A 56,937-nucleotide genomic window follows, 5' to 3' on the forward strand; every position below is an offset into this window, starting at 1 on the left:
ACCTCGGTGCTGCTACTGGCAATGTCGGCACCGGCAGCTTGATACAACTCATCAGCGTAGTACGCTGCTTGACCTGCATTTGACTGGATGACAACTTCAAACCCAAGTTTACGCAATTTTTTTACTGCGTCTGGGGTTATCGCTACGCGGCTCTCGCTCGCGCTATCTGCACTGATTACACCGATTTTCATACCGTCTCCTTACTTATGTCAAATAAATACCTTTAATACCCTCAACGCACGTCTAAAAAGCACAGGGGACAAAAAACCTTATGTCATGGTTTATGCAACTTTATGACTAAAGATTATCAATTTAATAAATGATAGCTGATTTACCATCATGCCTTTTTATTATAGGTATATCGTCCACCAACTTTCATTGTTTAATGATGACCCATAAGTAAATAAAAAGTTAATTATTTGTACCATCTATATAACTTTTATTGTTATATTAAAAAAATTTACTTTTTTAACACCCTTAATGCTTTGCAAAAAATAGCCCTATGTCACTAGGCTGCACCCTTACAATAGACAGTTATCTCAATGAACAAACAGCCTCAAATAGCTGATAAGACTCTCGGAATTATCTATACTACTTATTCATTTAACGGCAATTCTTATCATCACTTTCAAAATAAATCTACCCTATGACAACTACCATTCATACTTTTAGAATCGTGTAAAAAAGCAACGAGCCGATTAAGTTCAAGCGATAGGTGTCGTATAATAGGTAAGTTTGACGCGGTAATTGAATCGTCAATGACTCACTATAATAAGGAATAACGATGTATTTTTTACTCTCCCCTGCCAAATCTCTGAACGAAACTGACGCTATACCGTTAAATCTAGGTAACTATTATAGTCAGCCTGAGTTAATTGAACATTCACAAGTATTGATGCAAGTACTGAAGTCTAAAGAACCGATCGACTTGCAAGAGCTGATGAGTATTTCTAATGATTTGGCACAGCTTAATGCGGCGCGCAATCAGCAATGGCACTGGAGTAAAGAACAACCATTTACTGATACTACTGATGCGGCAAAACCTGCTGGTTACCTATTCGATGGCGACGTTTATACTGGTCTTGATATGTATCACATGGATAAAGATACGACTATCTACGTCAATGAACACTTAGGCATTTTGTCAGGGCTTTATGGTGTGTTAAAACCTTTAGATTTAATCCAACCATATCGCTTAGAGATGGGCACCAAACTGAAAAATGAGCGCGGTAATAACTTATATGAGTTTTGGGACGAGGAAGTGACTGAGGTTATCAATGCGCGGATGGCTGATAGCGACGATAAAACATTGATTAATCTCGCTTCTAATGAATACTTTAAGTCTGTAAAGAAAAAAGCATTAAATGCTGACATCATCACACCACGATTTGAAGATGAAAAAAATGGTCAATATAAAGTGATTAGCTTCTATGCAAAAAAAGCACGCGGACTGATGGTGAAGTATGCAGCAGATAATAAGCTGACCAATGCAGAGCAGCTAAAGCAGTTTGATCTAGCGGGATATTATTATTGCGCAGCCGCTTCTGATGATAAGACGTGGACGTTTAGACGGGATAGTGTAAATCAGTAGTAAGATTTTGGCTTACTTTAAATCAATACCATAGAATTTTTTTATTCATTACAGAGTTAAAGCCGGCGCAAGCAAACCCGCGGCGGCTTAATAATCTTCAGTTAAGTAGTGCTATGGTATTTCTTAGTTACAGCACTTAAGGTGTTATTTCAACCTCAAGCTCTAACCTCAAAGGTCTTTTTAAATAAATTTTTAACGTGACTTTTATATTGATAGAAGCCGCCTCAGGTGGCTGATTATCTAAAGCGCTGTTAACAATGTGTGCTATTTTCATTGCTTCTTCATCTTTAAGCTCAAAGCCATTTGCCTTAGCACCTCTCATGACTTTTTCATAAATTGCTTTTTCACCACCATTACGCTCTTTATTGTCAAATGATAATTGCATAATTTTAGACTGGGCAACGCTAGACATCTCCATCGGTTTTTGAATTTTAAATCTATCTAAACTCGAATCAGCTGAACTATTAGCAGAAGCTAACATCAAGACTGACGCTGCTATCGCAATTGATAAACTTTTCATTTTTGAATTCCTTTTAGGCTATATCATTTCCCATAGTTTATATCCCTATTAGCGAATTTTACCGCTATAACAACTATAGCTTAATAATTAGTTAATAGAAAATTTAAATTATTTTTAAACTTATATACAATTTAGTGCTTATTTCTACCGATATTTTTACGACTGATTGAAATAAACATGATGAAAAACTTAGCGCTTAAAAGGAGCAAGTTAAGTCGGTAATAACTTTGAATAGCTTAATATGTTGATAAAAAAAAGCCCCAACTCAATGAGTTAGGGCTTTTTTACTTAAAGCTAGTATGGGTTAAGAGGCATAAATTACATCATGCCGCCCATTCCACCCATACCGCCCATTCCACCGCCAGCACCCATGCCAGCCATACCGTCATCACCTTGCGGTAAGTCAGTAATCATAACTTCAGTGGTAAGCATTAGGCCTGCAACAGATGCAGCATTTTCTAGTGCTGAACGTGCTACTTTAGCTGGGTCAAGAATACCCATCTCGATCATATCGCCGTATTCACCAGAAGCAGCATTGTAACCATAGTTACCGCTACCGCTTTTCACTTCATTTACCACAACTGACGCTTCTTCACCTGCGTTGGTTACGATTTGACGTAGTGGTGCTTCCATCGCACGACGTAAGATATTGATACCAGCGTTTTGGTCATCGTTATCGCCTGTTAGTTCAGACAATGCGTTCATAGCACGTACTAACGCAACACCACCACCAGGTACCACACCTTCTTCAACCGCTGCACGAGTCGCATGTAGCGCATCGTCAACACGGTCTTTCTTCTCTTTCATTTCAGTTTCGGTCGCTGCGCCGACTTTGATCACTGCTACGCCGCCAGCTAGTTTTGCAACACGCTCTTGTAGCTTTTCTTTGTCATAGTCAGAAGTAGACTCTTCGATTTGACGATTGATAGACTCAACACGGTTTTCGATATCAGCTTTGTTACCAGCACCATCAACGATTACCGTGTTTTCTTTACCAACAGTCACTTTCTTAGCAGTACCCAGTTGCTCAAGAGTAGCAGTCTCTAAGCTTAGACCAATCTCTTCAGAGATAACCGTACCGCCAGTTAACGTCGCGATATCTTCTAGCATTGCTTTACGACGATCACCGAAACCTGGTGCTTTAACCGCACAAGTTTTCAAGCCGCCACGCATGTTGTTAACAACCAAAGTCGCTAGCGCTTCGTTTTCTACATCTTCAGCGATGATAAGCAATGGTTTGCTTTGCTGCATTACTTGCTCAAGTAATGGCACGATTTCGCGGATATTGCTTATTTTTTTGTCAACTAGCAAGATATATGGGTTTTCAAACTCAGCCGTTAAGCTGTCTTGCTTGTTCGCGAAGTACGGGCTGATATAACCACGGTCAAACTGCATACCTTCTACAACTTCCAAGGTATCTTCGAAGCTTGAACCTTCTTCAACCGTAATAACGCCTTGCTTACCGACTTTTTGCATCGCTTGCGAAATCAACTCACCGATTTTGGTGTCTGAGTTAGCAGAGATAGAGCCTACTTGTGCAATAGCTTTTTCGTCGTCAGCTGGTGTAGACAACAAATGGATTTGCTCAACAGCAGCACGTACCGCTTTATCGATACCGCGTTTAAGATCCATTGGGTTCATGCCAGCAGCCACTGACTTCATGCCTTCTTGCAAGATTGACTGAGCCAATACCGTCGCAGTGGTTGTACCATCACCAGCGACATCGTTGGTACGGCTAGCAACTTCACGTACTAGCTGTGCGCCCATGTTTTCAAACTTGTTTTCTAGTTCGATTTCTTTGGCAACTGAAACACCATCTTTAGTGATGGTAGGTGCGCCAAATGATTTATCGATAACAACGTTACGACCTTTAGGGCCTAAGGTTACTTTTACTGCGTTTGCTAGAACGTTTACGCCGTCCATCATTTGTTTACGGGCATCAATGCCGAATTTTACGTCTTTTGCCATGTTAAATTACTCCACTATTATAAGTATGAGAATACGGTTGAATGATTCGATAGTATGGTTATAAATGCGCTTCGCTAATAACTGACTCAGCCAACAGGCCTCGTGAGCAATTAGCCTTCTAGCACACCCAATACATCAGATTCTTTCATAATAAGCAGTTCTTCGCCGTCAACTTTTACCGTTTGACCAGCATATTGACCGAACAAAACTTTGTCGCCAGCTTTTACGTCTAACGCGCGAGTTTCGCCGTTGTCACGAATCTGACCGTTACCCGTAGCTAATACTTCACCCTGTGAAGGTTTTTCTTGAGCTGAACCAGGAAGCAAGATGCCACCAGCCGTTTTTGTTTCTTCTTCTATGCGGCGGACGACAATACGGTCATGTAAAGGACGAATGTTCATCGATATGACTCCAAAAGTTGATTATTAAAATTAAGGGTTTATTTGAATTAATAGTCTTAATGCCAGTATCTACAAGCTCTACTACTCAAAAGCAATATTCCGAAGATAAGCATTAAGCTTGTATCAAAAAGTGGGGGCAACGTGTGTTCGCTTCAAGTGTAAAGCCTAAAATTTTACAAGAATTATCTCATGGAGCCGCTTAGTGCTGTCGTGATCTCAAACTGTTGTACTAATCGCCTATTATTTCTTCTTAGCCAGGGTGTTTTTTTAGCAACATTGACTACAAGAGCAACACACCATAGACAGCAAATACTCTTGAAAATGTAACCAAGTATGACCATTATAGTGCTTGTAAATACAATAATAGTGGTAGATAGAATCTGATATACCAACACTATATTACTTAAGGAACATCTATGATTTTTTCATCATCGAATAAAAATTCTAATAACACAAAACGTAGTAAGTCAAAAGTTTTGACCGCCTTAACATCAGGCGCCAGTATTGCTGCTATCGGAGCATTAAGTATGACTGCACCTACCATCGCTAGTGCAAAGACCATCCAAGCATCAAGCGCTAACTATAGCTTTACGGTCGAAGACAAATATAAAGGCACCGCTACTCGCACCTTAAACAAGTCAGGTGATACTTGGAAATACAATGTCAATGCACGAGTTGCAGGTGTCGCTAGTGCCTCGCAAAATAGTACATTTACCATCAATGGCAATAATGTCACGCCAACACAAGCCAGCATGACTTATAAGCTTTTGGGCGTTGGTCGCACACACAAACTAGATTTTAATCCAAGTAGCAAAAAGGTCGTAAGTAACTATCGAGGCAAATCAACAACGATGACCATGTCGCAACAAGCCTTTGATGACTTAAGCCTCGAAGTACAGATTCGTCAGGATCTATTGAACGGTAAATTCTCTGGCAACTACTACATGGCAAAGAAGGACAAAATCGAAAAGACCCCGTTTAAGAAATCTGGCAACACCAAAATAACTGTGCCAGCAGGTACCTTTGATACAGTACGTGTCGACCGCGTCCATGATGACGATAGCCGCTCTACTAGCTTTTGGTTAGCACCAAGCTTAGACTACCTACCAGTTAAAGTAAGTCAGATTAATGATGGTAAAAAAATGGATTTAGAATTAACCAAGGTTAACTAAACTATTTATTGAACCACTGGAAAAAGATGAAAAAAGCGGCACTCTAATATAGAGCGCCGCTTTTTTTTAGTTTTATACTGATAAACATCGCTTGGTATGCATTACTTATTAAGCATGAGGCAAGTTAAGCATTAAACAAACTGGATTAATGACGAGGTTTCTTAACGACATTATTCATTGAAGGCAGACGTTTCAGTAAAATAAACAACCATACATTGATAAGCAGCAATAGTAAAAAATCCAGTAGATAGACAACTATCTCTGCCCAACTACTGCCATAAACCCGCGTAAACAATACCACGCCACTCGCACCTAAATACACGAGTATAAACATACTGCTGATTAATAACGCATAAGGCGAGCGTCCACGCAGTATCGATGGTGTCAGAATGAAGGCTGGTACTAGCCACAACATTTGCCATGCGACACCGCCGACGATATCAGGACTACTTGGATTGAATACATTGATAAAAATAGGCAGTCCAAGCAATCTATAGACCAGCCAAATCAACCACGTCACCAGCAAACGCTGACGGATAGGCGCAATAGGTTTATTCACTTTGGCAGGCTTACCAGTTTTCTTTACTGGTGGTGCAGCATTCATCTCACTATCGGAGCGGTTTGTAGCCATTAGATATATTTACTTCCTCATTAATAGCGTTAATGACGCTGTCGCATTTTAGGCTCAATGATTATTGTAGGCTCAACGATACAAAGGCCGCTTAGCGACTCCAGTTAGCTTGAGCCAATGCCATAGCACTGATAGCCAAACGACGACCTTGGGCGATACCTAGCTCACGCTCATCAGGTGAGATAGGCTGATCATGTGATGCCCCACTGACATGGCTAGCACCATAAGGTGAGCCACCACGTTGAGTACGATTTAACGCAGGCTCCGCATAAGGCACCCCAACGATAATCATACCGTGATGCATCAATGGCAACATCATCGTCAGCAATGTCGTCTCTTGACCACCATGCATCGAACCCGTTGCTGTAAATACGGATGCAGGTTTGTTTTGCAAATTACCTGCCAGCCATAATGTCACTGTATTGTCCCAAAAGTATTTCATGGGTGCGGCCATATTGCCAAAGTGCGTTGGGCTACCGAGCGCCAGACCGCTGCAGTTTTTGAGATCTTCCATGGTGCCATACAGGTCACCTTCATCAGGTATTGCAGGCTTGCTCGATGTCGTCTCAGGAGCAACCGTTGGTACCGTACGAATACGTGCCGTCATGCCAGCGTCTTCGATGCCTTGCGCGATAGCGTATGCCAATGTCTTGGTTGTACCATGATTAGAATAATAGAGTACCAATACATAAGGGGCAGTCTGACTCATTAGCAACACTTCCTTAAATCATTCACGTGGTTAATTATATGGTCAGTTCAATATAACTTGAATACAAGGAAGCCGAATGAAAGTACTACAAGTAGTAGACTAAGCAAGACTAACGCCGTATCCAATTTATAGAGGATTGAGTATAGCAATATGTAGACAACAGCTGACACTATCAATATATCTGCACATTATGCCCGAGTCATTCACTGACATGCAAACAACCTCGTTACACATTGTCGTGAGAACACTCTATCGCGTTTACTACTGTGCATTTTGACACAATTAAAGGGCAGATGATAACCGTCTATATTTGTTACACTATTGTCACTCTAATACCTGCTAGATGGTCGCCATGGAAAAATTATCAAAGAAACTCCCGTTTTTACACCAGCGCTGGTTTCAGTTTTTACGATTTTTGGTTCGGCATTTCTTTGAAGACAATTGCCAGCAAAAATCCGCCTCGCTGACCTACACGACCATGCTATCAATCGTACCCATGCTGACCGTACTCTTGATGATTTTGTCTTCAGTACCAGCACTTTCGTCGGTCAGAGCACAAATATATGAAGTGATTTATAACAACTTACTACCGCAATCTAGCATGCAGGTTAGTGAGTACATCAACAACTTCGCTGAAAAATCATCCAACCTGACCATTATTGGTGCGATGGTGCTGTTTTTTACAACGATTATGACACTAACAACCATTGAGCGTGCTTTTAACCAAATATGGCGGGTAGAAAACCGGTCTGGCGGCATAAAAAGCATGCTGCGCTACTGGACCATGGTTACCTTAGGGCCATTGGTATTGGGCACGGCTTTTATCGCCTCAAGTGCGATCCAAAGCATGAGTTTTTTAAATCGGCAAGTCGCTGGTTACGGTATTGATTGGTCTATCTGGATACAAGCCGTCACGATTGGTATCACGGTCTCAGGCTTCATCGGTATGTACTGGTTCATTCCAAAAGCACGCGTGCCAGCAAAAAATGCAGCCATCGCTGGCGTGTTTGTGGCGGTCGTCTTTGAGTTAATGAAGCACCTTTTCGGTAGCGTGATGGCAAACTTTACCAGCTATGAAGCTATTTACGGAGCCTTTGCAGCATTACCAATATTTTTGCTATGGATTTATTTATCATGGAATTTGATTCTATTAGGCGTTGAAATTAGTTATACCCTGACCATCTTTGGGACCGAAGAAGTGGAGCCACGCCATCCATTACTGAGCTTGCTAGACATGCTTAACTTAGTATATACGCACCATTTAAAAGGTGAGGCCGTCAGCGAACAAGCGCTTCGTAACATGCTAGGACGCAAAGAGCTGCCAAAATGGTATACATATATTAACTATTTACAAGACAGCAACCTCATCACCATGACCGATGATGACGACTATGTACTCAAAAGAGATTTGAGCAAAATGACGTTATGGGATTTTTATCGCACCCTACCTTATCCATTACCCATCAAAGATGAGTTCGATGAAGTAAGAATAGAAGACCAAACACCCTGGATTAGGCTACTGATAGAGCGTTTTGAGCATACGGAAGCTTATGCCAAACAACAACTAAATCTACCATTAAGCACTATATTTACCAATACTGAGCCACGTAAAAAAGCCACTTCTGACAAAAACGGTAACCATAAAAATAATGATGCCCATTTATTTAGAAGAACCTCGGCGCCGACGAGGGAACCATTGGCAAATGATGACTCACATAAAGAAACACCGTACTTTGAGCCCATGTCTTATGACAAAGACAGCAATATAGAGTTTGATGATCATAATAATGAAATCCTTATTCCTCAAGATATGATTGATGACAAGGAACAAACTCAGGCCAATAGTAAGGGCGATATCATTACTGAAGCGGATAATCCCAAAGTAAATTAACCAAGATAGAAAACACTAAGGCGCCACTGCTAACATGATAGTTCTAAGACAATAGTCAAAGCCCTATCTGAAAGTTATAAAGACCCATAACGCTGTAACTTAATATGATGATTTTTGGATACCTCAAAGCTGATGACAGTGAATAAAGATGATAAAAACAGCTTATGGATACGTACACTTGATATAAGCCAAAATAAGTTAAAACAGTTTGCCCAGTTATGGTCGTTGCAGACTCTAACTGATCTGCCCGATCGCCTGCGAAACTTGTGGCAACAGCTGATTGGCTCTTATTGGTTTATCCCAACGGCTTGCGTCATCATCGGTATATTACTTGCGCCTTTATTGGTGACGATTGATCAGCACTTTGACCGTGCAACTGTCAGAGAGATTACCTTTGCCTTTACAGGTGACGATGATGCGGCGCGCGCTATTATGACCGCGATAGCAGGGGCTGTATTAGGGGTCGCTGGCACGACCTTTTCAATTACAATTGCCGTACTGTCGATGGCCTCCTCACAATTTGGGCCACGATTGTTACGCAATTTTTTGACAGACACACCCAATCAGCTGGTACTGGGCGCGTTCATTGGTACCTTTAGCTATAGCCTGCTGGTATTAAAATCTATCCATAAATACGATGTCGCTTTTGGTGTACCCCAGCTGGCTGTGACCTTTGCTATTATCATGGCCATTATCTGTGCGCTGCTGCTCGTGTACTTCGTACAGCATATGGTACATGCCATCCAAGCCTCACATGTCATTCAGAATGCGAGTAACGATGCCATTCATAATATTCACTATTGGTATAGCAGTCATTGTGACATTCAACATCAGCGTGATATTGAGCATCATGATGTCGAACAGTTTCACAAATGGTCATCAATGCCTATCTATCCGCCACGCTCAGGTTATATCCAACAGATTTACCTTGAGTCGCTGATTACTCTGACACAAGATTATGGTGGCGTGATACAGGTGCATGTCAATCTGGGCGAATATGTGACTGATAGAAACGTCATTGGTTATTTTTACCAGCGTCCAACAGAGCACCCAAACAACCGACAGAAAACATCAACACCGCAGTTGGCCGTTGTACCACGCACACCTGATGGTGTTTTTTGGCAACGCTTTGCAAACTGTATCCGTATCGAACAGCGACTGGTGCATTCTAATGATATTGCTTATAGCTTAGGACAAATGACTGAAATCGCTGTGCGTGCATTGTCTCCTGGTATCAATGACCCAAAGACAGCGGTCAACTGTGTACAGTCACTGACGAGCTGCTTGAGTATTATGATGCGCTGTCAACCGCCCAGCCCCTATCATTTTTATACACCAGCACCAAATGATGATGCATCAAACACCAAAGTTAAGCAGCAACGACTGGCTATATTAGCCGTGGTCACTCATACGCCAAAGATTTCTGACTTTATTAATACCTCACTTGGCGAAATACGTCGTTATGCAGCCGCTGATTTGATGGTATTAAAAGCACTATGTCAGGCAATCGTCAATCTCAATTATGCCCGAGTTAATAGTGCACAGCAGCAGACACTATTGCATGAACTGACATTAATTGAGCGTGCAGGCGAAGAAAACCTAAATTATCAAGAATTAACCGATGATTTAATCGCCATGTCCAAGCAAGCCAAGCAATTTATTCTTAGCAATGATGCTCAGCATCGATATTTCGACTACGTGAGTGAGTTTGATGCTCATATCCGTGAAGCCTTACAATCAAGATAATCGTATCACAACCTATAAACTTGATATCCATCGCTAGTGCCAAAGCGAGAATATAACTACAATCAAAACCATTTAATTCTTATCAGCACTCAGCTTAAGAATATTTTTCATCATTATTTGAGACCTTATTCATGGCCCCCACAAGCAGCCTGACCGTACTTGAAATCAGCGCGATATTTTTATCTATCACGGCCTTATTAACCTACATTAATCATCGCTTTATTGGTCTGCCGACGACGATTGGCGTGATGGTCATCTCCATATTACTATCTATTGCCGCCATATTTTTAGGATTTTTGGGCTTTGATCAGCTTATTGATTACGAAGTAAGCTTATTAGCACAGCTCGATTTTACCGAAGTATTATTAGACGGCATGCTCTCTATGCTTTTATTCGCAGGTGCTTTACACGTCAATATTAGCGACTTAAAACGCTATAAACTGCCCATTGGTATTCTTGCCTGTATTGGCACTATCGTATCGGCGATGCTTATTGCCACTGCCCTGTACTTTATGTTGCCGCTGCTCGGTTTTGGCTTGCCATTTCTGTGGTGCCTATTATTTGGTGCGTTAATATCACCGACTGACCCAATTGCGGTGATGGGTATTCTCTCATCGGCGGGCGCCCCAAAGAGCATCGAAACGGTCATTGCCGGCGAGTCATTATTCAATGATGGTATCGGCGTGGTTATCTTTGTACTGCTACTTGGTATTTTATCGAGCGGTAACATTCCAACGGCCAATTATGTGGCGCATACCTTAGCGGTGGAAGCAGGTGGCGGCATTGTCTTTGGTTTGGTACTTGGGGCAATTTTGTATTATATGCTCAAAAGCATCGACAGCTACCAAGAGGAAGTGTTGTTAACGCTTGCAGGTGTAATCGGTGGTTATGCATTGGCCAGCCATTGGCATTTATCAGGACCACTCGCGATGGTAATGATGGGACTAATGGTTGGTAATCGCGGGCGAGCATTAGCAATGAGCGATAAGACTCGTCATTACATTGATTTATTTTGGGAATTAATCGATGAAATTTTAAACGCCATTTTATTCGTGCTGATTGGTCTAGAAGTGGTCATGATTGCTTACTCAGGCAACTTATTTATCGCCGCTGGCTTAACGATTGCAATTGCCCTGCTTGCTCGATTTATTGTCGTGGGTATGACCACTAAGACCTTGAGTCACCAACTTGATTTGCCAACTGGCGCATGGAAAGTACTGACATGGGGCGGATTGCGTGGTGGTATCTCCGTTGCTCTGGTATTGCAACTACCTATGGGCACTGAGCGTGATATATTATTGGCACTTACTTATGCTGTCGTCATATTCTCTATACTGGTACAAGGCTTGAGCGTTGGCAAGGTGGCGAAAAGCATTCGTACGAATGCCACAGAAACATAAATGGTAAATGAATTCAGTAATACAAAGGCCAGCATAAGAAGACGTCTTATGCTGGCCTTTTTTATACCTATATATTTTGTCGTACGTTTTTATATCAGACCTTTTCGTTTCATATTACGATAAACCACAATGACGATGAGAATATTTAAGATCAATATGCCCAATTTAAACCAGTCAAATGGGCGGGCAATTAAATAGTAAATCTCAATAGGGATAAATATCCCATAGCCAAGCACACCAAACCAATACGCCCATGTTCTGTCTTGCCATAGGCCATATGCTTCAAGAAAGCGCAGACTGGCATAGGCAAAAATCAATAATAAAAACAATGGCCAGTTTTTGCTGGCCTGTTGGGCAATCCGTATCACACTATCAAATTGCGGTGCAAACAGATGACCAAAGCTATGTTGCCAAGAAGCTGTTGCCGTCGTCAGCCAACGCGCAAGATTGGTATGCCATGACCATAACGCAACAGCACCGAGCAATGCACCCAATCCTTTTACCATCTCATAGATTGCCACTGCTTTGATAGATTCACTAGCAGTGCTTCGTGGCTTTTGTTTCCGGCTAATTAAGGCCGTAGCATTATCTTCTTCAGATGGTGTCGGACTGTCATTCTGTCGGGGCAAATTAGCCAAAGAATGTCTCCACAACGCGACCTTGCAATTGCTGATTAAAAAACGGTGTGTTCTTACCGTTTGATAGCATAGATTGCGCTGTCACCTGCCACTCTAGATTAGGATCGACCAATACCGCACCGCCGATGCTTTCATACTGCTCACCAATACCAGCGATTTTTGCAGGATTAAGGCAGATTTTATCGACGAGTTGCTCTAAAGTTAACACGTCATCATGTACTAGCTGACATGCCAGCGCCATAAAGGTATCGAAGTTTGAAATACCTGGGGTACTCTCAGCAAACGGTGCTTTTTTGGCCGTACTGTTTAGTGGTTCATGATGGCTACAGATCGCATCAATGGTACCGTCTTTCAATCCACGACGAATAGCCTGTTGATCAGTATTACTACGCAGTGGCGGTAACACATAGGCTTGGGCATTAAAGCCCTCTAAATTATCATCGGTTAAGTACAGTTGATGCATCGCTACATCACAAGTCACTGGTAGACCTTTATCTTTTGCCCAGCGCATCAATTCGATTGACGACTTGCAAGACAACTGGCTGAAGTGAGCCGCGATACCTGTTTCTTCGACCATCAGTAGCTGAGTAGATAAGGCGACCGTTTCCGCAATCCATGGAATGCCTTGCAGCCCATGATAAGAAGCGATATAGCCTTCATGCGCTACTCCATCGCCAGACAGACTTGGCTCATCAGGATAAAAGAATACTTTCATACCAAAAGTTGCTGCGTACTCTAATGTACGCAATAAGACCAAATCATTGCGAAAAGGTCTACGAGCGTTAGATACTGCAATACAGCCACCTTTTTTCAATCCCGCAATATTTGAAGGACGCTCTCCTTCTAACCCAGCGGTCAACGCACCCAATACATGTAAGTAGATACCACCATCATCAAGCGCGCGCTCACGCAACCCCTTGAGTAGTGAGCCGTTTTCTAGAATAGGATTGGTATCAGGTGGAATCACCACATGCAAAAAACCATTGCCACGAGCAGCGAGTCCTTCTGACTCCAACGTACCATGCTGCTGTTGGCCTGGTTCACGTAGGCGTGCGCACAAATCAACCAGCGGTGGTAGCAGCCACATTTCATGTCCTGCTTCAAGCGACTCCAGTTTATCTGTTACTGCGGTTGGCAATGTATTTTTAATGGCTTTAGGAAGATGGTCAAATATCGGTGCATCAGTGTTTATCGTATTAGACATGAGCGTTATTACCGTATCAATAAAATGAAATAATGAAGAATAAAACAGCGTGGCGACAGGTTAATTACCAGCAGCTTGATGAGCGCGTTGCCCTTCCATCGCAAGAGACAGTACAGCCATACGAATGGCAATACCGTTATTTACCTGCTTTAAGATGACAGACTGCGCACCATCAGCCACGCTCGAAGCAATCTCAACTCCGCGGTTCATCGGTCCTGGATGCATAACCAATGCGTCAGGCTTTGCAAGTGCCACGCGTTCTGGCGTAATACCATAGTGCTTGTAGTATTCACTCGATGACGCTAGCAATGGCGAGCCGATACGCTCGTTTTGAATTCTTAATCCCATGATGACATCGCAGTCCGTGACACACTCATTCATATTTTCATAAACTCGCACACCATAACGCTCAATGCCTTTAGGTAATAGAGTGCGCGGTGCACAGACACGGATGTCTTTGACCCCTAAGGTTTGTAGCGCATTGATATCAGAGCGTGCCACCCGTGAGTGCTTAATATCACCCACGATAGCCACTGATAACTCTTCAAAAGGACGCGGCGCTTCACGATGAATGGTCAACATGTCGAGCATGCCTTGCGTCGGATGTGCATGCCAGCCATCACCGCCGTTGATAATGGCAATATTAGGCGTCACTTCTGTCGCCATAAAATGCGCAGCGCCTGATGCTGAATGACGCACCACAAAGATATCTGCTGTCATGGCTTGCAGATTCCACAGTGTATCGCGTAGACTTTCGCCCTTTTTAGCGCTAGAGCGCTCGATATCGATATTCAGTACATTGGCACCCAGGCGTTTTTCGGCCACTTCAAACGTCGTACGTGTACGCGTTGACGGCTCAAAAAACAAGTTCATCACCGTATAGCCTTCAAGCTCAGGCCGATTGATTAATTGTCCGTTTTTATCAAAAAACGTTTCTGCTTTTGCGATAATCGCCTGCAATTGCTGTTTATTGAGGCCTTCTACACCCAAAAAATGACGGATACTGCCATCGGTATTGAGCTGTGGACGACTCAATGATGTATTGAGCCTTTGATGAATGGTACTGGGGTCGAATTTTGCGTAGTCAGTCGGCGAGATCGTATGTAGTGAGCTGCTATCGAGAGAATTTGACATAATGGCAAGTCTTCATTGTGGGTTTGTATGTGTCTATATTAATCATTTATTCATCTTTGTTCGAGCATTTATCGTAGATATACATAGATACAAGGACATTTTGGCACTTATTTGATACAATTTACCCCAATGACACCAGTCCTATAAATACACTCAGCCACCTGCTAGACAATGTTCGCGTAGCGACTGCGCAATATCAGTGTAGCGATCATGACCGAAAACAAGCTTACCAAAGATATTAACGAATAATAATACATATAGTGTAGCTGATTTTACGGTCAGGACAAAGACACGGTATCGCTATTTGAAAATTTGCCCGCCTAGAGTGCGCTTATCACTGCTTATTCTTTTACTCTCAACACCATTTATCAATATCACTTATCAATACCATCTATTAGGAAGCTTTATGACGACTCTAACCAGTTATCTAGACCAACATTCAACCAACACTGAACTGAATGACGTGATTACCACCGTCACTAACGTTGGTAAAACCATTTCACAGCTACTTAGAAAAGGAGCCTTAGCCGACATCCTAGGCGAAGCTGGTAATCAAAATGTGCAAGGCGAAGATCAGAAGAAATTGGATGTACTGGCTAATGACTTATTGTTAGATGCGTTAGCAAAAAATACGCATTGTGCAGGTGTTGCGTCAGAAGAATTAGACAATGCTACCCCTGCCAACGCTGATGGCAGTCTACTAGTATTGTTTGATCCACTAGATGGGTCATCAAACATCGATATCAATATGGCCGTCGGTACTATTTTTTCTATCTTGCCGTACCAACGCCAAGGTCAAACAAGCGAAAACAGTGATTTCTTGCAAGCAGGCAATCAACAATTGGCAGCAGGCTATTTGTTATATGGTACCTCAACCGTACTTGCACTAACGATAACTGAAAATGTTGTAATGTTCAGCCTAGATCCAGATACGGGTGATTATGTACTCATAGAAGACAATGTGCAAATTGATGCTGATACCAGTGAATATGCTATCAACAGCTCAAACTACCGCTACTGGCGCGCACCGATGCAACAATACATCGACGAGCTGATCGCTGGCGAAGCTGGTGTACGTGGTCGCGATTTTAATACACGCTGGGTCGCTGCCATGGTTGGTGATGTGCATCGCATCCTATGCCGCGGTGGTCTATTTACCTATCCGTTTGATACCAAATATGCTCACAAAGCGGGCAAGTTACGCTTGATGTATGAAGCCAACCCAATGAGCTTATTGATTGAGCGTGCTGGCGGCGGGGCTACGGATGCTGTCAACCGTATTTTAGATATTGAACCGACTGACATTCATCAACGTGTCCCTGTCGTACTGGGTAGCAAAAATGAAGTCGATTATGTTAAAGACTTACACGTAAATTATTCTGAAAAATAATTGATTTGAGTACATATTAAAGACAATCAGTAGAATGCTAATCAATAATAAGCATTCTGCTGACTGTCCAAACGATTCCTTCAGTCTATTCTAAGCGATCCACTATGGTAACAAATCCCACCGAGCTGATTACTTCAGATAAGAACACAACGGTCAAGCTAGTAAAGGCACTGTTGACACAGTCTCGCCAGCGTAACAAGCATGGACAAACGGTCATTGAAGGCATACATCTTATCGATGCTGCCCTACGTAGTGACTATCCGTTCGCCCAAATGTTACTAGCAGAGTCAGCACACAATAATCCTGAGGTTCAGCAAGTATTGTCTCGCTTGCCAACCTATACACCTATTATGACGCTTTCAGATTCGCTCTATGAGAGCATTCGAAGTTTAGGTACAGGCATCAATATTATGGCGGTTATTAAAGTGCCAATGCCGGGGCTATCGATGATCAATGAAGACTGCCTAATTCTCAATGACGTACAAGATAGCGGCAATGTTGGTACGTTACTACGTACGGCAGCAGCAGTCGGTATCAATAATATCTTATGCACCAGTGCGACTGCTCAAGCTTGGTCTCCAAAGACGCTACGAGCAGGTATGGGTGCACAGTTTGCACTCACTATTTATGAGGGTTTGAGCGCACAAGACATTTTAGATTATGTACAAGTGCCACTTTTAGCAACCAGCTCACATACCGACACTTTAATTTACGATCACAACCTAACCACTCCAACGGCGTGGATTATGGGTCATGAAGGTCAAGGTGTCAGTGATGAATTGATGCAATGTGCCACGCCCATAGCATTACCACAGCCGAACGGTCAAGAAAGCCTAAACGTAGCGATTGCAGGCTCATTATGTCTATATGAGACTTTGCGTCAAAGAAATTACTCTTAGCTTTCTTTTATAACTGCACTTAAAAGCTTATCTATAAAGCATAAAAAACCCACTATCATTTAATAGTGGGTTTTTTATTATCTGTCTACTACTGATATAGTCCAAGAAATCTAAAATGGATACAGGGCAGCCAACTGCAGATTGTACAAGTCGTACATCTAAGGAGGGTAACGCCGTAGCCGTTTAGTAGTTCTGTGACTATATATTAAACCTTGCTGGTTAACTCAGGTAGCGCTTCAAACAAATCCGCTTCTAGGAAGTAATCAGCAACACTAGCGATAGGTGCTTCTGGGTCATTGTTGATAGCAACGATAACTTTAGAATCTTTCATACCTGCTAGATGTTGAATAGCGCCTGAAATACCTGCAGCGATATACAAGTCTGGTGCAACAATTTTACCTGTCTGACCAACTTGCATATCGTTTGGTACATAACCTGCATCTACTGCAGCACGTGATGCACCAACAGCAGCGCCCAGTTTGTCAGCCAATGGTTCGATATATTTAGTGAAGTTTTCACCGTTAGCTAACGCACGACCACCAGATACTACGATGCTTGCTGAGGTTAACTCTGGACGGTCAGATTTGGCCATCTCTTCATTAACAAAGCTTGCTTTACCAGTCTCTTGTACATTGTCGATAGTTTCAACAGCTGCTGACCCACCTTCACTCGCTACTGGATCAAATGCAGTAGTACGTACAGTTAACACTACTTTATCTTCTGAAGTTTTAACCGTTGCCGTCGCGTTACCTGCATAAATAGGACGCTCAAACGTTTGAGCATCTACTACCGCAGAAATCTCTGACAACATACTAACGTCAAGTAATGCTGCAACACGTGGCATAAAGTTCTTACCAGTCGTTGTCGCTGGTGCGATGATATGACTATAATCTTTAGCAACATCAGCAACCAATAACGCAACGTTACCCGCTAGTTGATGCTCATAAGCTGCATTGTCTGCTAACAGTACTTTAGAAACGCCTTCAGCTTTAGCAGCTTCATCAGCAACTGCTTGTGCACCACTACCAGCGACCAATACATGGATATCATCGCCCATTTGCTTAGCAGCAGCGATAGTATTCAAAGTTGCCTTTTTTAGACTGGCATTGTCATGTTCTGCATATACCAAAATTGCCATGGTTCTAATCCTTTATTTATTCGTATCGTCTATTCATGTCATGAAGTTGTCTGTGTACAAAGTTACTGATGTGGCAAATACTGAATCCACCAAAGCAAACGTGTAACTTTGTACATGATATGCCGTAGCGAAGTCTTAGATTACTTTAGCTTCGTTCTTTAGCTTATCAACCAACTCATCCACTGAACCTACTGTAATACCAGCTTTGCGTTCAGCAGGTGGCACAACTTTAATAATCTCTTGCTTAGATGCCATATCAACACCGAAATCAGCTGGTGTCTTTTCATCAAGCGGTTTTTTCTTCGCTTTCATGATGTTAGGCAGTTTTGCATAACGTGGCTCATTCAAACGCAAATCAGTCGTGATGACTGCTGGCAAATCAAGCGCAACTGTTTGTAAGCCGCCATCGATTTCACGAGTTACGTTTACTTTATCGCCTTCAACTTTTACTTCTGATGCAAACGTACCCTGACCGATACCCATCAATGCTGCTAGCATCTGACCAGTTTGGTTGTTGTCATCATCAATCGCTTGCTTACCCAATAGGATAATATCTGTAGCTTCAGACTCAGCGATACTTTTTAGTATCTTAGCGATTTGTAGTGGATATGGCTTCTCGTCAGTCAAAACTAACACACCACGATCAGCACCCAATGCTAGAGCGGCACGAATCTGCTCTTGCGATTCTTTTGGGCCAATTGATGCGACAATAATTTCATCAATCACACCAGCTTCTTTTAGACGAACTGCTTCTTCTACTGCGATTTCATCGAAAGGGTTGATTGACATTTTGGTGTTTGATAGATCAACGCCAGAGTTATCGGCTTTTACACGAACTTTTACGTTATAATCAATGACACGCTTGACCGCTACTAATGCTTTCATACGTTCCTCGTTTATTAATGTTATGAATTAAAAATTATCAATTAAGAACCAAAGGTTCATTGTTGTTCAAAATAGTGTTGAAGGTTGTTAGTGCGTCAACAGACAGTCATTAAAATAATGAAACAATATTAAAGAATATATTTGTCTCATATCCCCTATTAACAAAATCCGCTAAAGCTAAGCCAACCGTTATTATCAGACCTATATATCTTGCGTGAGCACGAGCATAAGGTCAAGACAACGCCGTGAATAATGCGTCATAAATTTATCACTATTCTATTACAAATAGTTTATAAGTGAACAAGTTTATGACTTACTTTCACCTATATTCTAAATATCTCCAACCTTTATAGCATTCTAAGCCTCGAGCTTACTTAATGTTTTGTTATTATTTATCTCTTTAAATTAATAAGTAAAAATACTAGTAGTTCAAAAACTATAATATCTTATTTTTTAATAGAGCCAAGCAACAGTTCACTATCACGTATATCATCAAATAAAGCATGATCAGGTTCTACATCATTACTTTTAATAACACTCATATCCCCTGTTGTTTCCATAATAACGGCAAATACCTCAGTTCTAGCCTTGATACCATTCTTGCGCAGAACTTCTTGAACATCGCTAGTACTGAGTTTGGCTTCTTTTAAATTATCTTCTAGATACTCACCATGTGCCATCAGGATAATGGCTTGATTGTCTATCAATGACTTTAATGGTTTTATTTTTCGCCTAACAACTGATATAACACCCTGAATCAAGAATAATATCGCGACAGCAAATAATCCTTGAAGTAAAGAAGGTTCATCTGACAATACAGTCGACGCCAATATACTACCAATACCAACCGTCATCGCAAAATCATGGCTTGATAACTTGGAAAAGCTACGCAGCCCCATCAATCGAGTAAATAACATTAACCCTGCATAAAAACCGATTGCAGATAAAGAAATCCCAATTACTTGTTGCCAGTCTATTGAAAGCCAATTCTCCCACTTCATGATATAACCTCATTTATTATGTTTTTATTGAGTCAGTGTTAATTATTACCTGATGATGTTAGCCAACAAAATCAATAGCACCTGATATTAATAACACCTTGTCATACCAATAAACTCCCATAAAAAAAGCAACCTGATGAGAGGTTGCTTTTTTTTAAAGTTGAAACAGTATTTTTATTGTTTTAACAAACAAAGTAATCAATGCATATTGATAATTTCATTGTAATCAAGCTTACTGAAAATCAGTCTACTCAATTACTAATAGAAATTAGATAGCTTCGATTTGCTCAGCTTGTGGGCCTTTTTTGCCATCACCTAAGATGAAAGACACTTTTTGGCCTTCAGCTAGGGTCTTGAAACCGCCACCTTGGATAGCGCTGTAGTGAGCGAATACGTCTTGTCCGCCATTGTCTTGAGCGATAAAACCAAAACCTTTAGCTTCATTAAACCACTTTACAGTGCCTTCAACTTTATCTGACATAAATTTTCCTAACTCTTTAACTGTTGGCGAGACGTGTGTCATCACCGATTAATTGATATATACCCAAATATTTTTTTGCAGAATGCGACAGTAAAATCTACTAAATCATCCTCAGATAACTTGAAGTTTTTACCTAGAATATTGTAAGTACAGCTTGATTATAGCAGCTTTTCATAATCACAACAGGTTAAATTAATGATTTTTGTAAATAATTAAAGGCAATTTTTTGAAGCTAACTCAAGCACCTACTAGTCACATAACGCCTTGATATAAAGACTATTTTTTATTCATCTCTATCTGCAACCAAAATATATAATCCAAATAGATTAATAAATCGCAAGGTCAGAAATTGTTAGCAAGCTATAATTTAGACTGGTCTTTACGGAGCTATTGGTAACCACTGTGCGCTTAATACCAGTAGGCATAGTGCAAAAAATACTAGGGAAAATGACTGGCTGTAAGCGATATATTTAGCTGGTATTACTAAATCTTTTGGAGAGTCAGGAATACCCTTACGTTTCAGTAGACGCGTTCCGTATATCCAACCAAAAGTAGTATAGAGACCATAGGCAGCAGGTACCGCAACCGCTAATGGGGTCAGATCAATGACATACAACATGACCACAGAAATAAAGAACCATGAAGTATCCAAAAGCGAACTGATTTTAAAGAACTTAGATTGAGGCAGTTTGCCATCTGTTGTTTTGAGCATCTCCCCTTCTATCCAAATTAAAACAGCTACCACAGCACTAAGAAGAACATATATGAATTGTGGCGTTAGCCAGTCAGAATAAGATATTTGCACAACATACAACCTGTAATCTATAGAAAAAGAAGAACGGAAATTATTTGCTCTGTTTCATAGCTCAAAAATGAAAAGAAATTATAATAATTGTCTAACCAAACAAACCATTCGTTAGTGTGATAATGCTTGTCTATATTGGGGGCTACCACTGGTTTTCAACCCATAGATAGCCTACCATAAAAGCATTAAGCAAATAGAGTGCATTAAAAAACCCATACTATCAGTTGATAACATGGGTTTCTTTAAAACTAAGCAATCTTTTTATAACTTAATACTGTCTTAGTTCTTTTCTTTATCGATGATTTTATTACCACCAATCCATGGCATCATACCACGTAGCTTAGCACCAGTGATTTCGATTGGATGCTCTGCATTGTTACGACGACGGGCAGTCATTGATGGATAGTTGGTAGCGCCTTCAGAGATGAACATCTTCGCATATTCACCAGACTGGATGCGTTTTAGTGCATTACGCATCGCTTCACGTGATTGCTCATTGATAACTTCACTACCAGTCACATATTCGCCATACTCAGCGTTGTTACTGATTGAGTAGTTCATGTCAGCGATACCGCCTTCATACATCAAATCAACGATAAGCTTAAGCTCATGCAAACACTCAAAGTAAGCCATCTCTGGTGCATAGCCCGCTTCTGTTAGCGTCTCAAAGCCCATTTTAACTAGCTCTACTGCGCCGCCACAAAGTACTGCTTGCTCGCCGAATAGATCGGTTTCAGTTTCATCTTTAAACGTTGTTTCGATGATACCTGAACGACCACCACCAACACCAGCAGCATAAGATAGTGCTAACTGTTTGGCTTGACCTGAAGCATCTTGATAGATAGCGATCAAATCTGGGATACCGCCGCCTTTTGCAAACTCTGAACGAACGGTATGACCTGGTGCTTTTGGTGCAATCATAATCACATCAAGATCGCCACGTGGCACAACTTGGTTATAATGAATCGCAAAACCATGAGCAAAGGCCAATGTAGCGCCTTCTTTGATGTTTGGCTCGATCACGTCGTTGTAAAGCTCTTTTTGGAACTCATCAGGCGTCAAAATCATAACAACGTCAGCAGCTTTTACCGCTTCTTCTACTTCAGAAACTTTAAGTCCAGCATTTTCAGCTTTTTTCCACGAGCCTGAGTTTGCACGTAGACCGACAGTCACATCGACGTCTGATTCTTGTAGGTTAAGCGCATGCGCATGGCCTTGTGAACCGTAACCAATAATAGCAACTTTTTTGCCTTGGATAATTGATAAATCACAATCTTTGTCATAATAAACGTTCATAAATACAGTCCTTTTTCTCAATCATGGTTTGCCATGGATAGTAAACGCTTATGCAATAGCCACTATCGTAAAATGGTCACTAAGATAAGCGTTTTGTTGATTTTAAATCAATATGATTTAACTAAAACATTCTGTTATTAGAGACTCAACCGATTAAAGGCTAAGCGTCTTTTCACCGCGTGAAATACCGATGACGCCCGAGCGTACCACTTCCATGATACGTTCGCGACCAATCACATCAATAAAGCCATCAAGCTTGGCTTTGTCACCGACGATTTGAATCGTATATAAGTTAGCGTTAACGTCAACGATTTGTGCACGGAAAATATCTGCACTGCGTTTAATCTCTTCACGTACACTACCAGACGCTCGAACTTTTACTAGCATTAATTCGCGTTCAACGTGTACGTTTTCTGATAGGTTCAGCACTTTAACCACTTCAATCAATTTATGCAATTGCTTGGTGATCTGCTCAATTCTTTCAGGTGAAGTAATAGTCGTCACAGTCAGACGTGAGATACTTGGGTCATCAGTTGGCGCGACGTTTAGTGTTTCGATATTATAACCACGTTGTGAGAACAAACCGACTAAACGCGACAACGAACCCGCTTCGTTTTCCATTAATACCGAAATCAGATGTTGTTGTTGCATTAGGTACGCTCCCCTTTTGTTAACCACATATCACGCATTGTCTGTCCAGCAATTTGCATCGGATATACATGCTCATTACGATCGACATAAACGTCAATAAATACCAGCTTGTCTTTCATTGCCATCGCTTCTGCTATCTGTGCTTCCATAGTGGCAGGGTCAGTAATTTTGATACCGACGTGACCATAACTTTCGGCCAATTTAACGAAGTCTGGCAGTGAATTCATATATGACTGTGCGTGACGACCTTCATATAGCATGTCTTGCCACTGCTTAACCATACCCAACTGAGCATTGTTGATGTTCAGAATTTTGACCGGCAAGTTATATTGCAAGCAGGTCGATAGCTCTTGGATATTCATCTGAATAGAGCCTTCGCCAGTAATACAAACCACATCACGCTCAGGATTGGCAAGTTTGGCAGCCATCGCATATGGCAGACCAACACCCATGGTGCCAAGACCACCTGAGTTCAGCCATTGACGTGGCTCATTATAGGTATAGTAAAGCGCCGCAAACATCTGATGCTGACCGACGTCACTCGTGATAATAGCGTTACTGTTAGTCACTTTATCCAAGGCTTGTACGACACTTTGTGGCTTAATGCCATTGTCTGTGCTGGTGTCATAACGTAGACCATGACGCTTACGCCACTCATTAATCTGTGACCACCAGTCAAGCAATGCATGTTGCTCAAGTTGTTTGTCATCACCGATAATATCCAACATATCAGTCAATACTGATTTCACATCACCAACGATTGGAATGTGAGCAAGAATCGTTTTTGAAATCGACGCAGGATCGATATCAATATGGATAATGGTCGCATTAGGACAGAATTTTTTGACATTGTTGGTCACACGATCATCGAAACGCGCACCCACTGCCAAAATCACATCAGCATGATGCATACTCATGTTGGCTTCGTACGTGCCATGCATGCCAAGCATGCCTAAGAACTGATTATCAGAACCAGGGAACGTACCAAGACCCATCAATGTGTTGGTCACTGGTAGGTTTAGACGATGCGCAAGCTCAGTCAGCTCTTCGTGAGCTTTACTCCAGATAACACCACCACCAGCGTAGATGATAGGACGCTGTGCGGCTAGTAGCGTCTCTACAGCTTTCTTAATTTGACCACTATGGCCTTTTAATGATGGCTGATATGAGCGTATAAATACTTCTTTTGGATATTCATAAGCGAATTTTTCGCTAGGTGCCGTCATGTCTTTTGGCACATCAATTACGACAGGGCCTGGACGTCCAGACTGTGCAATATAAAAAGCCTTTTTGACAATCATTGGGATTTCGCTAGCATGGCGTACTTGGAAGCTATGCTTAACGATAGGACGTGATACACCGACCATATCTGTTTCTTGGAAAGCATCTTCACCAATGAGGCTGCTTGGCACCTGACCTGCAATTACAACCATTGGCACAGAGTCCATAAAGGCAGTAGCAATAGCTGTCACAGTATTGGTCGCACCAGGGCCTGATGTTGCTAGCACGACTCCAGTATTACCAGTCACTCGCGAATAAGCATCTGCCATGTGGCCCGCTGCTTGCTCATGACGCACCAAAATGTGCTCGATATTTTCTTGTTGGAACAAGGCATCATAGATATGAAGAACCGCACCGCCTGGATAGCCAAAGATATACTTGACACCTTCATCCGTCAGCGATTGTACTAGCATCTCAGCGCCAGACAGCATTACAGGCTGTGCACTACCTTCAGCAAGGCGTTGTTGCTTTTCTTCAAAATTTTTGGCGGCATTACCCGTTTGGGTATGTCCAGTCATATTCGGACTTTGCGTGGTTTGCGTCACTGTCATCACCTTTTTTTTTGGTAAGCAGTAGCATTAATTTATAAAAGAAAACAACGACGTTTTCACATGGTTATTCAGCTCGTAAAAATGAGTGCTAATACTTATCCATATCAAGAATGTGTGCCCGCTATATTTCAGTCATGCTGTTTTATAAGACAACATAGTACTTAAACACAGCAATATATGTAGCGTCAGCTCTGTGATAGGAGTTTATCGATATACAGTGACAAGATGCGAGTGCATCTATAAAAGAGGCTTATTATTGATGATTGATACGAACCAGTATTGATACTCGATTGATATATACGTAGGCATTGAAGTAGACAGAAAAATAACGTTCATAGCCAGTAACACATCGTAATATCATTAGATATTACAATAGGCTGAATGAAGATATCTCGTCCCTAAATCTTGAGCCGTGTTTAATACAATCGCTAAAATGATACTTAGCGCATTTCAAATAATAAGTTTATCTTAGTCATTGTAGACAGATAAGTCCGGAGACAATGTATATAGTTATTAATAGCTGTCATTCATAACGACTACTACCGTTGCTATATCATTATCACAAAGAAAAAAGAACTGTATAAGTCACTGATAAGTAACCCGTAGTTCTCGTTTTCAAGTGCCACGGCAATATCATAAAAGCCGCTCACTGACCAATCAACTGCTATTATATTCGACGGTTTGCGAGCCATTGTCAAGAAAAATTTCTAAAGCCCATCCCTAACTATTAGTTATTAAATAATATACATTCATAAGAATTATTTGCTAAAATCAAACGCTGGTACATTTTTAGTACCATTCAAACACTAAAATGTTATATTGACACATATATAAACATCTGTTTTTTACCAATTAAGAGGATTGCTACAATGGCATATGCATCTAAGATAAATACTGCTGCCAAACTGCTTGTGAGTATGAGTACGGCGTGTATGCTAATGCTGTCTATGAATGCCAGTCATGCTATTCAAGTTTATAAGTCTGTTGGTGCACACGGCGAAGTGAAATATAGCCAACATTCTCCACAGAATGGCAAAAATATCGAACTGATTGAGTTCCGTAGTGACGGCAGACAGAACAACGCAGGAAATTTAGCTGGCAAAACAGATGCCAATCAGAGTAATGCCCCTAGTGCAGAAGAACAAAGAGTGGCAGCACTTGAGACACGTATTAAAGAGCAAGAGGCACAAGCCAACGCACAGCGTTGCCAGTCACTACGCAGCAACTTGACCAATCTAAACGTTGGCGGGCGTATCTATGAAATGGATGCCAGTGGCAAACGTGAATATCTAGATGGTCGCGAGATTGAGCTAAAGCGTGAGCGCGTACAGCAAGCGATTGACCAGTATTGTGGCAATCCTACTACCTAGTCTCAACGCTAGTGATAGGTATTCATCATCAACTGCATAACATGACGAATGGCTACTGGCATATCTTGAGCCTGTAGCCCTCGTTGTCCTATCAAGAGATTACCATGATCACTCTTGCCACCATTAAATTGATTTGTCTGATTGACCAATATATCCCCTGCTAACCCATGTATGATAACCGCTTGATGCAAACTGCGCATCTCCGACTCCAAATCCTGTTGTGCTAACAAGCCAGCAACGACACCAGACAACACATCGCCCATACCAGCGGTTGCCATGCCAGCATTACCAACACCACAAACATAGACCTGTTCTTGATCTATATCAGACTCTAAAACCAAAGACCCTGCACCTTTTAGCACCCAATTGCCACCATATGTCTTCGCACATAGTTTGATGGCTGATAATCTATCTGACTCTATCTCATGTATTTTTTTATTCAGCAACTTAGCAGCTTCACCACTGTGCGGTGTTAAAAAAACCTCATTATCAGTACTATACTCTCTCAGCTGAGAAATTAACTTATCATTTTTAAGCTGTAACGATGCCAAGTGATAAAGCCCATCAGCATCTATAACTATTGGCTTTTTCGCTGTCATAGCAGCTTGTATATAATTTACGAATAATGATTGTGCTTTTTCGTCACGGCCCAACCCCATACCAATAGCTACCACACTGGCTGCCTTGATTAAATGCTGCACACCTTGGGTATCATGCAAATTGATAGTCATTGCATCTGGTAATGACGTCAATAGTGCGTTATGAAAGGCTTCGTGGCAGGCAACAGTGATTTTACCCGCTCCTGCCGCCATCGAACTTGACGCAGACAATATCGCTGCCCCGCCCATACCTTGTGAGCCATCAACACGATTACCACCGATAACCAATACGTGGCCGTAGCTCCCTTTATAGCTATTTTGGCGCCGTGGACGGAGATCTTGTCCAGCAGTAATCAATTTGGCTACTGGCTCAAACTCTACATTGCCTACCTGATAAGGTATCAGCGGTATATCGGTTACCTGCCCGCTATAATCTACCCCGTCTTTGGTATGCAATCCAAATTTCCGCGCAATCAAGCACAAAGTTTCATCCGCTTGTATCGCTATACGGTCGAACACTTCACCAGTCGAAGCTACCACACCACTTGGAATATCAACGGCAATGGCCAGCCCATTATTTTGATCAACTAATTCATTAAAAGCCCCAATTGCCTGCTTATAAATACCATAAGGTGTACGATCTAATCCTATCCCAAATAGTGCATCGATATACACATCAGCCTGTAGCGCTGTTGATCTCAAATCATTTTGGCTATCTTCAAAGCGCTCATAATTGCAATTAGCAGATCGTGCTATCTGTAAAGCCTTTTGGGCATCCTTTATTGAGCTTTTACTATTAGAAATTGCTGTTGTATCACTTTTATCAGAATTAACCTGATCAGAGTCACTATAGTTAAAGTCACTATCCTCAAAACCCACTGTGACTATCTGTACCTGCCAGCCAGCTTGCTTGAGATAGTAGGAAATCAGCCAACCATCACCGCCATTATTACCTTTGCCTACCCATATACTCACTCGATACTGGTGGTTGTGACGATGAGAGAAATTAACCGACGTTAATGACTGACGGTTTAAGTACTTTTTCTCATAAAGCTGCTCAATATTCTTCGCCATTTGCCAAGCCGCTTGTTGCATTAGTCCAAAACTATCATGACCTTCATCAAACCATGCTTGCTCCATTGCATAGAGTTGTTTACTGCTATATAGCGATATAGGATGTTTTTTATTTATGGATAAATGATTATGTATTTGCATGATTTGCCCTCAACTGTTTTTATTAGATTGTTTGATATTATTCTGAAGCCTGATGATTCCTCATTGATATGAGGACACATCCTAGCTTAGCAAAAGCCAACTTTGACTTGTGTATCAATATGAATGCGAATTTATTTTCTTTTATGCTTGCGCTATTGGCTCACTCGCTTATCATAACGGTATTCACATTAACGCTTACTATTACACATGAACAACTCATCTACACCAAGCCTACCAATATCTTCTATTAAACAAGTAGCTGGCCAACAGCGAGCCGCTGCAATTGATGATGCAGTCGCAAACAAGATTGCACTCAATAACACATCAACATTTTCTACCACAACAGACGTCAAACAATGGATCAAGACTCAAGCACAGGCACTAGGGTTTGCTGACTGCGGCTTTCTATCCGTGCACCATCCTTTGTTTGCTAAACAAATTGTACAACTGCAGCAATGGCTAGAGAAAGGTTACGAGGGACAGCTACAGTTTATGCACAGCAATCATGAGCTACGGGCGAACCCTGAGCAATTGGTCGATGGTGCAAGGACTATCATCAGCGTTCGCATGGATTACCTGACTCAAGCACCGAAACCTCGTGCTGTCACTGACAATGACATCCCCAACCAAGGTATCATTGCGCGTTATGCCAGAGGGCGTGATTATCACAAGACAATGCGTAGTCGTTTAAAGCAATTGGCATTAAAAATAGAAACAATGCTTCCTGAATGGCAACATCTCAATATTGGGTCAGAGCGAGATTTTATCTTTCGGCCATTTAGCGACTCTGCCCCTATCTTTGAGCGCCCTATCGCTGATGCTGCTGGCCTTGGCTGGACAGGTAAGCACACGCTACTTATTAATAAACAAGCAGGCTCATTTTTTGTGTTGGGCGAGCTATTTATTAGCCTTGAGTTGCCAGATGACAAACCTATCAAAGAGCATTGTGGCAGCTGTAGCGCTTGCATTGATATTTGTCCTACTCAAGCGATTGTTGCACCCTATGAGCTCAACGCTTCGGCCTGCATCTCCTACCTCACTATCGAGCATAAAGGTAGCATTGATACCAAGTACCGCCGGGCGATTGGTAATCGCGTCTTTGGTTGTGATGACTGTCAGCTTATCTGTCCTTGGAATCGATACGCCAATATCACTCCTGTAGAAGATTTCGCACCACGGCATGAACTTGATAGTAGTAGCCTACTTGAACTATGGCATTGGCAAGAAGCCGACTTTATGAAAAAGACGGAAGGCAGCCCACTCAGACGCACAGGTTATGTTAGCTTTTTACGCAATATCGCTATTGGACTTGGAAATGCCAATGCAAGTACAGATACTATTATTCAATTACAGTCAAAACTGGGTGTACACAATGAGATATTAGATGAGCATATCCTTTGGGCAATAACTGAGCAGCAAGGTAAATTAAAGGCTATTAAGTCTTAGGCTTGTATTTGTCTAAACAAAAAAATGCCTCTTATTTATAAGAGGCATTTTTGTTAGCGCATATTTTTGTACTATTCATTGCTAATATTATGGCTTAGGTATACGTAATACTTGGCCTGGATAAATTTTATCAGGGTCAGAAAGCATTGGTTTGTTCGCTTCAAAAATCTTCATGTAGTCACTTGCTGAACCATAAACATCTTTGGCAATCTTAGATAAGTTATCGCCAGACTTAACCGTATACATGGTTGACTCAGGAGCATCTTCTTCGATATCAATATTATCGATGACTTTTGCAACGTTCTGTACGTTACCAATTGCGATGATTGCTTTTTCGCGATCTGCTTGTGTTTTGGCTTTACCACTGATCTCAGCAGTATCCGTTGAGCCATTATATTTAATCTTTAGATCGCTGATATTTAGATTTTGCTGCTGAACACGACGAAGCAAGATATTAGCGACTGACTGTGCTGAAGGCTCACTACTCTGTACTGGCGTATTAGCATCTGCTTTGGTTTCTGATTTAGCATCATGCTCGGCTTCATCACGATTGAATATCTTATCACCGATGTCTTTTGCAAAACTGAACATACCCATATAATTGCTCCTTAAAATATTATTATTAATCATTATTTTCGATGACGCATAAAATCAGATAGTGAGGTAAACACCTGAATTTCGTCATACTTTATTACTGCTTACCAAGATGAGTATAGACAAAGGTAGTTGAACTGGCTAGTAATAGTATGTTGAATAATGTTGAATTGACGTAGCTTATGTTAATAAATACGATTCACTCATATGGAAAGCTCATTTTGCAAGACATAAAAAAACCGCTTATCAATTAAGATAAGCGGCAATACAAAACTTGCTAAGCTAATATAGAATTATAGCTGTGCTTGTACGTAATCAATTGCTTTTTGAACAGTCGTTAGCTCTGCTGAATCTTCATCAGGAATAGTGATGCCAAAATCGCTTTCGAATGACATAACCAATTCAACTAGATCCAATGAATCTGCACCTAAGTCTTCCATAAATGAAGCGTCGTTGCTGATTTCTTCAACGTTCATACCCAATTGCTCAGCTACTGCAGCTTTAACTCTTAGCTCGGTATCATTACTCATGTAGACTTCTCCTTTTTGATCTATTATTTTGACAAACTACTATAGTTCTATTATTAGATTCTACAGCATTGTATATAAGTGAGACTTTCAGATTAGTATCGCTATCTGAATGCTTTATAACGGATTATACGTTTTGACTAATGTCTGGTAAAGCTCTGCTATCATACAGTGCTTTGGCCTAAAAGTGTCCGTCATTATAGCACTCTTTATTATAGTTTACACTCGTTCACACAGTTTTTTATTATCACTATGTAACACTTGTGCGTCACTTACATATACATGCCGCCATTGACAGGAATAACAGCGCCTGTGATATAGCTGGCCTCATCGCTGGCCAAGAAATGCACTGCTGCTGCAATGTCTTCTGGCTGACCTAAACGGCTAATAGGGACAGCATCTAACATCGAGTTTAGCAGACGCTCATCAAGCTCATCCGTCATGTCTGTTTCAATCAAACCCGGAGCGACACAGTTGATAGTTACTTGGCGTGAGCCAATTTCACGTGCTAGGGTACGGCTAAACCCTTCTACGCCTGCTTTGGTTGCAGCGTAGTTAGATTGGCCTGCATTGCCCATTTGCGCGACTACAGAGGTAATATTGATGATGCGACCACGGCGTGCTTTCATCATACCGCGTACAGCGCGTTTGCTCATGCGATATACTGACGTTAGATTGGTGTCAATGACATTACTCCAATCGTCATCTTTCATGCGCATTAGCAAACCATCTTGAGTGATACCGGCATTATTGACTAGCACCTGTACCGCACCATAAACGCTTTCAATCTCTTCAAACAGCTTATCAACTTGCGCCGTATCACGTACATCTAAAACTCGGCCTATACCACCACTATCATGAAGATAGTCATCGATAAGCTCAGCGCCTTTTTCAGTCGTCGCTGTACCAATGACAAAATGCCCTTCTTTGGCAAAACGTTTAGCAACGGCTTTACCAATGCCACGGCTCGCTCCTGTTACTAATGTAATCGTACGGCTCATGATAATAACTCCATTAATTTCTCAAGGCGGGCAGGTTTGTCAGTAGGATAGCTGGTAATTGGCTGGGCTTGACGCTTCGCCAAATTACTCAATACATTACCACTGCCACACTCGATTAAAATATTAATTTGCTTGTCAGCCAGCTCTTGCATGGTTTTTGACCATAATACAGGTTGGCTTAACTGTTCAGTCAATGCTTGCTTGATACCCAACGCACTGGTTTCGACACGTGCATGACGATTTTGAATAACAGGAATCGTGGCTTGCTCAAATTTGATGTCTGCCAAAATTTCAGCCAAAGCACTACTCGCTGGCTCCATTAGTGCGCAATGCGATGGAACACTAACCTTTAGCGGAACAGATTTCTTACCGGTATTTTTTACTTTATCAATAACAGCATTAACGCCATCGGCATTGCCTGAGATAACGACTTGCCCTGGGCTATTAAAGTTGGCTGCACCAACAATCGCGCCATCAACATGTTCAGTCGCTTGCTCACATAAATTTTCGACCCGATTGTCTTCCAGACCTAATACTGCTGCCATCGCTGTATCAATCCCTACAACAGCCTCTTGCATTAACTGACCACGTTTATGAACCAGTCTTACTGCATCAGCAAGCGATATCACATCAGCTGCACAGAGCGCACTATACTCACCTAGAGAGTGCCCTGCTAAATAACAAGGCTCTGTGACTACTTTCTGTTTCAAGATTCGCCAGATAGCTATGCTAGCAGTCAGTAATGCTGGCTGAGTATAGTGGGTTTGATTGAGTTTTTCTTCATCCTGACAGATTGCCCATAAGTCTTCACCAAGTGCGTCACTTGCTTCAGCGAAAGTATCACGAATCTCTGGATAGGTTTCAGCAAGCTCACTCGTCATACCAACGACTTGTGATCCTTGACCAGGGAAAATTACCGCGATCCGCGAAGGCTGCTTTTTTGCCATATCGGGTACAGAGGCCATAACCAATATTCCTTATTCAATTGGAAACATCCCTAAAAATAATGGGAGTTGTTATATTATTAGGTACGACACAGAGCCGTTGCGTTCGTTATTTTTATAAAAATTAGCTGTTAGTGAACTATACACTGACAGGCTCTATTATCATAGTGAGTGCCACCTAAACTGGTGTAGCAGAGAATATCACTAAAATTGTAATAATAGATTGTATCAGTTCACTTTCATATTTGCTAAAGGCTAAAAATAAAATATTTATTTTAAAAAACCATAGCAAAAAGCCAAGTTATCTAGCCACATAATATATGATAGCGAAATAACTTGGCTTTCTTTAGCTCAAAACTCATTGCTTGATACAGCTATGCAAAAGCAATAATAGTCACCAGTACTATGACTACTTTTGCATTAGCTAACAAACAACTTAGGCGTCTTGACTTACCTTGAACAACTGACGACCACGGTAAAAACCATCTTTAGTCATGTGATGACGACGATGTTTTTCACCAGTAGTAGCATCAATGCTCAGCTCAGCCACTTCCATACGATGGTGTGAACGGCGCATGTCACGACGAGAACGGCTTTTACGACTTTTTTGAACAGCCATGATATAGCTCCTATACTTAAAAGGGATAAGCTTGAAATTCAGCTTTAATCGATACTGACAGAGGCCATATAATCACAACAACCTAAGTCTTACGCATCATTAGTTAAATAGATTGCCACTCACATAAAATGCTAACTATGTCTAAAATCTATAGTAAATTTGCATAGTCAGCTTCTATCAGCAAGCAACTTGTTGCTAGAATGCAATAAACCGGACATTATACGCATGTTTAATGGATTAATAAAGCCCTGCATCTCACTCTTCTGTAGAAAGCTGATGAAAGGTATCACAAATTCATTAAGTAGTACATTTATATGTGAATTGCTTTTAATGAAACTACAACTTGCCTTTTAGCGAGGCTAAAGCGGCAAAAGGATTTTCTGTTTCTTCTTCTTCTGGAATCTCACCAAACTGCTCTACCGTCATCTCACAGTCATCATGCTTTGGTGACATTGGCGTCTTGAGTAGTATCTCGTCTTCAACCAATTTCTTGAATGGCAATAGCTTCTCTGGTGATTGCTCTGTAATGATTTCATCAAGTAATAAATAATCTTGCTCTTCATTCACTAAGCGTACTTGGCCCTCTTTTTCGAGCAAAGCAATATTAAAATCGTCAGACAAATCGATAGACACTGGCTGCAGACAGCGCTGACAAGTTAGCCAAACCTGACCAGTCAATGTAAATGCCAAATGTAAGACATTATTACGGCGATACAAGCTAGCACTGAGCTGTATTTTCTCTTGCTCGTGTTCGGTAGCTAAGATAAGCGCTAGACGTTTAAAAGCACTTGGCTCTACTTCTCCTGACCATTCATAGCCAGTGTCTGCCCACTTATCTAAGGAAATAGACTCGGGCATGCTGGTAGATAACGGCACTTTTTTGTTATCAGTATGCATTGCTGACGGTTTACTTTCTGGAGTGCTTGACATGCGCGGCCTCATTCATCAAAACGGTGTATAATATTGCCTGCCATACTAACGGAAAGCATTGAATGACGCTAGCGCTAGTATGTTAATATTTTTGATATTGGCACGATTTAACATGACCTGTTCTTCGCCTTTATACTAAGGTGATAGTTTTCATTTTTACCATTTATCTGACCAGTATTTCACTTATGAATTCGTTTAACAATAAAATTGACTTTGCTAACTTACTCTCATCCTCTAAAGCAAAAATACTACTGAAATGTCTTACCGAGTTGGCCAGTGATATGAACTCCACTTCTACCGATTCATCAAATCTTGAGAAGAATAGAGCGTTAGAGCGCCTGAGAAATGAATGGCAATGCTTATCTACTACCGAAACTGACGATAACGACCAACAATTAGCTGATAATAATGAGCGAGTAGCTACCGACTGGCTGATTCAATTATTCAATACTGTATTCGCCGATCAAAAGGTCATATTGGTTCGTAGTGAAGGTGAACCCGAATACTTTCCTGCCCAAAACAATGAACCCGCGAGAATTGAATTTGCTCATGGTTTTTTTGCCAGTGCATTGCATGAAATCAGCCACTGGTGTGTGGCCGGAGAAGCTCGTAGAAGGTTGCCAGACTTTGGCTACTGGTATGCACCAGATGGACGATCAGCAGCGCAGCAGCAGTCTTTTGAGCGTGTCGAAATTAAGCCGCAAGCATTGGAATGTTTATTTACCTTAGGTTGCGGACGACCTTTTCAAGTATCGCAGGACAATTTATTTGCGGAATTTGATACGAGCGATAGCACCTTCGAACATGATGTTTATCAACAAGCAAAACAGTACATTACTAAGCCTCAGACACTACCGCGCGATGCTAAAAAATTATTGCTTACTTTACTTGAGGTTTCCACACACAATTCTATTAAACCAATGGCAATATAACTTCCAACGATATGATTTTTTATAACTTAAATGGTTAAGGATCTTATACGAACAATAACGCCTTGCCACTAAAGTTACACGTCCTATGCGCTATACTAATAGTCAACTCCATGTTTTGAGCTAGTATATTTGATTAACGTTTAAAATATACTTTATGAATTATTCTCTGTATTAAACAGCTTTAACTCCGCCACCAAAACACTTATTTAAATGAAGAAAAACCTCATAATTATAAGATAAGGAAGCATTATGCAAGTATTCTATATTCACCCAGACAATCCACAGCCACGATTGATTGAGCAAGTAGCTGACCTGCTACGTAAAGATCAACTAATCATCTACCCTACCGATACCAGCTATGCTTTTGGTTGTCGTTTGGGTGCGAAGGATGCGTTAGAAAAACTTAAACAAATTCGTGAGCTTGATGATAAACACCAGTTTACCTTACTATGCCGCGACTTAAGTGAGATTGCTAATTACGCTACAGTAGATAATGTACAGTTTAAACAGCTAAAAGCACATACCCCAGCACCCATTACCTTTATCCTAAATGCTACGAAAGATGTACCAAAGAAGCTGTCTCACGCCAAGAAAAAATCCATCGGCATCCGAGTACCAAGTAACGCTATTGCTCAAGCACTTCTAGAAGCTATGGATGAACCCATTTTAACCAGCTCATTAATATTACCTAACCGTGATGACATACTTGACGATCCATTCGAGATTGAAGACATCTTAGGCAATCAAATTGATGGTCTGATCAATGCAGGTATAAAAACAACCAAGCTAACGACCATTGTAGATATGACCAGCAGCCAACCTGAAATCATCAGACAAGGTGCTGCTGATGTTGACTCGCTACTACTATAGTCAAAAATTTGGCATAAAAAAAAGCTCCAATTAATTGGAGCTTTTTTATCAATCATATATTCAGTATACAACTAGTCACGATCAACTAGTTCTACATATGCCATTGGCGCATTGTCACCATCACGATGACCGCATTTTACGATACGCAAATAACCACCTGGACGGGTCTGGTAACGAGGACCTAACGTGCCAAATAATTTGCCTACCATAGCTTTGCTACGCATACGGCTGAATGCTAAACGACGGTTAGCAACGCTGTCTTCTTTAGCCATAGTGATCAATGGCTCGGCAACGCGACGTAGTTCTTTAGCTTTTGGTAAAGTTGTTTTGATCAGTTCATGCTCAAATAATGAGTTAGTCATGTTCTGAAACATTGCCTTACGATGACTGCCGGTACGACCCAGCTTGACTCCACTCTTACGATGGCGCATAGTCAAAAATCCTTAAAGTTTAACGGCTACGATAAGAAAAGCGATCATCAACACGTAAATCAGCTGGTGGCCAGTTATCTAGGCGCATACCGAGCTCTAAATCTTTAGACGCTAAAACGTCTTTGATTTCCGTTAATGATTTCTTACCAAGATTTGGGGTTTTTAGAAGTTCAGTCTCTGAACGTTGTACCAAATCACCGATATAGTAAATGTTTTCAGCTTTCAAGCAGTTGGCTGAGCGAACCGTTAGTTCAAGATCGTCCACAGGGCGTAATAGCACCGGATCAACCTCTTCTTTCTCTTTCACAGGCTCAGGCGCTTCTTCAGCTTCTAGGTCAACAAAGATAGAAATCTGTTGTTGTAAAATAGTGGCTGCTTTACGAATTGCTTCTTCTGGATCTATAGTGCCATTAGTTTCAAGCTCAATGATAAGACGATCAAGATCAGTACGCTGCTCTACACGAGCGTTCTCAACCTGATAAGCAACACGAAGCACAGGACTAAAACTTGCATCAAGCTTTAAGCGTCCAATTGCTTTAGTATCACCATCTTCACGGCGCTGGTTTGCTGGCTCATATCCACGACCCATTACTACGCGCAAACGCATCTTAAGATGACCACGATCACTCAATGTACCCAATACCAATTCTGGATTGATGATGTCAACATTGTGCGGTAACGCGATATCTGCAGCAGTAATAGTGCCTGGACCTTGTTTATCCAAGGTCAAAAATACTTCATTTTGGTCATGAAGCGTAATTGCCAAGCCTTTTAAGTTCAAAAGCAAGTCAAGTACATCTTCTTGTAGTCCTTCAAGCGTAGAGTATTCATGGTCAACACCATCAATCTCAGCTTCAATGACTGCAGCACCAGGTAATGAAGATAACAAGATACGACGTAAGGCATTACCTAGGGTATGCCCAAAGCCGCGTTCTAACGGTTCGAGCGTGACTTTCGCAATCGTTTCATTAACCGTATCCACATTAATGGCATTCGGCGTTAGAAACTCAGTTGCATTTAGCATCATGATGTCACCTCGATTTATTAAACTGGTTTAATTAACGTTAATTGCTCAATGCCATTTTCATGACATCGAGCAGTACGTCATTTACTTAGAGTATAGCTCAACGATCAAGCTTTCGTTGATTTCAGCAGGTAGATCAATACGATCAGGTGCTTGTTTAAAAGTACCTTGTAGTTTGCTGTGATCAACATCTAGCCATTCTGGAATACCACGTTGGGTCGCTAGTTCAATAGCGTTTTTAATACGTAGTTGTTCGCGAGACTTCTCTTGGATAGCGATGACATCACCATCTTGAAGCTGAATTGATGGAATGTTCACACGAACAAACTCATCACGGCCAGCTTTTTTTACCATAACAGTACGATGACTGACTAGCTGACGTGCTTCTGCGCGAGTTGAGCCAAAGCCCATGCGATATACAACGTTATCTAGACGGCTCTCAAGCATGGCTAGTAGGTTTTCACCTGTAGCACCGCGCTTACGAGCAGCTTCTTTATAGTAATTAGCGAATTGACGCTCTAGTACACCATAAATACGCTTAACTTTCTGCTTTTCACGCAGCTGTAGAGCATATTCAGAGGTCTTGTTACGGCTTACGCCATGTTGACCTGGTGGACGACCAGCTTTTTTCGTTTTTACGTCGTATGGTTTAACGCCAGACTTAAGGCCTAAATCCGTACCTTCACGACGTGATAATTTGAGTTTTGGTCCAATATAGCGGGCCATTGTTATGTCTCCTATAAGCTTTTAATATAAAAAGCTTCGTCTTTAATATTAGACGCGGCGCTTTTTCGGCGCACGGCAACCATTGTGTGGGATTGGGGTTACATCAGAGATGCTGTTAACTTTATAACCCAATGCACCTAGTGCTCTTACCGCAGACTCACGACCCGGTCCTGGTCCTTTGACCAAAACATCGATATTCTTAACACCATATTCTTGGGCCGCTTTACCAGCGACTTCAGCTGCAACCTGAGCTGCAAATGGTGTAGATTTACGTGAACCACGGAAGCCTTGTCCACCTGAAGTGGCCCAAGCCAATGCATTACCCTGACGATCGGTAATCGTAACAATGGTGTTATTAAAAGACGCATGGATATGGGCTACGCCCTCCGATACTGAACGACGAGTCACCTTTTTGCGACTACGAGTGTCTTTTGCCATCTTTTAGCTTCCTAAGTTAATTATCTTTTGAGAGGACGTGTCGGACCCTTGCGAGTACGAGCGTTGTTCTTGGTGTTCTGACCTCTAACTGGTAGGTTACGACGATGGCGGATGCCACGGTAACAACCAAGATCAACTAAACGCTTAATATTCATTGAAACTTCACGACGAAGGTCACCTTCAGTCATGTAATTTGCAATTTGTGCACGGATAGCATCTAACTGTGTATCATCTAACTGACTAACTTTAGTAGTAGGGGCAATGCCAACTGCTTCTAAGATTTTCTGAGCAGTGGTACGACCTACACCAAAGATGTAAGTTAGTGAAATAACAGCATGCTTATTATCCGGAATGTTTACGCCGGCAATACGAGCCATTGATTTCTCTCCATTAAAGAAAAATAAGCGTTATCTTACGATAAGGCGTTACTTTTCAGATTTGTTGCTGTTAATACTAGAGCTTTTATAGTCATTATCGATGCTTTGACTATAAGTCTGCTCATCGATTCTATTATAAAAGATTTTGTATAAACACGGCAAGTGGCGGATGATATCGCATCCGCCGTTATTTTTCAAGTATTAATTTAAATAGTAACAAAAACCTAAGGCTTTATGATACTAAGTATTAACCCTGACGTTGCTTGTGGCGAGGTTCTGCTGTACAAATAATATGTACACGGCCTTTACGGCGCACAACTTTACAGCTACCACAAATCTTTTTAACTGATGCTTGAACTTTCATAGCATGCTCCTTGAAATATCGTACCGCTCATTTAAGATTGAGTGGGCGATTGAATTAACGTCTGATCATGATATTGATGGGTCATCAAATGCGCTTGAATCTGCGAGATGAAGTCCATTACCACAACCACCATAATCAGTAAAGACGTACCACCGAGTTGAAACGGCACACCAAACGATGACTGGACGACCATTGGCATTAAACAAATAACCGTCATATACATCGCGCCAATAAAGGTCAATCGGTTTAATACATGATCGAGGTAACGCTGAGTTTGTTGTCCGGGGCGAATACCTGGGATATACGCACCACTACGTTTAAGGTTTTCAGCTACTTCACGTGGGCTAAATACTAGCGCCGTATAAAAATAGCAGAAGAAAATAATCATTGCACCAAACAATACTAAATACAACGGCTGCCCTGGAGACAACACCAATGCCATATTCTGTAATATTTTTTGTGTAAAGGTGGGATCAGTTGATTGACCAACCCACTGCCCTAAACTTGCTGGAAACAACAATAAAGAACTCGCAAAGATAGCAGGAATAACCCCTGCCATATTTAGCTTCAACGGCAAATGTGATTGCTGCTGAGCATAAATCTTACGACCCTGTTGCTGTTTTTGTGCGTAGTTTACGGGAACACGGCGTTGGGCACGTTCAATATAAACGATACCAGCAGTAACCGCGATGCCTAATATCACAAAAATAAATAGTACAATCAAGTTCATCTGACCTTGATTGACCTGTTCGATAGACTGCGAAATCATACCTGGCGTACCAGCCACAATACTCGCAAAAATGAGCATTGAGATACCGTTACCTACACCACGCTCTGTAATCTGCTCACCAAGCCACATTAAAAACATAGCGCCTGCTACTAAAGAAGTAACAGCTGGAATATAAAAAGTAAGACCAGAAGATAAGGTAAGATTTTGACTGATTAAGCCAGCACACATTCCTAATGACTGTACTAGAGCTAAAGCAAGTGTTCCCTGACGGGTATACTTGTTTAGCTTACGTCGTCCCGCTTCGCCTTCTTTTTTGAGGGCTTCAAGCGATGGCAATACCGCAGACATCATCTGTACAATAATCGATGCTGAAATATATGGCATAATACCAAGTGCCATAATGGACATACGCTCTAGTGCACCACCTGAGAACATATTAAACATGCTCAGAATGGTGTTTTCGTTGCGCGAAAACAGATCAGCCAAATTAACCGGATTAATACCCGGTACGGGAATATGTGACCCTAAACGATAAACAATCAATGCGCCGATTAAGAATAATAAACGCGTCCATAATTCGTCATACTTGCGTATAAATGCAAATGGATTGAGCGGGATACCAGTCGATGACATTGATTGTTTTGACACGTTATTACTCCTCGATGCTACCACCAGCAGCTTCGATTGCTAGCTTAGCGCCTTTAGTCACTTTGATACCTTTAAAAGTATAAGCTTTAGTGACTTCGCCTGATAACATAACACGGGCACGCTTCATATCATGACGGATAAGGTTAGCAGCTTTAAGTGTTTCAATGCTAACAACATCGCCTTCAATTTGGTTAAGTTCAGACAGACGTACTTCAGCTGTCTTCATTGCCATTTTACTGGTAAAACCAAATTTAGGTAGACGACGATATAAAGGCATTTGACCACCTTCAAATCCTGAGCGTACGCTAGAACCTGAACGAGATTTCTGACCTTTTACACCACGACCACCAGTCTTACCAAGACCTGAACCGATACCACGACCACGACGTTGTGCAGTTTTCTTTGCACCAACACCTGGTGATAATTCATTTAATCTAAGACCCATTACGCTTCCTCCACTTTTACCATGTAGTTAACGCGATTTACCATACCACGAGTTGAAGGAGTATCTTCTACTTCAACAGTATGATTAATACGGCGTAAACCCAATCCTTTCAAGCTCGCTTTGTGGCTCTTTAGGCGATGGGCACCCGATTTAAATTGAGTGACTTTCATTTTTTTCATCGTAACTCACCTAGTCTAAGTTAACCCAAGATTTCGTCTACAGATTTACCACGTTTAGCTGCCATCTTCTCTGGAGTTGACATATCACGTAAACCGTTAAACGTTGCGCGAACAACGTTAGCAGTATTGGTAGAACCATAACATTTAGTCAAAACATCTTTGACACCAGCAACTTCTAACACAGCACGCATTGCGCCACCAGCAATTACGCCAGTACCTTCAGATGCAGGCTGCATGTAGACTTTACTAGCACCATGACGTGCTTTGATCGGATGATACAAAGTTGCATCATTTAGTTCAACAGTAATCATATTGCGTTTAGCAGCTTCTAGTGCCTTTTGGATAGCAGCTGGCACTTCACGTGCTTTACCGCGACCAAAACCAACACGACCGTTGCCATCACCCACTACAGTCAATGCAGTGAAAGAGAAAATACGACCACCTTTAACAACTTTTGCAACGCGATCAACGGTAACTAAGCGTTCTACTAGACCGTCAGTCTGTTCATTTTTATCATTTTTATCATTTCTAGCCATGATTAAAACTCCAATCCGTTCTCGCGAGCTGCTTCTGCTAAAGCTTTAACTCGACCATGATATTTGAAACCACTACGGTCAAAGGCAACCTTTGTAATACCAGCTGCTTTTGCGCGTTCTGCGATCATTTGGCCCACAGACGTTGCTGAATCAGCATTACCAGTAGCGCCTGAGCGCAAGCTGGCGTCTAAGGTAGATGCCTGAGCAATCACTTCACCACCGTTCGGAGAGATAATCTGGGCATAAATATGTTTCGACGTGCGGTTAACCGTTAGACGATGTGCGCCTAAGAAACGGATATGCGCGCGGGTTTTCTTAGCTCGACGCAGACGAGCTGCTTTTTTATCAAACATTTCAACTCACCTTATTTTTTCTTGGCTTCTTTGCGAATCACATGCTCGTCACTATAACGAATACCTTTACCTTTATAAGGCTCAGGTGGGCGGAAACCACGGATATTAGCCGCTGCTTGACCAAGCTGCTGTTTATTGATTGACTTCAAAACAATTTCAGTTTGCGTTGGGGTTTCAGCTGACACACCTTCAGGTAACGTATACTCTACTGGATGAGAGTAACCAACGTTCAAAGTTACTTTGTTGCCAGTAACTTGTGCGCGGTAACCAACACCAATTAACTGAAGACGTTTTTCAAAGCCTTCATTCACGCCTGTAACATAGTTGTTAAGCAGAGCGCGCATGGTGCCAGTATGCATCATAGCTTCTTTTGAATCGACTGTAGGTGAGAAAATGATAGCATCATCTTCCTGTTTCAGCTCGACCAATGCATGCAGGCGTAAAGACAAATTGCCGTTCTTGCCTTTAACTTCGACCTGCCGATCGTTCAAAGTAACGCTTACGCCGTTTGGCAGCGTCACTGGGGCTTTAGCCACACGAGACATAGGAATATTCCTTAAAAAATTAACTTCTTTATATTAGCGAAAAAACTAACAGGCTAAAAAGCGTGTTAGTTTAGCATAGTTGACTACGTTAGACACCTACCAATGTTAAATAATTCATCATTACCATATTGATAGAAGCCTAACAGTATCAAATAGACTTTATCGTCGTGTAACTTACGCTACAAATGCGACGATTTCACCACCGATACCAGCAGCGCGTGCAGCACGATCGCTCATGATACCTTGGCTAGTTGATACAATAGCAACACCCATACCTTGCTTAACAGTAGGGATAGCGTCTTTACCGCGGAACTGGCGTAAACCAGGACGGCTAAAACGTTGAATAGTTTCGATGACAGCACGGCCTTCGAAGTATTTTAGTTCAATAGTAAGGGTTGCTTTGTTGTTTGCTTCTTCAGCAACAACAGCGCTAGCCACATAACCTTCGCTAACTAGCAAATCAGCAATTGATTTACGTAATTTAGAGCTCGGCATTGCTACCGATACTTTGTTAGCCATTTGTGCGTTACGAATACGGGTTAGCATATCCCCAACGGTATCTTGCATACTCATATAGTTACTCCTTACCAGCTTGCTTTACGAACACCAGGCACATCGCCTTGCATGACACGCTCACGCAGCATATTGCGTGATAAGCCAAACTTGCGGAAGTAACCGTGAGGACGACCGGTGATAGCACAACGATTGCGCAGACGTACTGGTGATGAATTACGTGGAAGAGCTTGTAGCTCTAACATCGCTTCCATACGAGTTTCGTCACTTGCAGTCATATCACTGATAGTTTCTTTTAGCTTGATACGCTTATCAGCGTACTTAGCAACCATTTTTTCGCGCTTCAATTCGCGGTTAATCATGCTCTTCTTTGCCATAACGTCTTTACCTTATTTAAATGGGAAGCCGAATGCTTTAAGCAACGCACGACCTTCTTCATCAGATTGAGCTGACGTGGTGATTGTCACATCCATACCGCGGATACGATCAATCTTGTCAAAGTCTACTTCTGGGAATACGATTTGTTCTTTGATACCCAATGAGTAGTTACCACGTCCGTCAAAAGCTTTAGGTGAAAAACCGCGGAAATCACGAATACGAGGAATTGCAATGGCAACGAGACGATCTAAAAATTCGTACATTTGCTCACCGCGTAGCGTTACTTTACAGCCAATTGGCCATTCTTCACGAATCTTAAAGCCAGCAACTGATTTACGCGCTTTGGTGACAACAGGTTTTTGACCAGCAATAGCAGTCATATCAGCCACAGCACCTTCAAGCAATTTCTTGTCTTGAGACGCGCCGCCTACACCCATGTTAAGTGTGATTTTAGTGATTTTAGGCACTTGCATCACGTTAGCCAAACCAAGCTCTTCTTTGATTTGCTGCTTTAATTTATCGTTATATAAAGATTTTAATCTTGCCATTACCATTACACCCTTAGTGTCTTACGCAGTCGCCACTACTTCACCGTTCGAACGATAGACGCGTTGTTTCTGGCCGTCTTCGCTGAACTGATAAGTAATACGATCAGCTTTTTGGGTTTGCGCATTTAATATTGCGACATTTGAAATATGTAAGAAAGCTTCTTGCTTAAGAATGCCACCTTCAACGCCAGTTGCCTGATTTGGCTTCTGATGTTTAGTGACAATATTAATGCCTTCTACTTTAATACGATCATTTTTTACAGCTTGTACAGTACCTTGCTTGCCTTTGTCTTTCCCAGCAATCACGATAACTGTATCGCCTTTACGTAATTTTGACATGGATTACCTCACAATACTTCTGGTGCTAGTGATACAATTTTCATAAACTGATCACCACGTAGTTCACGAGTTACCGGTCCAAAAATACGAGTTGCAATCGGCGCTTTGTTTTGGTTCAACAATACCGCAGCATTGTCGTCAAAACGTAACACAGAACCATCAGGGCGACGAACGCCTTTTTTGGTACGTACAACTACAGCATTCATCACGTCGCCTTTTTTAACACGACCACGCGGAATGGCTTCTTTAACCGTTACTTTAATAATGTCGCCAACTGATGCATAACGACGATGAGAACCACCCAGTACTTTAATGCACTGAACTCGTCTTGCACCGCTATTGTCTGCAACTTCCAGCATTGACTCAACCTGAATCATAGCGTTACTCCACACGTATGAGCAATAAAAACCAGTTGCTGCCGCTAGCACAGTATGAGTAGACGGCATTGTAATATAAATAACCGCGACTTACTCTTAATGTGAGTGATATACGCTCGGCGCAATCAGCATCCTTAAAAAGGCGGATATTTTAACAGCTTCTGGCTTTTAATGCAATTTACTTAGATTTTTTCTACTTTTTCAACCACATCAACCAAAGTCCAAGACTTGGTTTTTGAGATTGGACGCGTTTCTTTGATACGGACAAGGTCGCCTTGTTGGCAAACGTTGTTCTCATCGTGTGCTTTGATTTTAGTAGAACGACGAAGCTGTTTGCCATATAGAGGATGACGAACCAGACGCTCAATCAAAACTGTGATGGACTTGTCCATCTTGTCGCTGACAACTCGTCCTGTCAATACGCTAGCATTGGTAGCTGTTTGATTGTTATCGCTCATGAGTCGCCTCGTTGTTTCTCGTTAATCAAAGTCTGAAGCTGAGCAATCGTACGACGATTGCCACGTACTTCATGGGTATTACCCAACTGACCAGTTGCTTTAGCCATACGAATACGGAAAGCATCAAGTTGCTTTTCATCAAGTAACTGGGTCAGTTCTTCTAATGATTTATCACGTAATTCACTGATCTTCATTACATTATCGTCCGCTTAACAATGGTAGTTTTAAAGGGCAATTTTGCTGCAGCAAGCGTGAAAGCTTCACGTGCAAGCTCTTCTGGTACCCCTTCAATTTCATATAGCACTTTACCAGGTTTGATTTCGCATACCCAATATTCGACTGGACCTTTACCTTTACCCATACGTACTTCTAATGGTTTGTTGGTAATTGGCTTGTCAGGGAATACACGAATCCAAATCTTACCGCCACGCTTAATTTTACGAGTGATGGTACGACGTGCTGCTTCAATTTGACGGGCAGTCATACGACCACGAGTCAAAGATTTTAGACCAATTTGTCCGAATGCAACGGTGCTTCCACGATGAGCTAGCCCAGTGTTACGACCTTTATGCATTTTACGAAACTTGGTACGTTTTGGCTGTAACATAGTTTAACCTCTGTCTGAGTTTCGACGATTTCCGTTTCCACGACCACGGCGTTTTGGCGCACGAGCCTGCTCTTCTTTAACGGGATTATATACACTGTTCATACCGTCAAGGATTTCGCCACGGAAAATCCAAACTTTAACACCGATAGTGCCGTAAGTTGTCTCTGCACGTACTGACGAATAGTCAATATCAGCGCGGAGTGTATGCAGTGGCACACGACCTTCACGGTACCATTCGGTACGAGCAATCTCAGCACCGCCAAGACGGCCAGACAACTCAACCTTAATACCTTTAGCACCAGAACGCATGCTGTTCTGTACCGCGCGTTTCATCGCACGACGGAACATAACACGACGCTCAAGCTGGCTACTGATGCCGTCTGCTACCAAACGTGCATCAAGATCAGGTGACGTGATTTCTTCAATGTTGACCTGAGCAGGTACGCCCATAATTTTGGTCAATTCTTTTTGAAGTCTTTCAATATCTTCGCCTTTTTTACCGATAACAATACCAGGACGCGCAGTGGCGATGGTAATCTTAGCGGCACCAGTAGGACGCTCGATCATGATGTTGCTGATCATAGCGTTGTCTAGCTTTTTGCGTAGATATTCACGAACTCTAATGTCGTTGATTAGGTATTCTGAGTATTGTTTAGGGCTAGCATACCAGTTTGCGTTATGCTTTTTTACAACACCAAGACGAATTCCGATTGGATGTACTTTTTGACCCATAACTTATTCCCCTACCTTAATAGTGATGTGACAGGTACGCTTACTGATACGATCAGCGCGGCCTTTGGCACGTGGTAGGATACGTTTTAGCGTAATGCCTTCATCAACGTAGATAGTTGATACTTTAAGAGTATCGATATCTAGACCGTTGTTGTTTTCGGCATTGGCGATGGCTGAGTTAAGACATTTCTTAACAAACACAGCGCCTTTTTTATTACTATACGTTAGGATATCCAAAGCACGCTCGATAGATTTGCCACGAACTTCATCAGCAACGAGTCTAACTTTTTGTGCCGATATGGCGGCACCGCGTAATTTTGCAGTTACTTCCATGATAAGCACCTTATTTCTTAGCTTTTCTGTCAATGCCATGACCACGATACGTACGAGTCGGGGCAAATTCACCTAGTTTATGACCAACCATCTGTTCGCTCACGATAACCGGTACATGAGTACGGCCGTTGTGAACAGATAAAGTTAGGCCAACCATTTGTGGCAAAATCATCGAGCGGCGCGACCAAGTCTTAATTGGCTTGCGTGAGTTGGTGTCTAATGCATTCTCAACTTTAGCAAACAAATGCGCGTCTATGAATGGACCTTTTTTCAATGAACGAGGCATGAAATTCTTCCTTTATTTCTTCTTGGCGCGACGGCGGATGATCATGTTGTCAGTACGCTTATTGCTACGCGTTTTAAGTCCTTTAGACTTCTGACCCCAAGGGCTAGTTGGATGGCGACCTTTGTTACGACCTTCACCACCACCATGTGGGTGATCAACCGGGTTCATAGCGACACCACGAACTGAAGGACGAACACCACGCCAACGTGAAGCACCGGCTTTACCAAGTGATTTCAAGTTGTTTTCAGTGTTAGAAACTTCACCGATAACAGCACGGCAATTCACGTGTACGCGACGAGTTTCGCCAGAACGCATACGTAGAATAGCATAAATACCGTCACGACCTAATAACTGAACACTAGCACCCGCTGCGCGAGCCATCTGTGCACCTTTACCGATTTTAAGTTCGATATTGTGAATCACAGTACCCAATGGGATGTTTTTCAGTGGTAAACAGTTACCTGGACGGATTGGTGAAGTTTCACCTGACATTACTGTATCACCAACTGCTTGTTTTTTAGCAGCGATGATGTAACGGCGTTCGCCATCAGCGTACTTAAGTAGTGCAATATGCGCAGTACGGTTAGGATCGTATTCAATACGCTCTACCGTGGCTGGGATATTGTCTTTAGTACGTTTGAAATCGATAATACGATAATGCTGCTTATGACCACCGCCAATGTGACGAGTAGTAATGCGGCCATTATTGTTACGACCACCGGTCTTGCTTTTTGATTCTAGAAGCGCTGCAAACGGACGACCTTTATAAAGGTGTGGATGCACTACTTTTTCAACAAAACGACGGCCTGGTGATGTTGGCTTTGCTCTTACGATAGGCATGAGTGTAATCCTTATTCGTTATTCGCTGTTTCACTAGTAGAAGCAGTAGTGTTAGCTACGTCTTCACCAGCATCAGCCATTTGTACATCTTGACCAGCTTTTAAGGTAACATAGGCTTTTTTGTAGTCATTACGACGGCCAATGCTTTTACCAAAACGCTTTGTCTTACCTTTAACATTCAAAGTGTTTACTTTTAAAACTTCAACACCTTCAAACATCATCTCAACTGCTTTTTTAACTTCAAGCTTAGTAGCCTTAGAGTCAATTTTAAATACCTGCACACCAAGTGAGTCGCCAAGCATTTGAGATTTCTCTGAGAATACAGGTCCTCTTAGGATCTGATAAAGTCTTGCGTTATTCATGCTAGTGCTTCCTCAAATTGTTTCGCAGCTTCAACTGACATGATTACTTTATCAAAAGCAATCAAGCTCACTGGGTCAACTTCACTTGTATCAAGTACGTTGACATGTGGAATGTTGCGAGCGGCTAAGTATAAGTTTTCGTCAACTTCTTTAGTGACGATTAGTGCACGAGGTGCACCAAGCTCATTTAACTTTGCGATCAGCTCTTTGGTCTTTGGACCAGAAACGCTCAACTCTTCTACCAAAATCAAACGCTCTTGGCGAATCAATTCGGCTAGGATGCACTGCATCGCACCGCGATACATTTTACGGTTTACTTTCTGTGACCAATCTTGTGGTTTGGCCGCAAATGCACGTCCGCCCCCACGCCAGATTGGGCTACGAATAGAACCCGCACGAGCACGACCAGTACCTTTTTGGCGCCATGGCTTAATACCACCGCCAGAAACTTCGGCACGGGTTTTTTGTGCGCGTGTACCTTGGCGAGCACCAGCTAAATAAGCGGTGACGACTTGATGCACTAGTGCTTCGTTGAATTCACGACCAAATGCCGTATCAGAAAGCTCAACCGCCGCACCTGTAACTGTTTTTAAATCCACGTTAATCCCCTTGCTTAGGCTTTGACTGACGGACGTACGATAACATCGCCACCGGTGGCACCTGGGATAGCACCCTTGATGACAAGTAACCCTTTTTCGGCATCAACCGAAATCACTTCTAGGCCTTGAACGGTAACACGTTTGTTACCCATCTGACCCGCCATCTTTTTGCCTTTGAATACTTTACCTGGTGACTGGTTCTGACCAGTTGAACCATGTGCACGATGAGATACTGAGTTACCATGAGTCGCATCTTGCATACTAAAGTTGTGACGCTTTACAGGACCTTGGAAACCTTTACCTTTACTATTTCCTGTAACATCAACCATCTGACCTTGTTCGAACAAGTCAGCTAGAATCTCGCCACCAATCTCACGACCTTCAAGATCGCTTTCGTTGGCACGAAATTCCCAAACACCACGGCCAGCGGCAACGCCAGCTTTAGCGAAGTGACCTTTCTGTGCAGCTGTTACGCGGCTGTCACGACGGGTACCTGTGGTAATTTGGATGGCTTGATAACCATCTACATCAGTATTTTTTACTTGAGTAATGCGGTTTGCATCGACCTCAACCACTGTTACAGGGATAGATACACCTGCTTCAGTGAAGACACGGGTCATGCCGCATTTTTTACCGACTAAACCGATCGCCATTTTAGACCTCTTTATATCTTATATTAATGGGTTGGGTGTGTAATGTGCATTAACCCAAAGCAATTTGAACGTCAACACCCGCCGCTAAATCTAATTTCATTAGCGCATCCACAGTTTTATCAGTAGGCTGAACGATATCAACCATACGCTTGTGAGTACGGATTTCGTACTGGTCACGTGCGTCTTTGTTAACGTGTGGTGAGGTTAGAACGTTGAAGCGCTCAATGCGAGTCGGCAACGGTACAGGACCACAAACTTGCGCACCGGTGCGCTTTGCAGTATCAACGATCTCTTGTGCAGATTGATCGATCAGACGATGATCAAAAGACTTAAGACGGATACGGATTCTCTGGTTAGCCATGCCAGCAAGCTCCTAATATGTGCTTTTGTCATTCTTGCTTTGCAAAGATATGATCAAAAGCCGTTTGGTTAAATATTCACTTAAAGCGGCATTCTGTTCTTAACCAGAATATGTTCTTTATCAGAACCAATAGCGTGCTAAAAGCGAAATAGTTTAAAGCCCCACCAACCCTTCCATTATCGGATGTTAGTAGAGGCATAATGAAATAGTGCTAGAAACGATGCTCTAGCTGTCATAGCGCCAGCTTTTTAATTGGCTGCGCATATATAATTCAGTGGTGTATATTATACATAGTATTTCGTTCATTGCAAGAGCTATATCTATAGCGAATGCAGATATTACGCTTTATAAACAAAGCTATCTATTTCTAATAATTACCTTTATCTCTGTTAGTAGTGGCAAATGTATCAATCCAAAACGATGTCATATTGCTCTTGAGTGTAAAGATTTTCTACATCAAAAGTAATGACTCTACCTAGCAAATACTCTAGATCTGCGACTGTGTCCGACTCTGAAGTTAGTAACAAGTCAATAACAGCGGCATGCGCCACTACGGTGAACTTTTTGGGAGAGTTATAAGTACGAGCACAACGCATAATCTCACGGAATATCTCAAAACAGACCGTCTCGGCAGTTTTTACAAACCCACGACCTTGACAGGTCGAACATGGCTCACAGAGCTGCTGCCCCAATGACTCCCGTGTACGTTTACGGGTCATCTCTACCAAGCCAAGCTCACTGACTTGCGTAATCTTAGTTTTGGCATAATCTTGCGTGAGCTGTGATTGTAAACTCTCAAGCACATCATCTTTATGCTGCTGCTCAAGCATATCGATAAAGTCCAAGATGATAATACCGCCTAGGTTCCGTAAACGTAACTGGCGGGCAATAGCATGAGTGGCCTCTAAGTTAGTCTTATAAACTGTATCTTCTAACGAGCGACCACCAACGAATGATCCTGTATTGACATCTATCGTCGTCATTGCTTCAGTCTGGTCAATAATGAGATAGCCACCTGACTTTAGATCGACACGGCGCTTCAAAGCATCTTTTAGATCATCTTCGACACGATGTACATCGAAGAGCGATTGTTCAGCGGTATAGTGCACGATTCGATCATACACAAAAGGAACAAACTCTTTGGCGAAGTATCGTACTTGTTCATAGATTTGCGCATTATCAATGATAACTTTTTCGGTATCAGCATGTACCAAGTCGCGGATCGAACGTAGTGGCAATGCTAGCTCTTGATAAATAAGCTCTGAGCTTTGATGATGGTTAATCTCTTGACGACGGGCACAAATAGTACGCCAAAGCTGCAATAGATAATAGATGTCTTCTTCTAGCTTATCAACAGGGACACGTTCCGCAGCCGTACGAGCGATAAGACCACCTTTTAGATTAACCGTCTGCATCAAGCTAGTCAGCTCAGTCTTTAGGCGATTACGCTCTTCCTCGCCATCGATGCGCTGAGATATACCGATGTGTTCACTCGATGGTAGATAAACCAAGTAGCGTGACGGTAGTGATATGTTGGTGGTTAGACGAGCGCCTTTACTACCTAGCTGATCTTTCGTAACCTGCACTAAGATACGTTGGCTTTCGTGCAGACGATGCTGAATGAGTGTTTTAGAAGCCGGTATGACTTCCGTACTCTGAGTATTGACTATCGGTGGGGGGACGTCCAAATCGTCAGTAATGCTTTCTGTCGCGCCATTGGTTTGATTTTTGGCAGTGTCAGGCGCTTTCTTTACTGGACGAGGCTCACGCTGCATATCATTGACATGTAAGAATGCTGTGCGTGACTGACCGATATCAACGAATGCCGCCTGCATTCCAGGTAGGACACGTACGACTGTACCCAGATAAATATTACCCACCAAACCCAGTTTATGATGACGTTCAATATAAATCTCACCCAAGATGCCGTTGTCTAGTATTGCAACACGGGACTCCATTGGACTAATATTAATCAGCAGCTCTTCGGACATAATGTTTTCTCTTATCTCTCAGCTTTCTTGTTAGACGTTCATCGCCTATTATCTTTATAGTGTAACAAATGCGGCTTGCTCTCGCCCATTACTCTCACGTGTCATTATGTGCAGAGAGTTGACGACTGATTTCTCACAAATAAGCTAGCTCTATACAGTTTGCCTTATCTCTTTAATCAATACTCGCATCGGTAAGCGTTTTAATTAATGCCAACGTTTGCGAAAGCGGCAAACCAACAACATTGGTATAGCTACCATTAATCCGGCTGACCCATGCAGCACCCAAGCCTTGAATACCATAACCACCGGCTTTATCAGCAGGCTCACCACTATCCCAGTAGTCGCTCATCATTTGTACTGTCAGTGGGATAAACCTCACTTCTGTACGTTCAGTGATTTGCTGCTGCTTGATAATTTGGAAAGCTAGATTTTGCATTGATATATTATGTGTTGATGTATCGTGCTTTGATGTTGTGGGCAACAGCTGTATGTGAGTTGCTTGAACCGCTGTCCATACTTCATGGACACTATCAGACATTTGCTGCCACATACTATAAGCGTGCTCGCGATCGACTGGTTTGACCAGTACCGTTTTACCATCTGGCAGTACGCCAATAGTGTCAGAAGTTAAAATAATAAGCTGCTCAGCAAGATTATTTTTATTTGCATGACTCGCCTCATTTAGCTTTTGTATCGCAGCCTCGGCTTTGGTGACGACCATACGCTCGATATAGTCTTTTGGTGATTCGTTATCGTATTGCGTTTCATCAATATCCACGCTCAAGATACTAAAGTCCAGTTGCGCTCTCTCTAATAGCTCACGACGACGCGGCGAACCAGATGCTAAAATGATATCCATCGCAACTCTCTTTATATAAATTCGTATGTATTAAATACTAAAATCTTTTATTAATTGGTGTCTCAGAATCGGCCTGAACAATCGCTATCGCCCTATGAGTTATGAACGAGCATTATTATTTATAGGTATTGTTGTTCATAAGCGTAGTGATTAACGCACAAACTTGCGTAGCACGAATAGAACCAAAGGCCAGCTCAGGATACTCATTAGTAATGATAAGGCGGATTGAGCGACAAAGGTATTCTGAACAAACATCTGTAGCATCCATAAATTCAATTGAAACACAATCAATCCAAAGCTTGCTACTAACCATGCGCTAGCGGTGTTCATTTGCCTAATATATATACTGGTAATTTTGATAAAGAGGGCAACTACTACTGCGGCAAAGGCTTGCTCTCCCAAATGGGTATCCATCAATAGATCAGCAATAATACCGATGGTAAATGCTGTAAAGATGCCAACATAGCGTGGTTGAAACAACAACCAAAAAATCAGCACCATAATCATGACCATAGGACGCAGTGCGGCCATGCTAGAGCTCAAAGGATAGACATTAAGTGATGAAGCCACGATAAAGCTGAGAATAATCGTAATAATGAGTACTACCGTTGCATTCTCAGAATCAGGATACGACATGAGTACTTACCTTAGCGGGTGTGTTAGCGGTGGCTATTAAAGATAGCTAGGCATTAATTGGATGAATACTGTGATTGAGTAGGTACAGAAAATAGGCTGTTCGATAACGATCGATGAGTGGTTAGCTGAATCGCACTTACTTAGCGCTCATCGAGAGCAATATCATTGCTGTTGACCCGTTTGTCTTGCAGAATGAGAACATATGCATTATCAATAAAGTTCGCAGCGGGCGTTACCTCTATACTTTTGAAGTTGTCAGCTTGAACTTCTTTAATATGAGCAATACGACCGACTCGATACCCTGCTGGAATACGACCACCTAGCCCTGACGAAACCAGCTCATCCCCCACACGTACGTCTGAAGTTTTGAATACGTAATCGAGGCTTAATGACGTTGGTATCCCCTTCCCCGTCACGATAGCGCGTTGACCTGTCCGCTTGACAGTAACGGCAACCGATTGCTGTTCATCAGTAATCAAGAGTAATCGACTGGTATTAGGATAAACATTAATAATTTGCCCTAAGATACCTTTTTCATCAATGACTGTTTGTCCTACTTGCACACCATCTTGTGCGCCTTTATTAAGCATCACAATTTGTCTGAGCAAATTGGTATCTGTGCCGATAACTTGTGCAAGATTGAGATCAAACTGCTCAGGCTCGGTAGTCGAGAGAATACCTTGCAGGCGTGCGTTTTGTGCCAGAATATAATCTTGCTGCTGGAGTTTGGCTTGCGCGTGTATCAATTGAGACTTTAGCTGTATGTTTTCGCGGCGTAAGGCTTCTTTAGACTGCAGGCTTCCACTCGCCCAATGCTTGGCATAGCTCGGTAAAAGCGACAACTCATAAATAGGCTGCATAGCGGCATGGCTGGTGTTACGTATTGGCTTAAACCATTCTGAGTTTTTGCTATCGAACCACATCAACACCAAGGCTACTATCAATACGATGGCAGTCTTGCGAAGTGCTAATGGCTGGCGCGCAAAAATACTTGGAATCATAAGTCGTCTAACTCAGGGGTTATAAAATAAGCGGTAGCCAGTACGGAATTCTAGCATTGAATAATGTAATTAAAGGTAGCGCAGCGGGCTACCTTTAATTTTATATCTTTATAACCTGTTGCTTCATTTTAGTTTAAATAATTTAAACGAAAATCATGTTTAAACTTTTGTTATTGATAAAATCAAGAGCAATACCACCGCCGCGGCTGACACAAGTCAGTGGATCTTCGGCAACCGTCACAGGCAAACCTGTCTCTCTTGAAATCAACTTGTCTAAATCACGTAATAAAGCACCGCCACCTGTCAATACAATACCGCGCTCTGCGATATCAGATGACAGCTCAGGTGGTGTTTGCTCAAGCGCTGCTTTTACTGCGCTAACGATACCACTCAATGGATCACTCAGTGCTTTCTGTACTTCTTCTGAATTGACTGTGAACGTTTTTGGCACGCCTTCTGCCATGCTACGACCACGCACTTCTACTTCTAGCTGGCCTTCTTCGTTCAGTGCAGAGCCAACTTCTTTTTTGATGCGTTCAGCAGTCGTCTCACCGATGACACAACCGTGCGTACGGCGTACATGGGTAATGATCGCTTCATCAAACATATCGCCACCGATACGGATAGACTCAGCATAGACGCAACCAGATAGCGCGATAACAGCAATCTCAGTCGTGCCACCGCCGATATCAACGACCATAGAACCACTGGCTTCGTGAACTGGCATACCAGCACCAATTGCGGCCGCCATCGGCTCCTCTAGCAATAATACTTTGCTAGCGCCTGCTGATGATACTGCCTCACGAATCGCTTTACGCTCAACTAGGGTAGACTTACAAGGCACGCAAACGACCACGTTAGGCTGCGCCATAAAACGCTTGGCTTTTACCTTCATGATAAAATGCTTAAGCATCTTTTGCGTCACTTCAAAGTCAGCAATCACACCGTCTTTTAGTGGGCGAATCGCCGTGATATTGGAAGGTGTACGACCAAGCATCTGCTTGGCATCAATACCAACAGCAGCAACGGTAGGGTTTTGCGTACGATTACTTCGTAGCGCCACTACCGTAGGCTCGTCAAGTACGACACCTTTATTAGGAATAAAAATGAGGGTGTTCGCAGTACCGAGGTCGATAGCGATATTATTTGATAAAAATCCAAACAGGTTCATGACTAATATATCCAGCGTCTTACGAATGAGGCGAATGAGATTGACTGAGGTGTTACTCGTCAGTGTTGAGCAGGTCGTCATTAGACATTACCTGAAGCGAAAGCTGAACATCGCAACAAGCCAAACCTAAGCAATAATGATGAAATGAAAAAATCGAGCTAAATTATACCTATTTAGCTCAAAAAAAACACAGGTATTTGCATCAATAAGTAAGGATTTTAGTCTTAAACGCTAAAAGTTGTTTCAAAGTTTGAAATAGCAGACTCTATCGCTCAATCTAATGAAACACCATTTAATTCAATAACTAACAAGGGTTCTACAGGCAGATGAGGTTTTGCTTAATAGCACAAGTGCATACTGTAACGTATTTCAGAACATAATGGTGAAGCAATTGAAAATCAACCATGAATTATTCAGTCAATTTTGCAAATCACTTGCTCTTGGTTGATATTGTGCATCAATCAAGCGTCATGCTCTGTAAACTTAGGTCAGATGCTTTATAATAACGCAACTCTATATCAGATTTTATCTTATTACCTGCTCAATACCCAAATTAGTACCTAAATCTAACAAAAACTGTCCTTCACTGGAGAAACTATGTCACAGCAGCCAACAACGTCTGACAGCAACGTCAGTCGTGAAGAAATCCTAGAAGTTGCCAGCCTTG

General features: G+C 42.0%; 67 protein-coding genes and 2 pseudogenes (1 of these 69 only partly in view). 12 read left to right on the forward strand and 57 right to left on the reverse strand.

Annotation, left to right across the window (positions count from 1 at the left end; genetic code table 11):
• A pseudogene (locus I6E61_RS12430) lies at positions 1–191 on the reverse strand (NAD(P)(+) transhydrogenase (Re/Si-specific) subunit alpha); the annotation flags it as partial.
• 593 nt (positions 192–784) lie between these two features.
• Here I6E61_RS12430 and yaaA point away from each other — a divergent pair.
• Positions 785–1,591, forward strand: a complete 807-nt coding sequence (yaaA, locus tag I6E61_RS12435; RefSeq protein ID WP_197135071.1) for a peroxide stress protein YaaA — start codon at positions 785–787, stop codon at positions 1,589–1,591.
• Positions 1,592–1,727: 136 nt separating this feature from the next.
• On the opposite strand, the gene I6E61_RS12440 is transcribed toward yaaA, so the two are convergent.
• The 3 genes from I6E61_RS12440 to I6E61_RS12450 form a co-directional block, all read right to left on the reverse strand.
• Positions 1,728–2,111 carry a hypothetical protein gene (locus tag I6E61_RS12440; protein ID WP_197135072.1) on the reverse strand — a complete coding sequence of 128 codons (384 nt, stop codon included), beginning with the start codon at positions 2,109–2,111 and terminating at the stop codon, positions 1,728–1,730.
• A gap of 318 nt (positions 2,112–2,429) precedes the next feature.
• Positions 2,430–4,079 (reverse strand): chaperonin GroEL, encoded by a 1,650-nt coding sequence (gene groL / locus I6E61_RS12445; RefSeq protein ID WP_110923978.1) that lies wholly within the window; start codon positions 4,077–4,079, stop codon positions 2,430–2,432.
• A gap of 110 nt (positions 4,080–4,189) precedes the next feature.
• Positions 4,190–4,480, reverse strand: a complete 291-nt coding sequence (locus I6E61_RS12450) for a co-chaperone GroES (RefSeq protein WP_010196840.1) — start codon at positions 4,478–4,480, stop codon at positions 4,190–4,192.
• 416 nt (positions 4,481–4,896) lie between these two features.
• Between I6E61_RS12450 and I6E61_RS12455 the strand changes: the two genes are divergently transcribed.
• Positions 4,897–5,652, forward strand: coding sequence for a DUF3108 domain-containing protein (locus I6E61_RS12455; RefSeq protein WP_197135073.1), 756 nt, complete (start codon positions 4,897–4,899; stop codon positions 5,650–5,652).
• Between the two features lie 145 nt (positions 5,653–5,797).
• On the opposite strand, the gene I6E61_RS12460 is transcribed toward I6E61_RS12455, so the two are convergent.
• Together I6E61_RS12460 and wrbA are read right to left on the reverse strand one after the other, a co-directional pair.
• Complete coding sequence (locus I6E61_RS12460) at positions 5,798–6,283, reverse strand: hypothetical protein (protein WP_197135074.1); 486 nt, start codon at positions 6,281–6,283, stop codon at positions 5,798–5,800.
• Between the two features lie 91 nt (positions 6,284–6,374).
• Positions 6,375–6,992 carry an NAD(P)H:quinone oxidoreductase gene (gene wrbA, locus I6E61_RS12465; RefSeq protein ID WP_197135075.1) on the reverse strand — a complete coding sequence of 206 codons (618 nt, stop codon included), beginning with the start codon at positions 6,990–6,992 and terminating at the stop codon, positions 6,375–6,377.
• A gap of 352 nt (positions 6,993–7,344) precedes the next feature.
• On the opposite strand from wrbA, the gene I6E61_RS12470 reads away from it, so the two are divergent.
• The 3 genes from I6E61_RS12470 to I6E61_RS12480 all read left to right on the forward strand — a co-directional run bounded on the left by I6E61_RS12470 (position 7,345) and on the right by I6E61_RS12480 (position 12,029).
• Positions 7,345–8,883 (forward strand): YihY/virulence factor BrkB family protein, encoded by a 1,539-nt coding sequence (locus tag I6E61_RS12470; protein WP_197135076.1) that lies wholly within the window; start codon positions 7,345–7,347, stop codon positions 8,881–8,883.
• A gap of 114 nt (positions 8,884–8,997) precedes the next feature.
• Positions 8,998–10,629, forward strand: a complete 1,632-nt coding sequence (locus I6E61_RS12475) for a DUF2254 domain-containing protein (RefSeq protein ID WP_227685908.1) — start codon at positions 8,998–9,000, stop codon at positions 10,627–10,629.
• A gap of 131 nt (positions 10,630–10,760) precedes the next feature.
• On the forward strand, positions 10,761–12,029 hold the full coding sequence (locus I6E61_RS12480) for a sodium:proton antiporter (protein ID WP_197135077.1): 1,269 nt from the start codon (positions 10,761–10,763) through the stop codon (positions 12,027–12,029).
• Positions 12,030–12,118: 89 nt separating this feature from the next.
• Here the strand turns inward: I6E61_RS12480 and I6E61_RS12485 are convergent, their stop codons facing one another.
• From I6E61_RS12485 to I6E61_RS12495, 3 genes are all read right to left on the reverse strand, one after another.
• Positions 12,119–12,667, reverse strand: a complete 549-nt coding sequence (locus I6E61_RS12485; RefSeq protein WP_197135078.1) for a DUF2127 domain-containing protein — start codon at positions 12,665–12,667, stop codon at positions 12,119–12,121.
• Positions 12,660–13,754 carry a dihydroorotase gene (locus tag I6E61_RS12490; RefSeq protein WP_227685918.1) on the reverse strand — a complete coding sequence of 365 codons (1,095 nt, stop codon included), beginning with the start codon at positions 13,752–13,754 and terminating at the stop codon, positions 12,660–12,662. The genes I6E61_RS12485 and I6E61_RS12490 overlap by 8 nt, the downstream gene beginning before the upstream one ends.
• A gap of 177 nt (positions 13,755–13,931) precedes the next feature.
• Complete coding sequence (locus tag I6E61_RS12495) at positions 13,932–15,005, reverse strand: aspartate carbamoyltransferase catalytic subunit (RefSeq protein ID WP_197102298.1); 1,074 nt, start codon at positions 15,003–15,005, stop codon at positions 13,932–13,934.
• Between the two features lie 406 nt (positions 15,006–15,411).
• Between I6E61_RS12495 and I6E61_RS12500 the strand changes: the two genes are divergently transcribed.
• Together I6E61_RS12500 and I6E61_RS12505 are read left to right on the forward strand one after the other, a co-directional pair.
• Positions 15,412–16,395: a class 1 fructose-bisphosphatase gene (locus tag I6E61_RS12500; protein WP_197135079.1), complete on the forward strand. Its 984-nt coding sequence runs from the start codon at positions 15,412–15,414 to the stop codon at positions 16,393–16,395.
• 104 nt (positions 16,396–16,499) lie between these two features.
• Positions 16,500–17,294 carry an RNA methyltransferase gene (locus I6E61_RS12505; protein ID WP_197135080.1) on the forward strand — a complete coding sequence of 265 codons (795 nt, stop codon included), beginning with the start codon at positions 16,500–16,502 and terminating at the stop codon, positions 17,292–17,294.
• A 205-nt stretch (positions 17,295–17,499) separates the two neighbouring features.
• Here the strand turns inward: I6E61_RS12505 and I6E61_RS12510 are convergent, their stop codons facing one another.
• From I6E61_RS12510 to I6E61_RS12545, 8 genes are all read right to left on the reverse strand, one after another.
• On the reverse strand, positions 17,500–18,432 hold the full coding sequence (locus I6E61_RS12510) for an electron transfer flavoprotein subunit alpha/FixB family protein (protein WP_194198068.1): 933 nt from the start codon (positions 18,430–18,432) through the stop codon (positions 17,500–17,502).
• Positions 18,433–18,567: 135 nt separating this feature from the next.
• A complete protein-coding gene (locus I6E61_RS12515) occupies positions 18,568–19,317 on the reverse strand; it encodes an electron transfer flavoprotein subunit beta/FixA family protein (RefSeq protein ID WP_110923967.1) in 750 nt (249 codons plus the stop codon).
• A gap of 446 nt (positions 19,318–19,763) precedes the next feature.
• Entirely contained in the window at positions 19,764–20,318 is a 555-nt protein-coding gene (locus tag I6E61_RS12520) for a DUF421 domain-containing protein (protein ID WP_197135081.1), read from the reverse strand.
• 268 nt (positions 20,319–20,586) lie between these two features.
• Positions 20,587–20,799: a cold-shock protein gene (locus I6E61_RS12525; RefSeq protein WP_010196799.1), complete on the reverse strand. Its 213-nt coding sequence runs from the start codon at positions 20,797–20,799 to the stop codon at positions 20,587–20,589.
• A gap of 379 nt (positions 20,800–21,178) precedes the next feature.
• Positions 21,179–21,511, reverse strand: a complete 333-nt coding sequence (locus tag I6E61_RS12530; protein WP_320158592.1) for a hypothetical protein — start codon at positions 21,509–21,511, stop codon at positions 21,179–21,181.
• Positions 21,512–21,883: 372 nt separating this feature from the next.
• The gene (gene ilvC / locus I6E61_RS12535) at positions 21,884–22,900 is read right to left on the reverse strand and encodes a ketol-acid reductoisomerase (protein WP_194198064.1); all 1,017 of its coding nucleotides are present in this window, start codon (positions 22,898–22,900) and stop codon (positions 21,884–21,886) included.
• A 153-nt stretch (positions 22,901–23,053) separates the two neighbouring features.
• Positions 23,054–23,551, reverse strand: a complete 498-nt coding sequence (ilvN, locus tag I6E61_RS12540; RefSeq protein WP_197135083.1) for an acetolactate synthase small subunit — start codon at positions 23,549–23,551, stop codon at positions 23,054–23,056.
• Positions 23,551–25,263 (reverse strand): acetolactate synthase 3 large subunit, encoded by a 1,713-nt coding sequence (locus I6E61_RS12545; protein WP_197135153.1) that lies wholly within the window; start codon positions 25,261–25,263, stop codon positions 23,551–23,553. The genes ilvN and I6E61_RS12545 overlap by 1 nt, the downstream gene beginning before the upstream one ends.
• Positions 25,264–26,252: 989 nt before the next feature.
• On the opposite strand from I6E61_RS12545, the gene I6E61_RS12550 reads away from it, so the two are divergent.
• The gene (locus I6E61_RS12550; RefSeq protein WP_197135084.1) at positions 26,253–26,753 is read left to right on the forward strand and encodes a DUF4124 domain-containing protein; all 501 of its coding nucleotides are present in this window, start codon (positions 26,253–26,255) and stop codon (positions 26,751–26,753) included.
• 8 nt (positions 26,754–26,761) lie between these two features.
• Here I6E61_RS12550 and I6E61_RS12555 read toward each other — a convergent pair whose 3' ends face one another.
• Complete coding sequence (locus I6E61_RS12555; protein WP_197135085.1) at positions 26,762–28,567, reverse strand: NAD(P)H-hydrate dehydratase; 1,806 nt, start codon at positions 28,565–28,567, stop codon at positions 26,762–26,764.
• 207 nt (positions 28,568–28,774) lie between these two features.
• Here I6E61_RS12555 and queG point away from each other — a divergent pair, with 207 nt between their 5' ends.
• On the forward strand, positions 28,775–30,013 hold the full coding sequence (gene queG / locus I6E61_RS12560; protein ID WP_197135086.1) for a tRNA epoxyqueuosine(34) reductase QueG: 1,239 nt from the start codon (positions 28,775–28,777) through the stop codon (positions 30,011–30,013).
• 87 nt (positions 30,014–30,100) lie between these two features.
• Here queG and lysM read toward each other — a convergent pair whose 3' ends face one another.
• From lysM to I6E61_RS12590, 6 genes are all read right to left on the reverse strand, one after another.
• The gene (gene lysM, locus I6E61_RS12565) at positions 30,101–30,610 is read right to left on the reverse strand and encodes a peptidoglycan-binding protein LysM (protein ID WP_110923960.1); all 510 of its coding nucleotides are present in this window, start codon (positions 30,608–30,610) and stop codon (positions 30,101–30,103) included.
• Between the two features lie 290 nt (positions 30,611–30,900).
• Positions 30,901–31,137, reverse strand: coding sequence for an acyl carrier protein (gene acpP, locus I6E61_RS12570; RefSeq protein ID WP_010196746.1), 237 nt, complete (start codon positions 31,135–31,137; stop codon positions 30,901–30,903).
• 269 nt (positions 31,138–31,406) lie between these two features.
• Positions 31,407–32,141, reverse strand: coding sequence for a 3-oxoacyl-ACP reductase FabG (gene fabG, locus I6E61_RS12575; protein ID WP_320108739.1), 735 nt, complete (start codon positions 32,139–32,141; stop codon positions 31,407–31,409).
• On the reverse strand, positions 32,132–33,100 hold the full coding sequence (gene fabD / locus I6E61_RS12580) for an ACP S-malonyltransferase (RefSeq protein WP_110923958.1): 969 nt from the start codon (positions 33,098–33,100) through the stop codon (positions 32,132–32,134). The genes fabG and fabD overlap by 10 nt, the downstream gene beginning before the upstream one ends.
• 415 nt (positions 33,101–33,515) lie before the next feature.
• Positions 33,516–33,698, reverse strand: coding sequence for a 50S ribosomal protein L32 (gene rpmF / locus I6E61_RS12585; RefSeq protein WP_068408434.1), 183 nt, complete (start codon positions 33,696–33,698; stop codon positions 33,516–33,518).
• Between the two features lie 336 nt (positions 33,699–34,034).
• The gene (locus I6E61_RS12590) at positions 34,035–34,628 is read right to left on the reverse strand and encodes a DUF177 domain-containing protein (RefSeq protein WP_197135087.1); all 594 of its coding nucleotides are present in this window, start codon (positions 34,626–34,628) and stop codon (positions 34,035–34,037) included.
• Positions 34,629–34,813: 185 nt separating this feature from the next.
• On the opposite strand from I6E61_RS12590, the gene I6E61_RS12595 reads away from it, so the two are divergent.
• Positions 34,814–35,560, forward strand: a complete 747-nt coding sequence (locus tag I6E61_RS12595; protein ID WP_197135088.1) for an elongation factor P hydroxylase — start codon at positions 34,814–34,816, stop codon at positions 35,558–35,560.
• Between the two features lie 249 nt (positions 35,561–35,809).
• Positions 35,810–36,430, forward strand: coding sequence for an L-threonylcarbamoyladenylate synthase (locus tag I6E61_RS12600; RefSeq protein ID WP_197135089.1), 621 nt, complete (start codon positions 35,810–35,812; stop codon positions 36,428–36,430).
• Between the two features lie 71 nt (positions 36,431–36,501).
• Here I6E61_RS12600 and rplQ read toward each other — a convergent pair whose 3' ends face one another.
• The 33 genes and pseudogenes from rplQ to I6E61_RS12765 form a co-directional block, all read right to left on the reverse strand.
• Positions 36,502–36,861 carry a 50S ribosomal protein L17 gene (gene rplQ, locus I6E61_RS12605; RefSeq protein WP_010196736.1) on the reverse strand — a complete coding sequence of 120 codons (360 nt, stop codon included), beginning with the start codon at positions 36,859–36,861 and terminating at the stop codon, positions 36,502–36,504.
• A 19-nt stretch (positions 36,862–36,880) separates the two neighbouring features.
• Positions 36,881–37,888 carry a DNA-directed RNA polymerase subunit alpha gene (gene rpoA / locus I6E61_RS12610; protein ID WP_021813386.1) on the reverse strand — a complete coding sequence of 336 codons (1,008 nt, stop codon included), beginning with the start codon at positions 37,886–37,888 and terminating at the stop codon, positions 36,881–36,883.
• Between the two features lie 81 nt (positions 37,889–37,969).
• Positions 37,970–38,611 (reverse strand): 30S ribosomal protein S4, encoded by a 642-nt coding sequence (rpsD, locus tag I6E61_RS12615; protein ID WP_010196731.1) that lies wholly within the window; start codon positions 38,609–38,611, stop codon positions 37,970–37,972.
• 48 nt (positions 38,612–38,659) lie between these two features.
• The gene (gene rpsK / locus I6E61_RS12620) at positions 38,660–39,049 is read right to left on the reverse strand and encodes a 30S ribosomal protein S11 (protein ID WP_058368279.1); all 390 of its coding nucleotides are present in this window, start codon (positions 39,047–39,049) and stop codon (positions 38,660–38,662) included.
• A gap of 20 nt (positions 39,050–39,069) precedes the next feature.
• Complete coding sequence (rpsM, locus tag I6E61_RS12625; protein WP_010196723.1) at positions 39,070–39,426, reverse strand: 30S ribosomal protein S13; 357 nt, start codon at positions 39,424–39,426, stop codon at positions 39,070–39,072.
• A 247-nt stretch (positions 39,427–39,673) separates the two neighbouring features.
• On the reverse strand, positions 39,674–39,790 hold the full coding sequence (rpmJ, locus tag I6E61_RS12630) for a 50S ribosomal protein L36 (RefSeq protein WP_010196721.1): 117 nt from the start codon (positions 39,788–39,790) through the stop codon (positions 39,674–39,676).
• 31 nt (positions 39,791–39,821) lie between these two features.
• Positions 39,822–41,153 carry a preprotein translocase subunit SecY gene (secY, locus tag I6E61_RS12635; protein ID WP_197135154.1) on the reverse strand — a complete coding sequence of 444 codons (1,332 nt, stop codon included), beginning with the start codon at positions 41,151–41,153 and terminating at the stop codon, positions 39,822–39,824.
• A 19-nt stretch (positions 41,154–41,172) separates the two neighbouring features.
• The gene (gene rplO / locus I6E61_RS12640) at positions 41,173–41,613 is read right to left on the reverse strand and encodes a 50S ribosomal protein L15 (RefSeq protein ID WP_110923952.1); all 441 of its coding nucleotides are present in this window, start codon (positions 41,611–41,613) and stop codon (positions 41,173–41,175) included.
• Positions 41,613–41,792 (reverse strand): 50S ribosomal protein L30, encoded by a 180-nt coding sequence (gene rpmD, locus I6E61_RS12645; RefSeq protein ID WP_010196714.1) that lies wholly within the window; start codon positions 41,790–41,792, stop codon positions 41,613–41,615. Before rpmD ends, rplO begins: the two co-directional genes overlap by 1 nt.
• Before the next feature lie 20 nt (positions 41,793–41,812).
• Positions 41,813–42,328 carry a 30S ribosomal protein S5 gene (gene rpsE, locus I6E61_RS12650; protein WP_010196711.1) on the reverse strand — a complete coding sequence of 172 codons (516 nt, stop codon included), beginning with the start codon at positions 42,326–42,328 and terminating at the stop codon, positions 41,813–41,815.
• Positions 42,329–42,330: 2 nt separating this feature from the next.
• Positions 42,331–42,681 carry a 50S ribosomal protein L18 gene (gene rplR, locus I6E61_RS12655; protein WP_197135090.1) on the reverse strand — a complete coding sequence of 117 codons (351 nt, stop codon included), beginning with the start codon at positions 42,679–42,681 and terminating at the stop codon, positions 42,331–42,333.
• A gap of 11 nt (positions 42,682–42,692) precedes the next feature.
• The gene (gene rplF, locus I6E61_RS12660; protein ID WP_197135091.1) at positions 42,693–43,226 is read right to left on the reverse strand and encodes a 50S ribosomal protein L6; all 534 of its coding nucleotides are present in this window, start codon (positions 43,224–43,226) and stop codon (positions 42,693–42,695) included.
• Positions 43,227–43,400: 174 nt separating this feature from the next.
• Positions 43,401–43,799: a 30S ribosomal protein S8 gene (rpsH, locus tag I6E61_RS12665; protein WP_197135092.1), complete on the reverse strand. Its 399-nt coding sequence runs from the start codon at positions 43,797–43,799 to the stop codon at positions 43,401–43,403.
• Positions 43,800–43,810: 11 nt separating this feature from the next.
• Complete coding sequence (gene rpsN, locus I6E61_RS12670) at positions 43,811–44,116, reverse strand: 30S ribosomal protein S14 (protein ID WP_021813378.1); 306 nt, start codon at positions 44,114–44,116, stop codon at positions 43,811–43,813.
• 12 nt (positions 44,117–44,128) lie between these two features.
• Positions 44,129–44,665 (reverse strand): 50S ribosomal protein L5, encoded by a 537-nt coding sequence (gene rplE / locus I6E61_RS12675; RefSeq protein WP_197135093.1) that lies wholly within the window; start codon positions 44,663–44,665, stop codon positions 44,129–44,131.
• Between the two features lie 21 nt (positions 44,666–44,686).
• Positions 44,687–45,004, reverse strand: coding sequence for a 50S ribosomal protein L24 (gene rplX, locus I6E61_RS12680; RefSeq protein WP_197135094.1), 318 nt, complete (start codon positions 45,002–45,004; stop codon positions 44,687–44,689).
• A gap of 8 nt (positions 45,005–45,012) precedes the next feature.
• The gene (rplN, locus tag I6E61_RS12685; RefSeq protein ID WP_010196702.1) at positions 45,013–45,381 is read right to left on the reverse strand and encodes a 50S ribosomal protein L14; all 369 of its coding nucleotides are present in this window, start codon (positions 45,379–45,381) and stop codon (positions 45,013–45,015) included.
• A 182-nt stretch (positions 45,382–45,563) separates the two neighbouring features.
• Entirely contained in the window at positions 45,564–45,839 is a 276-nt protein-coding gene (rpsQ, locus tag I6E61_RS12690) for a 30S ribosomal protein S17 (protein WP_021813375.1), read from the reverse strand.
• The gene (gene rpmC, locus I6E61_RS12695) at positions 45,836–46,033 is read right to left on the reverse strand and encodes a 50S ribosomal protein L29 (protein WP_110923946.1); all 198 of its coding nucleotides are present in this window, start codon (positions 46,031–46,033) and stop codon (positions 45,836–45,838) included. Before rpmC ends, rpsQ begins: the two co-directional genes overlap by 4 nt.
• Positions 46,033–46,446 (reverse strand): 50S ribosomal protein L16, encoded by a 414-nt coding sequence (gene rplP, locus I6E61_RS12700; protein ID WP_010196693.1) that lies wholly within the window; start codon positions 46,444–46,446, stop codon positions 46,033–46,035. The genes rpmC and rplP overlap by 1 nt, the downstream gene beginning before the upstream one ends.
• Positions 46,386–47,178 (reverse strand): annotated as a pseudogene (rpsC, locus tag I6E61_RS12705) (30S ribosomal protein S3). The gene rplP and the pseudogene rpsC overlap by 61 nt, the downstream one beginning before the upstream one ends.
• 3 nt (positions 47,179–47,181) lie before the next feature.
• Complete coding sequence (rplV, locus tag I6E61_RS12710) at positions 47,182–47,511, reverse strand: 50S ribosomal protein L22 (RefSeq protein WP_010196689.1); 330 nt, start codon at positions 47,509–47,511, stop codon at positions 47,182–47,184.
• A gap of 10 nt (positions 47,512–47,521) precedes the next feature.
• Positions 47,522–47,797, reverse strand: a complete 276-nt coding sequence (gene rpsS / locus I6E61_RS12715) for a 30S ribosomal protein S19 (protein WP_021813372.1) — start codon at positions 47,795–47,797, stop codon at positions 47,522–47,524.
• Between the two features lie 12 nt (positions 47,798–47,809).
• Positions 47,810–48,637: a 50S ribosomal protein L2 gene (rplB, locus tag I6E61_RS12720; RefSeq protein WP_194198036.1), complete on the reverse strand. Its 828-nt coding sequence runs from the start codon at positions 48,635–48,637 to the stop codon at positions 47,810–47,812.
• Between the two features lie 11 nt (positions 48,638–48,648).
• Positions 48,649–48,999, reverse strand: a complete 351-nt coding sequence (gene rplW, locus I6E61_RS12725; protein ID WP_194198035.1) for a 50S ribosomal protein L23 — start codon at positions 48,997–48,999, stop codon at positions 48,649–48,651.
• Complete coding sequence (gene rplD / locus I6E61_RS12730) at positions 48,996–49,598, reverse strand: 50S ribosomal protein L4 (protein WP_110923942.1); 603 nt, start codon at positions 49,596–49,598, stop codon at positions 48,996–48,998. The genes rplW and rplD overlap by 4 nt, the downstream gene beginning before the upstream one ends.
• A gap of 14 nt (positions 49,599–49,612) precedes the next feature.
• Positions 49,613–50,251, reverse strand: a complete 639-nt coding sequence (gene rplC / locus I6E61_RS12735; RefSeq protein WP_194198034.1) for a 50S ribosomal protein L3 — start codon at positions 50,249–50,251, stop codon at positions 49,613–49,615.
• Between the two features lie 49 nt (positions 50,252–50,300).
• A complete protein-coding gene (gene rpsJ / locus I6E61_RS12740) occupies positions 50,301–50,612 on the reverse strand; it encodes a 30S ribosomal protein S10 (protein ID WP_010196670.1) in 312 nt (103 codons plus the stop codon).
• Between the two features lie 407 nt (positions 50,613–51,019).
• Entirely contained in the window at positions 51,020–52,603 is a 1,584-nt protein-coding gene (locus I6E61_RS12745) for an Rne/Rng family ribonuclease (protein ID WP_197135095.1), read from the reverse strand.
• A 172-nt stretch (positions 52,604–52,775) separates the two neighbouring features.
• On the reverse strand, positions 52,776–53,462 hold the full coding sequence (locus I6E61_RS12750; protein WP_197135096.1) for a nucleoside triphosphate pyrophosphatase: 687 nt from the start codon (positions 53,460–53,462) through the stop codon (positions 52,776–52,778).
• A 150-nt stretch (positions 53,463–53,612) separates the two neighbouring features.
• Positions 53,613–54,098 carry a rod shape-determining protein MreD gene (gene mreD, locus I6E61_RS12755; protein WP_197135097.1) on the reverse strand — a complete coding sequence of 162 codons (486 nt, stop codon included), beginning with the start codon at positions 54,096–54,098 and terminating at the stop codon, positions 53,613–53,615.
• 140 nt (positions 54,099–54,238) lie between these two features.
• Complete coding sequence (gene mreC, locus I6E61_RS12760; protein ID WP_197135098.1) at positions 54,239–55,099, reverse strand: rod shape-determining protein MreC; 861 nt, start codon at positions 55,097–55,099, stop codon at positions 54,239–54,241.
• Between the two features lie 142 nt (positions 55,100–55,241).
• The gene (locus tag I6E61_RS12765; RefSeq protein ID WP_194198092.1) at positions 55,242–56,270 is read right to left on the reverse strand and encodes a rod shape-determining protein; all 1,029 of its coding nucleotides are present in this window, start codon (positions 56,268–56,270) and stop codon (positions 55,242–55,244) included.
• Positions 56,271–56,867: 597 nt separating this feature from the next.
• On the opposite strand from I6E61_RS12765, the gene gatC reads away from it, so the two are divergent.
• A protein-coding gene (gatC, locus tag I6E61_RS12770) for an Asp-tRNA(Asn)/Glu-tRNA(Gln) amidotransferase subunit GatC (protein ID WP_194198029.1) crosses the window boundary here: on the forward strand, positions 56,868–56,937 show its start. 245 nt of this gene lie beyond the right edge of the window; 70 of the gene's 315 nt are visible here — the first part of the coding sequence; the start codon lies at positions 56,868–56,870; its stop codon lies off the right edge, out of view.

It is taken from the genome of Psychrobacter sp. NZS113 (genome assembly GCF_015864825.1).
Classification (GTDB): domain Bacteria; phylum Pseudomonadota; class Gammaproteobacteria; order Pseudomonadales; family Moraxellaceae; genus Psychrobacter.

Bases quoted from the DNA above. Each gene is read 5' to 3' on its own strand.
- rplW (WP_194198035.1), bottom strand. From the start codon at position 48,999: ATGAATAACGCAAGACTTTATCAGATCCTAAGAGGACCTGTATTCTCA.
- lysM (WP_110923960.1), bottom strand. From the start codon at position 30,610: ATGGGTATGTTCAGTTTTGCAAAAGACATCGGTGATAAGATATTCAAT.
- mreD (WP_197135097.1), bottom strand. From the start codon at position 54,098: ATGTCGTATCCTGATTCTGAGAATGCAACGGTAGTACTCATTATTACG.
- I6E61_RS12530 (WP_320158592.1), bottom strand. From the start codon at position 21,511: ATGCTCAAAACAACAGATGGCAAACTGCCTCAATCTAAGTTCTTTAAA.
- I6E61_RS12440 (WP_197135072.1), bottom strand. From the start codon at position 2,111: ATGAAAAGTTTATCAATTGCGATAGCAGCGTCAGTCTTGATGTTAGCT.
- I6E61_RS12745 (WP_197135095.1), bottom strand. From the start codon at position 52,603: ATGTCCGAAGAGCTGCTGATTAATATTAGTCCAATGGAGTCCCGTGTT.
- rplO (WP_110923952.1), bottom strand. From the start codon at position 41,613: ATGGGTCTTAGATTAAATGAATTATCACCAGGTGTTGGTGCAAAGAAA.
- I6E61_RS12455 (WP_197135073.1), top strand. From the start codon at position 4,897: ATGATTTTTTCATCATCGAATAAAAATTCTAATAACACAAAACGTAGT.
- I6E61_RS12515 (WP_110923967.1), bottom strand. From the start codon at position 19,317: ATGAAAGCATTAGTAGCGGTCAAGCGTGTCATTGATTATAACGTAAAA.
- I6E61_RS12450 (WP_010196840.1), bottom strand. From the start codon at position 4,480: ATGAACATTCGTCCTTTACATGACCGTATTGTCGTCCGCCGCATAGAA.
- rpsE (WP_010196711.1), bottom strand. From the start codon at position 42,328: ATGGCTAGAAATGATAAAAATGATAAAAATGAACAGACTGACGGTCTA.
- rplV (WP_010196689.1), bottom strand. From the start codon at position 47,511: ATGGAAGTAACTGCAAAATTACGCGGTGCCGCCATATCGGCACAAAAA.
- rpmJ (WP_010196721.1), bottom strand. From the start codon at position 39,790: ATGAAAGTTCAAGCATCAGTTAAAAAGATTTGTGGTAGCTGTAAAGTT.
- rpmD (WP_010196714.1), bottom strand. From the start codon at position 41,792: ATGAAAAAAATGAAAGTCACTCAATTTAAATCGGGTGCCCATCGCCTA.
- I6E61_RS12765 (WP_194198092.1), bottom strand. From the start codon at position 56,270: ATGAACCTGTTTGGATTTTTATCAAATAATATCGCTATCGACCTCGGT.
- I6E61_RS12505 (WP_197135080.1), top strand. From the start codon at position 16,500: ATGGTAACAAATCCCACCGAGCTGATTACTTCAGATAAGAACACAACG.
- secY (WP_197135154.1), bottom strand. From the start codon at position 41,153: ATGTCATCGACTGGTATCCCGCTCAATCCATTTGCATTTATACGCAAG.
- wrbA (WP_197135075.1), bottom strand. From the start codon at position 6,992: ATGAGTCAGACTGCCCCTTATGTATTGGTACTCTATTATTCTAATCAT.
- I6E61_RS12595 (WP_197135088.1), top strand. From the start codon at position 34,814: ATGAATTCGTTTAACAATAAAATTGACTTTGCTAACTTACTCTCATCC.
- queG (WP_197135086.1), top strand. From the start codon at position 28,775: ATGAACAACTCATCTACACCAAGCCTACCAATATCTTCTATTAAACAA.
- I6E61_RS12525 (WP_010196799.1), bottom strand. From the start codon at position 20,799: ATGTCAGATAAAGTTGAAGGCACTGTAAAGTGGTTTAATGAAGCTAAA.
- rpsM (WP_010196723.1), bottom strand. From the start codon at position 39,426: ATGGCTCGTATTGCCGGCGTAAACATTCCGGATAATAAGCATGCTGTT.
- fabD (WP_110923958.1), bottom strand. From the start codon at position 33,100: ATGGCCTCTGTACCCGATATGGCAAAAAAGCAGCCTTCGCGGATCGCG.
- rpoA (WP_021813386.1), bottom strand. From the start codon at position 37,888: ATGATGCTAAATGCAACTGAGTTTCTAACGCCGAATGCCATTAATGTG.
- rplB (WP_194198036.1), bottom strand. From the start codon at position 48,637: ATGCCTATCGTAAGAGCAAAGCCAACATCACCAGGCCGTCGTTTTGTT.
- I6E61_RS12500 (WP_197135079.1), top strand. From the start codon at position 15,412: ATGACGACTCTAACCAGTTATCTAGACCAACATTCAACCAACACTGAA.
- I6E61_RS12460 (WP_197135074.1), bottom strand. From the start codon at position 6,283: ATGGCTACAAACCGCTCCGATAGTGAGATGAATGCTGCACCACCAGTA.
- rpmC (WP_110923946.1), bottom strand. From the start codon at position 46,033: ATGAAGATCAGTGAATTACGTGATAAATCATTAGAAGAACTGACCCAG.
- acpP (WP_010196746.1), bottom strand. From the start codon at position 31,137: ATGAGTAATGATACCGAGCTAAGAGTTAAAGCTGCAGTAGCTGAGCAA.
- rpsN (WP_021813378.1), bottom strand. From the start codon at position 44,116: ATGGCAAAGAAGAGCATGATTAACCGCGAATTGAAGCGCGAAAAAATG.
- rpsQ (WP_021813375.1), bottom strand. From the start codon at position 45,839: ATGAGCGATAACAATCAAACAGCTACCAATGCTAGCGTATTGACAGGA.
- I6E61_RS12495 (WP_197102298.1), bottom strand. From the start codon at position 15,005: ATGTCAAATTCTCTCGATAGCAGCTCACTACATACGATCTCGCCGACT.
- I6E61_RS12750 (WP_197135096.1), bottom strand. From the start codon at position 53,462: ATGGATATCATTTTAGCATCTGGTTCGCCGCGTCGTCGTGAGCTATTA.
- ilvN (WP_197135083.1), bottom strand. From the start codon at position 23,551: ATGCAACAACAACATCTGATTTCGGTATTAATGGAAAACGAAGCGGGT.
- I6E61_RS12470 (WP_197135076.1), top strand. From the start codon at position 7,345: ATGGAAAAATTATCAAAGAAACTCCCGTTTTTACACCAGCGCTGGTTT.
- I6E61_RS12480 (WP_197135077.1), top strand. From the start codon at position 10,761: ATGGCCCCCACAAGCAGCCTGACCGTACTTGAAATCAGCGCGATATTT.
- rplP (WP_010196693.1), bottom strand. From the start codon at position 46,446: ATGTTACAGCCAAAACGTACCAAGTTTCGTAAAATGCATAAAGGTCGT.
- rplX (WP_197135094.1), bottom strand. From the start codon at position 45,004: ATGTCAAAATTACGTAAAGGCGATACAGTTATCGTGATTGCTGGGAAA.
- rplQ (WP_010196736.1), bottom strand. From the start codon at position 36,861: ATGCGCCATCGTAAGAGTGGAGTCAAGCTGGGTCGTACCGGCAGTCAT.
- rplF (WP_197135091.1), bottom strand. From the start codon at position 43,226: ATGTCTCGTGTGGCTAAAGCCCCAGTGACGCTGCCAAACGGCGTAAGC.
- rplR (WP_197135090.1), bottom strand. From the start codon at position 42,681: ATGTTTGATAAAAAAGCAGCTCGTCTGCGTCGAGCTAAGAAAACCCGC.
- rpmF (WP_068408434.1), bottom strand. From the start codon at position 33,698: ATGGCTGTTCAAAAAAGTCGTAAAAGCCGTTCTCGTCGTGACATGCGC.
- I6E61_RS12600 (WP_197135089.1), top strand. From the start codon at position 35,810: ATGCAAGTATTCTATATTCACCCAGACAATCCACAGCCACGATTGATT.
- rplE (WP_197135093.1), bottom strand. From the start codon at position 44,665: ATGGCAAGATTAAAATCTTTATATAACGATAAATTAAAGCAGCAAATC.
- I6E61_RS12555 (WP_197135085.1), bottom strand. From the start codon at position 28,567: ATGCAAATACATAATCATTTATCCATAAATAAAAAACATCCTATATCG.
- rplC (WP_194198034.1), bottom strand. From the start codon at position 50,251: ATGGCGATCGGTTTAGTCGGTAAAAAATGCGGCATGACCCGTGTCTTC.
- rplN (WP_010196702.1), bottom strand. From the start codon at position 45,381: ATGATTCAGGTTGAGTCAATGCTGGAAGTTGCAGACAATAGCGGTGCA.
- rpsH (WP_197135092.1), bottom strand. From the start codon at position 43,799: ATGAGTATGCAAGATACCGTTGGGGATATGCTAACCCGTATTCGTAAC.
- I6E61_RS12490 (WP_227685918.1), bottom strand. From the start codon at position 13,754: ATGTGGCTGCTACCACCGCTGGTTGATTTGTGCGCACGCCTACGTGAA.
- I6E61_RS12590 (WP_197135087.1), bottom strand. From the start codon at position 34,628: ATGTCAAGCACTCCAGAAAGTAAACCGTCAGCAATGCATACTGATAAC.
- rpsK (WP_058368279.1), bottom strand. From the start codon at position 39,049: ATGGCAAAAGACACTCGTAGTCGCAAAAAGGTGACTCGTCGTTCAGTA.
- ilvC (WP_194198064.1), bottom strand. From the start codon at position 22,900: ATGAACGTTTATTATGACAAAGATTGTGATTTATCAATTATCCAAGGC.
- I6E61_RS12545 (WP_197135153.1), bottom strand. From the start codon at position 25,263: ATGCTGTCTGGCGCTGAGATGCTAGTACAATCGCTGACGGATGAAGGT.
- rpsD (WP_010196731.1), bottom strand. From the start codon at position 38,611: ATGGCCCGCTATATTGGACCAAAACTCAAATTATCACGTCGTGAAGGT.
- groL (WP_110923978.1), bottom strand. From the start codon at position 4,079: ATGGCAAAAGACGTAAAATTCGGCATTGATGCCCGTAAACAAATGATG.
- I6E61_RS12550 (WP_197135084.1), top strand. From the start codon at position 26,253: ATGGCATATGCATCTAAGATAAATACTGCTGCCAAACTGCTTGTGAGT.
- mreC (WP_197135098.1), bottom strand. From the start codon at position 55,099: ATGATTCCAAGTATTTTTGCGCGCCAGCCATTAGCACTTCGCAAGACT.
- rpsJ (WP_010196670.1), bottom strand. From the start codon at position 50,612: ATGGCTAACCAGAGAATCCGTATCCGTCTTAAGTCTTTTGATCATCGT.
- yaaA (WP_197135071.1), top strand. From the start codon at position 785: ATGTATTTTTTACTCTCCCCTGCCAAATCTCTGAACGAAACTGACGCT.
- rpsS (WP_021813372.1), bottom strand. From the start codon at position 47,797: ATGCCTCGTTCATTGAAAAAAGGTCCATTCATAGACGCGCATTTGTTT.
- I6E61_RS12510 (WP_194198068.1), bottom strand. From the start codon at position 18,432: ATGGCAATTTTGGTATATGCAGAACATGACAATGCCAGTCTAAAAAAG.
- I6E61_RS12520 (WP_197135081.1), bottom strand. From the start codon at position 20,318: ATGAAGTGGGAGAATTGGCTTTCAATAGACTGGCAACAAGTAATTGGG.